Annotated in this window: 40 protein-coding genes (1 of these 40 running past the window's edge); 25 read left to right on the top strand and 15 right to left on the bottom strand. The window is 68.3% G+C overall.

Annotated features, from left to right (window positions below):
- From DEIPH_RS08850 to DEIPH_RS08830, 5 genes are all read left to right on the top strand, one after another.
- Positions 1-613 carry the 3' portion of a GNAT family N-acetyltransferase gene (locus DEIPH_RS08850; protein WP_051517269.1) on the top strand. 374 nt of this gene lie to the left of the window's left edge, so only the last 613 of its 987 coding nucleotides appear in the window; its start codon lies beyond the left edge, outside the window; its stop codon occupies positions 611-613.
- Between the two features lie 76 nt (positions 614-689).
- Positions 690-2,102 carry a polysaccharide deacetylase family protein gene (locus DEIPH_RS08845; protein ID WP_034356970.1) on the top strand — a complete coding sequence of 471 codons (1,413 nt, stop codon included), beginning with the start codon at positions 690-692 and terminating at the stop codon, positions 2,100-2,102.
- Complete coding sequence (locus DEIPH_RS08840; protein WP_034356968.1) at positions 2,099-3,385, top strand: O-antigen ligase family protein; 1,287 nt, start codon at positions 2,099-2,101, stop codon at positions 3,383-3,385. Before DEIPH_RS08845 ends, DEIPH_RS08840 begins: the two co-directional genes overlap by 4 nt.
- On the top strand, positions 3,382-4,602 hold the full coding sequence (locus DEIPH_RS08835) for a glycosyltransferase (RefSeq protein WP_034356967.1): 1,221 nt from the start codon (positions 3,382-3,384) through the stop codon (positions 4,600-4,602). Before DEIPH_RS08840 ends, DEIPH_RS08835 begins: the two co-directional genes overlap by 4 nt.
- A 13-nt stretch (positions 4,603-4,615) precedes the next feature.
- The gene (locus tag DEIPH_RS08830) at positions 4,616-6,220 is read left to right on the top strand and encodes a hypothetical protein (RefSeq protein WP_152544869.1); all 1,605 of its coding nucleotides are present in this window, start codon (positions 4,616-4,618) and stop codon (positions 6,218-6,220) included.
- A 247-nt stretch (positions 6,221-6,467) separates the two neighbouring features.
- Here the strand turns inward: DEIPH_RS08830 and DEIPH_RS08825 are convergent, their stop codons facing one another.
- Together DEIPH_RS08825 and DEIPH_RS08820 are read right to left on the bottom strand one after the other, a co-directional pair.
- Positions 6,468-8,072, bottom strand: a complete 1,605-nt coding sequence (locus tag DEIPH_RS08825; protein ID WP_051517268.1) for a cellulose synthase operon protein YhjQ/BcsQ — start codon at positions 8,070-8,072, stop codon at positions 6,468-6,470.
- A 191-nt stretch (positions 8,073-8,263) separates the two neighbouring features.
- On the bottom strand, positions 8,264-9,706 hold the full coding sequence (locus DEIPH_RS08820; RefSeq protein WP_034356960.1) for a right-handed parallel beta-helix repeat-containing protein: 1,443 nt from the start codon (positions 9,704-9,706) through the stop codon (positions 8,264-8,266).
- A gap of 910 nt (positions 9,707-10,616) precedes the next feature.
- Here DEIPH_RS08820 and DEIPH_RS08815 point away from each other — a divergent pair.
- Positions 10,617-15,335 (top strand): glutamate synthase-related protein, encoded by a 4,719-nt coding sequence (locus DEIPH_RS08815; RefSeq protein ID WP_051517267.1) that lies wholly within the window; start codon positions 10,617-10,619, stop codon positions 15,333-15,335.
- Positions 15,336-15,365: 30 nt separating this feature from the next.
- Complete coding sequence (locus DEIPH_RS08810) at positions 15,366-16,832, top strand: glutamate synthase subunit beta (RefSeq protein WP_034356958.1); 1,467 nt, start codon at positions 15,366-15,368, stop codon at positions 16,830-16,832.
- Positions 16,833-16,928: 96 nt separating this feature from the next.
- On the opposite strand, the gene DEIPH_RS08805 is transcribed toward DEIPH_RS08810, so the two are convergent.
- Entirely contained in the window at positions 16,929-17,966 is a 1,038-nt protein-coding gene (locus tag DEIPH_RS08805) for an MBL fold metallo-hydrolase (protein ID WP_034356955.1), read from the bottom strand.
- A 181-nt stretch (positions 17,967-18,147) separates the two neighbouring features.
- Here DEIPH_RS08805 and DEIPH_RS08800 point away from each other — a divergent pair, with 181 nt between their 5' ends.
- Both DEIPH_RS08800 and DEIPH_RS08795 read left to right on the top strand, forming a co-directional pair.
- The gene (locus tag DEIPH_RS08800) at positions 18,148-18,918 is read left to right on the top strand and encodes a ParA family protein (RefSeq protein WP_034356953.1); all 771 of its coding nucleotides are present in this window, start codon (positions 18,148-18,150) and stop codon (positions 18,916-18,918) included.
- Complete coding sequence (locus DEIPH_RS08795; RefSeq protein WP_034356950.1) at positions 18,915-19,811, top strand: ParB/RepB/Spo0J family partition protein; 897 nt, start codon at positions 18,915-18,917, stop codon at positions 19,809-19,811. The genes DEIPH_RS08800 and DEIPH_RS08795 overlap by 4 nt, the downstream gene beginning before the upstream one ends.
- A 233-nt stretch (positions 19,812-20,044) precedes the next feature.
- On the opposite strand, the gene DEIPH_RS08790 is transcribed toward DEIPH_RS08795, so the two are convergent.
- Entirely contained in the window at positions 20,045-21,697 is a 1,653-nt protein-coding gene (locus DEIPH_RS08790) for a DEAD/DEAH box helicase (RefSeq protein WP_081790852.1), read from the bottom strand.
- 356 nt (positions 21,698-22,053) lie between these two features.
- The gene (locus DEIPH_RS08785) at positions 22,054-23,463 is read right to left on the bottom strand and encodes a replication initiator protein A (RefSeq protein WP_034356947.1); all 1,410 of its coding nucleotides are present in this window, start codon (positions 23,461-23,463) and stop codon (positions 22,054-22,056) included.
- Positions 23,464-24,585: 1,122 nt separating this feature from the next.
- Here DEIPH_RS08785 and DEIPH_RS08780 point away from each other — a divergent pair.
- Positions 24,586-25,386, top strand: a complete 801-nt coding sequence (locus DEIPH_RS08780; RefSeq protein ID WP_235183207.1) for a DNA repair protein — start codon at positions 24,586-24,588, stop codon at positions 25,384-25,386.
- Positions 25,387-25,402: 16 nt separating this feature from the next.
- Here DEIPH_RS08780 and DEIPH_RS08775 read toward each other — a convergent pair whose 3' ends face one another.
- Positions 25,403-27,070, bottom strand: a complete 1,668-nt coding sequence (locus DEIPH_RS08775) for a M20/M25/M40 family metallo-hydrolase (protein WP_051517266.1) — start codon at positions 27,068-27,070, stop codon at positions 25,403-25,405.
- A gap of 146 nt (positions 27,071-27,216) precedes the next feature.
- Here DEIPH_RS08775 and DEIPH_RS18780 point away from each other — a divergent pair, with 146 nt between their 5' ends.
- Entirely contained in the window at positions 27,217-28,098 is an 882-nt protein-coding gene (locus DEIPH_RS18780; protein ID WP_051517265.1) for a LysR family transcriptional regulator, read from the top strand.
- Positions 28,099-28,161: 63 nt separating this feature from the next.
- On the opposite strand, the gene DEIPH_RS08765 is transcribed toward DEIPH_RS18780, so the two are convergent.
- Positions 28,162-30,015, bottom strand: coding sequence for an ABC transporter ATP-binding protein (locus tag DEIPH_RS08765; protein ID WP_034356943.1), 1,854 nt, complete (start codon positions 30,013-30,015; stop codon positions 28,162-28,164).
- A 295-nt stretch (positions 30,016-30,310) separates the two neighbouring features.
- Here DEIPH_RS08765 and DEIPH_RS08760 point away from each other — a divergent pair, with 295 nt between their 5' ends.
- The 5 genes from DEIPH_RS08760 to DEIPH_RS08740 all read left to right on the top strand — a co-directional run bounded on the left by DEIPH_RS08760 (position 30,311) and on the right by DEIPH_RS08740 (position 35,515).
- Positions 30,311-30,847 carry a fasciclin domain-containing protein gene (locus tag DEIPH_RS08760; protein WP_161636053.1) on the top strand — a complete coding sequence of 179 codons (537 nt, stop codon included), beginning with the start codon at positions 30,311-30,313 and terminating at the stop codon, positions 30,845-30,847.
- Between the two features lie 85 nt (positions 30,848-30,932).
- Complete coding sequence (locus DEIPH_RS18775; protein ID WP_051517264.1) at positions 30,933-31,994, top strand: glucosamine inositolphosphorylceramide transferase family protein; 1,062 nt, start codon at positions 30,933-30,935, stop codon at positions 31,992-31,994.
- 55 nt (positions 31,995-32,049) lie between these two features.
- Positions 32,050-33,021 carry a D-glucuronyl C5-epimerase family protein gene (locus tag DEIPH_RS18770; RefSeq protein WP_051517263.1) on the top strand — a complete coding sequence of 324 codons (972 nt, stop codon included), beginning with the start codon at positions 32,050-32,052 and terminating at the stop codon, positions 33,019-33,021.
- Positions 33,018-34,271, top strand: coding sequence for a glycosyltransferase family 4 protein (locus DEIPH_RS08745; protein ID WP_034356937.1), 1,254 nt, complete (start codon positions 33,018-33,020; stop codon positions 34,269-34,271). Before DEIPH_RS18770 ends, DEIPH_RS08745 begins: the two co-directional genes overlap by 4 nt.
- Complete coding sequence (locus tag DEIPH_RS08740; RefSeq protein ID WP_051517262.1) at positions 34,268-35,515, top strand: glycosyltransferase family 4 protein; 1,248 nt, start codon at positions 34,268-34,270, stop codon at positions 35,513-35,515. Before DEIPH_RS08745 ends, DEIPH_RS08740 begins: the two co-directional genes overlap by 4 nt.
- 47 nt (positions 35,516-35,562) lie before the next feature.
- Here the strand turns inward: DEIPH_RS08740 and DEIPH_RS08735 are convergent, their stop codons facing one another.
- From DEIPH_RS08735 to DEIPH_RS18765, 6 genes are all read right to left on the bottom strand, one after another.
- On the bottom strand, positions 35,563-36,894 hold the full coding sequence (locus tag DEIPH_RS08735; RefSeq protein WP_034356935.1) for a GH1 family beta-glucosidase: 1,332 nt from the start codon (positions 36,892-36,894) through the stop codon (positions 35,563-35,565).
- Between the two features lie 119 nt (positions 36,895-37,013).
- Positions 37,014-37,901, bottom strand: a complete 888-nt coding sequence (locus tag DEIPH_RS08730; protein ID WP_034356933.1) for a carbohydrate ABC transporter permease — start codon at positions 37,899-37,901, stop codon at positions 37,014-37,016.
- Position 37,902: 1 nt separating this feature from the next.
- Positions 37,903-38,865, bottom strand: coding sequence for a carbohydrate ABC transporter permease (locus tag DEIPH_RS08725; protein ID WP_034356932.1), 963 nt, complete (start codon positions 38,863-38,865; stop codon positions 37,903-37,905).
- 102 nt (positions 38,866-38,967) lie between these two features.
- Positions 38,968-40,221, bottom strand: a complete 1,254-nt coding sequence (locus DEIPH_RS08720; protein ID WP_034356930.1) for an ABC transporter substrate-binding protein — start codon at positions 40,219-40,221, stop codon at positions 38,968-38,970.
- Positions 40,222-40,509: 288 nt separating this feature from the next.
- Positions 40,510-41,541, bottom strand: a complete 1,032-nt coding sequence (locus DEIPH_RS08715) for a LacI family DNA-binding transcriptional regulator (RefSeq protein WP_034356927.1) — start codon at positions 41,539-41,541, stop codon at positions 40,510-40,512.
- Between the two features lie 273 nt (positions 41,542-41,814).
- Positions 41,815-42,447: a TetR/AcrR family transcriptional regulator gene (locus DEIPH_RS18765; RefSeq protein WP_161636052.1), complete on the bottom strand. Its 633-nt coding sequence runs from the start codon at positions 42,445-42,447 to the stop codon at positions 41,815-41,817.
- Between the two features lie 234 nt (positions 42,448-42,681).
- Between DEIPH_RS18765 and DEIPH_RS08705 the strand changes: the two genes are divergently transcribed.
- The 3 genes from DEIPH_RS08705 to DEIPH_RS20970 all read left to right on the top strand — a co-directional run bounded on the left by DEIPH_RS08705 (position 42,682) and on the right by DEIPH_RS20970 (position 45,709).
- Positions 42,682-43,581 (top strand): SDR family NAD(P)-dependent oxidoreductase, encoded by a 900-nt coding sequence (locus DEIPH_RS08705; protein ID WP_051517260.1) that lies wholly within the window; start codon positions 42,682-42,684, stop codon positions 43,579-43,581.
- Positions 43,582-43,610: 29 nt separating this feature from the next.
- The gene (locus tag DEIPH_RS08700) at positions 43,611-45,209 is read left to right on the top strand and encodes a flavin-containing monooxygenase (protein ID WP_081790850.1); all 1,599 of its coding nucleotides are present in this window, start codon (positions 43,611-43,613) and stop codon (positions 45,207-45,209) included.
- A gap of 374 nt (positions 45,210-45,583) precedes the next feature.
- Entirely contained in the window at positions 45,584-45,709 is a 126-nt protein-coding gene (locus tag DEIPH_RS20970; protein WP_407636506.1) for a hypothetical protein, read from the top strand.
- 227 nt (positions 45,710-45,936) lie between these two features.
- Here DEIPH_RS20970 and DEIPH_RS08695 read toward each other — a convergent pair whose 3' ends face one another.
- Positions 45,937-47,067, bottom strand: a complete 1,131-nt coding sequence (locus DEIPH_RS08695) for a peptidase C39 family protein (protein WP_081790849.1) — start codon at positions 47,065-47,067, stop codon at positions 45,937-45,939.
- 252 nt (positions 47,068-47,319) lie between these two features.
- Here DEIPH_RS08695 and DEIPH_RS08690 point away from each other — a divergent pair, with 252 nt between their 5' ends.
- From DEIPH_RS08690 to DEIPH_RS08665, 6 genes are all read left to right on the top strand, one after another.
- Positions 47,320-48,546: an ABC transporter substrate-binding protein gene (locus DEIPH_RS08690; protein ID WP_034356925.1), complete on the top strand. Its 1,227-nt coding sequence runs from the start codon at positions 47,320-47,322 to the stop codon at positions 48,544-48,546.
- Between the two features lie 5 nt (positions 48,547-48,551).
- Positions 48,552-49,433, top strand: a complete 882-nt coding sequence (locus DEIPH_RS08685) for a carbohydrate ABC transporter permease (protein WP_051517259.1) — start codon at positions 48,552-48,554, stop codon at positions 49,431-49,433.
- Positions 49,423-50,301 carry a carbohydrate ABC transporter permease gene (locus DEIPH_RS08680; protein ID WP_051517258.1) on the top strand — a complete coding sequence of 293 codons (879 nt, stop codon included), beginning with the start codon at positions 49,423-49,425 and terminating at the stop codon, positions 50,299-50,301. Before DEIPH_RS08685 ends, DEIPH_RS08680 begins: the two co-directional genes overlap by 11 nt.
- Entirely contained in the window at positions 50,298-51,905 is a 1,608-nt protein-coding gene (locus DEIPH_RS08675) for an FAD-dependent oxidoreductase (protein ID WP_034356919.1), read from the top strand. Before DEIPH_RS08680 ends, DEIPH_RS08675 begins: the two co-directional genes overlap by 4 nt.
- A gap of 8 nt (positions 51,906-51,913) precedes the next feature.
- A complete protein-coding gene (locus DEIPH_RS08670; RefSeq protein ID WP_034356917.1) occupies positions 51,914-52,960 on the top strand; it encodes a LacI family DNA-binding transcriptional regulator in 1,047 nt (348 codons plus the stop codon).
- A 373-nt stretch (positions 52,961-53,333) separates the two neighbouring features.
- A complete protein-coding gene (locus tag DEIPH_RS08665) occupies positions 53,334-56,429 on the top strand; it encodes a GAF domain-containing protein (protein WP_034356915.1) in 3,096 nt (1,031 codons plus the stop codon).
- 47 nt (positions 56,430-56,476) lie between these two features.
- On the opposite strand, the gene DEIPH_RS08660 is transcribed toward DEIPH_RS08665, so the two are convergent.
- On the bottom strand, positions 56,477-57,671 hold a 1,195-nt coding region (locus tag DEIPH_RS08660; protein ID WP_321163339.1), incomplete at its 5' end, for a sensor histidine kinase.

The following is a 57,671-nucleotide window of genomic DNA, read 5'->3' as shown; positions in this document are numbered from 1 at the left end:
GCGCGGCTTCTCCCAGACCACCCGCTACACCTACCGCTTCGAGCGGGTCGACGATCTGCCCGCCATGCGCAGGCGCATGAACAGCAACCTGAGGGCGGACCTGAACCGGGGAACGCAGCAGCTGGAGGTGCGGGAAAGCGAGGACGTGGAGCAGCTGTGGCAGCTGTGCCGGCAGACCTTCGAGCGGCAGGGCGAGCACTTCCCGTTCTCCCGGCCGCTGGTAGAACGGGCGTACGGGGCCTGCCGGCAGCGCCAGGCCGGCACCATCCTCCTCGCCGTCGACGACCAGGACCGCGTTCACGCCGCGAACTTCTTCGTGTGGGACGACCATACCCTCTTCGGTCTGCTCAATGGCCGCACCGACCAGTTCCGGATTCGTGGTGCCCAGGCCCTGCTGATCTGGGAGGCCATGGACTACGCCGCGCGGCGCAAGATCGCCTTCGACTTTCAGGGCTCGATGATCGAGAGCATCGAGGGGTACTTCCGGGGCTTCGGTGCGCGCCTCACGCCCTACTCGCACATCAGCAAGACCAGCGGGCGGTACCGGACCCTGCACCAGACCCAGTCCATCCTGTCGGCCGCGGCCCACCTGCTGCCCGGGAAGCGCGGATGACCCGCCCCCCATACCGGTTGACCCGGTGGACCGGCCAGGGCGCCAGTGCGGGAAGACGTGCGGGGAGGCCGCGCCCGTGCCCCTGATCGTGACCTACCCGGACACGCGGCTGGAGGCGCGGCGCTACGTCGCGGGCGTGCTGCTGCGGGACTTCCTGGGCCTCGACTTTATCGAGCGCGTTCAGGCGGGCCAGGACGTGACCATCACCTGCACGGAGGACAGCCGTTGCCTGCGGATGCCCGACGAACTGCTCGCCACCCGGCACTGGCTGGAGCCGGCGTCCCTCCCCCGCCTGCCCCTCGCGCGCTGGCGCGTGCCCCGGGGCGGGCCGTTCCCCGAACCGCTGCACCCGGAACTGCCGGTGCTGTATGGCCGGGCACTCGGGGACGGCGAGTCCCTGCGCCTGCGGGAGGACCAGGTGGACCTCGGCCTGGACGTGTTCGGGAGCAGCCTGTTTCTGCTCACGCGGTACGAGGAGGTGGTGCGCGGCGAGCGGGACGCGCATGGCCGCTTCGCCCACGCGGGATCGCTGGCCGCCGCCGAAGGGCTGGCGCTCAGGCCGCTGGTGAACGAGTATCTCGACCTGCTGTGGGGCTGCCTGCGGCACCTGTGGCCCGGGCTGCGGCGCAGGCCGCGCACACGGCGGCTGCTGCTGAGCCACGATGTCGATCACCACCTCTGGAACCGGGACCGCCATCCCCGGCGCGCGCTGAGCGCCCTGAAAGCGGACCTGCGGAACTGGCGCACCGGCCCCAGGCCCTTCGGGACGCTGGCGTCGGTGGCGCGCGCCTGGCGCGGGGACTACGCCGCCGACCCGTACAACACCTTCGTGTGGCTGATGGAGCAAAGCGAGCGGCTGGGCGTGCGGAGCGCCTTTTACTTCATCACCGACCGCCGGCACGAGGGCGTGAACGGCAGCTATGCGCTGGACGACCCCTGGATCCGGCGCCTGATGGCCGACATCGCCGGGCGGGGCCACGAGCTGGGCCTGCATCCCAGTTACCACACGGTGCGCGATCCGGCCCAGATCCGGCACGAGTTCGGGCGGCTGCGCGAAACGGCGGGCACGCTCGGCATCACGCAGGCTACCTGGGGCGGACGGCAACACTACCTGCGCTGGGAAGCGCCGACCACCTGGCAGGCCTGGGCGGACGCCGGGCTGAACTACGACTCCAGCGTGGGATTTGCCGATCACGTCGGCTTCCGCGCGGGGGTGTGCTACGAGTACCGCACCTTCAATCTGCTGACCGGGCAGCCCCTGGCCCTGACCGAGCGCCCGCTGCTGGTGATGGAGGGCAGCTTGCTGGACCCGAAATACATGCACCTGAGCTACCCCGAGGCCGGGCGCACGGCGCAGGCCCTGATGCGAACCTGCGCGCACTTTGACGGCGACTTCACGTTGCTGTGGCACAACTCGCACTTCACCCAGGTGCAGGACGCCTGGCTGTACCGGCAGCTCCTCGCGGCCTGGCAGGCGGTGCCCGCATGACGGCGCTCTACGGCTCCGTGCTCGCGGGGGCGCTGGCCGGCTATGCGGTCGTCGCCGCACGCTCCCTGCGCACGGCCCTCCTGATCGGGCTGGCGTTCAGCATCTTCTCGCTTCCGGCCCTGCCCCTTTTTCTGCTGCCCGTGTCCGGCCCCGGCGTGGCGCTGCGGCTGCTCTTTATCGGGCTGGCCGTCCTGTATTTCGTCCTGCGCCCCCACAAGGACCGGGCCTTCGCGTCCCTGATCAACCCGTATACCTTCGGCATCGCGCTGTTCGCGGCCGTGATGCTCGCGTTTCTGATGTTCACGCCGTCTCCCGAGTACGGCGCGTCCAAAACGCGGCTGTTCTTGCTCCAGAGTGCGCTGCCCATCGCGGCCTTCGCCCTGCTGGGGCCTTTCGACCAGCGTGACCTGCGCAGCCTGCTGCACACCCTGATCGTGGGCGGCGTGCTGGGCGGCCTGAGCCTGGTCCTGTTCGGACACACCAGCACCGCCGGCGCGGTGGACCGGGCCGTGCTGGGCGACGCCTCCGACCCCATTAGCATCTCGCGCGCCGTGGGCTTCGGCCTGACGGCCCTGCTCGTGCGCCTCCTGCTGATGCCCGGCGTGCGCCTGGGACAGGCGGCCCTGCTGTTCGGCGGGGCGCTGCTGATGGGCTGGGCGATGATCGCCACCGGCTCGCGCGGGCCGCTGCTCTCGGTCGTCTCCACGGTGCTGGTCACGTTCGTGGTGGCCCGGGGCAGCCTGGGCGGCAAGGTCAAGGCCCTCGCCCACCTGCTGGCGCTCGTCGCCGCCGTCACGCTGCTGGTGCAGAGCGCCGGCCCGCAACGCCTGGGTGTGGGCTACGAGCGCCTCAACGAGCAGTTCAACTCCCTGGGAGACAACAGCAGCGACCAGGGGCGGCTGTACCGCTATCAGCTCGCGGTGCAGGGGTATGAGGCGACCCGGGGCGCCGGCGTGGGAACCGGCGGTTTTGCCGCCCTGATGCCGCCCGCCAACCAGCGGGAGTTTCCCCACAACATCGTGCTGGAAGTGGCGGTCGAGCTGGGTGATACGGGCCTGGCCGTGTTGCTGGGTCTGGTCGGCTACCTGCTGGTGCTGGTGCTGACCCGGCAACGCGCCGGGGTTCCGCTGGTCCAGCCCTTCATCGCGCTGTGGCTGTTCAGCTTCTTCAATGCCTGGGTGTCGGGCGACGTCGCGTCCAACTCGGCCTTCTGGATCTCCGGGTATCTGCTGTGGGCCAGTCTGAGCGGCACCCCCCGGAACACCGCACAAGGAGCCTTATGAAGATCGTGTACGTCTCTGCGCTCGATCTCTCCCTTCATCTGGGATCGGTGGACCACGTTCTCGGCGTCAGCCGGGGCTGGGCGGCGCTCGGGCACGAGGTTCATCTGGTGTCGGCCCGCAGCGGACCCGTGGAGGCCCCCGGCCCGCACCTTCACCTGTCCGACACGTCCGGGCTGTCCACCCGGCACAGCCTGCAAGCCGTCTCACGGCAGGCGCGACGCGTGATTCAGGAGGTGAGGCCGGACGCGGTCTATCTGCGCGGTTTTCCACTCGACTACCTGCTGCTGGTGCGCCACCTGCGCCGGACGGGCACGCCTCTGTTCTACGAGCTGAACCTGATGACGGCCTCGGAGTACGCCAGCAAGGGGCAGGCCCTGAGGGGACGGGTCTACAGCTTCTTCGAGGCGTATTCGCTGGCGGCCAGCAGCGGGTGGCTGCCCGTCACCCACGAGATTTACCGGCAGGCGCTGCGCGTGTCGCGCACCCGGCGGCCCTTTATCATTGCGCGCAACGGCGTCGATACCCGCGAGGTCCAGCCGCGCACGTCCCGCGCCGAGGTGCGGGCCGGGCTGGGCGTTCCCGAAGGCACGCGCGTCCTGGTGATGGCGGGGTTCGCCCGACCCTGGCACGCCGCCGAACGTGCCCTGGAGCTGCTCGCGGCCCTGGATGACCCGTCCGGCGTCCCCTACGAACTCTGGCTGGTGGGGGCCGACGACGCTGCGGCGGCCACCTTGCAGGCCGAGGCTGGGCGGCTGGGCGTGCGCGACCGGCTGCGGCTGTTCCCGCCGTTGCCTCAGCCGCAGACCGCCGATCTGGTCGCGGCGGCGGATCTGGGCCTGGGGCCGCTGGGCCTCGACAAGAAGAGCATGCACGAGGCGCAGCCGATCAAGGTCCGGTTCTATCTGGCGCTGGGGGTGCCGGTGCTGATCAATTACCTCGACCTGAGCCTGCCCGCCGGGCTGCCGTTCGTCGTCCGCCGCCTCAGCACCGACGCCCGGGAACTGGCGGCCGCCGTGCGCGGGTTTTTCGCGGTGGCCCCGCTGCCCCCCGGTGTCGTCGCGGCCTACGCGCGCGAACATCTCGACTGGACCGGCGTGGCGCGCGAAGGCCACGACTTCATGAGCAGCATCACGCAGGAAGCGCGTGCCCCGCAGCCCGCCCCGGCCCGGCAGGCCCGGGGTCCAGCCAGGCCGCCGAGCGGTGACCGTGGTTCCTGAAACGAGGTGGACGGTGCAGCAAGCCCAAGGGGAAAGGTCGGACGAAGTGTCGGTGCAGCGCTTCCTGGGGGCGCTGGTGCGTCACGCTCCCTTTATCGCCGCCTGCGGGGTGGTCATGGGGGCCGCGAGCTACTTCGTCTCCGCGCGTCAGCCGCCCGTCTACGAGGCGACGAGCAGTGTGGTCACGGTGCAGCCGGGCAACGGCAACTCGCTGCTCAGCGCCACCCTGATCACGGCCCCACCCCTGCCGGCGGGGGCGGTCGAAGGGGCACTCCACAGCGAGGGGCTGGTCAATGACATCACCGCGCGGCTGCGCCGGGCACCGCTGGGGCGGCAGGAGGCGCAAACTCTCGCGGCGGCCCTGCACGGTGAACTGGCCCGGGGCCACTTCGGGCGCGTCACCGTCCGGGCCAACCTCAATCCGCAGGGCAACGGTGTCTATGAGATCACCGCCAGCGCCGAGACGCCCCTGGCCGCCCAGACCCTCGCCAACGCCAGCGTGTCCGCCCTGCTGCGCTGGGACACCGGGCGCGCGGTGCAGAGCGTGCAGCGGGCGCGCACCGCGCTGGACAGACAGGTCGCCTCGCTGACCCGCCGCATTCGCACGTCCGGGGACGCCCTGGTCACGCGCACCCTGGAGGACGCCCGCAACGACGCGGTCGGGCAGGTCGCCCAGCTGGAGGAACTCGGACAGGCGGCCAGCGGCTCGCTCGCGCTCCTGTCCAGGGCCGTGTTGCCCAGCACCCCGGCGGCACCGACCCCGGTCCGCAGCGCCCTGCTGGCCTTTCTCGCCGCCGCCTTTCTCGCCACGCTGGCCGCGTTCGGCTGGGAAGCCGCGCGCGAGCAGCGGCAGGGAACGGCCAGCCGCCGGGGCGGGGTCCCGGTGCTGGGCCGGCTTCCCCGGCGGACCCGCGGCGAAGCGCACAGCCTGCTGGACCAGGCCGTCCCCGGGGCGGGAGCCTCAGCCCACGACCTCGGGCTGTTGAGGGTGAATCTGAGGGTCCACCTGATGAACACGCCGCAAGTGGTCGTCACCCGCACGTCGTCCGGCACGGGAACCAGCGCGGTGACGGCCCTGCTGGCCCGCAGCCTGGCAGACGAAGGGCAACGGGTCCTGATCGTCGACGCCCGCCGGGACCCGGCGGACCAGCCGGACCCGTGGGCCACCCAACCGGTGAACGACCCGCCAAAGGGCGAACGGCCCCACTCAGGCACAGCCCACGACCTCTCCCCCACCGCCCCGGGAATCGATCTGCTCCGCCCAGAGCACCCGCCGGCAGGCCCCGGGGTCAGGCTCTCCCCCGAGAGGCTGGCCGACCTGCGCCGCGCCTACGACATCGTCCTGATCGACGCCGCGCCCATGACCGAGTACGCCGACGCCCTGCTGTTCGCCGCCCGCGCCGGCGTCCTGGTGCTGGTGACTGCCGAGGGCAGGACCGGTCAGGCCGAACTCGGGGAGGCGCTCGGCCTGGCCCGGACCGCAGGCGTGCAGGTGGCGGGCCTGGTGCTGACGCCGGGCACCGGGAAGGGAGCCACCCGCTTTCCGGCAGCCCGGCGGGCCGTGGGGCCTTCCCACCGGACCTCACCGGCGAAACGCAAAGGCTCCGAGGTGACCTGATCTGGATGCGCTCTGCCCCCAGGGCGGAAAAGAGGCTGACCCGGGGGGCACTGTCGCCCTGCCAACTCTCGGCCCGCCCGAGTCCGCCGACCTCCAGACGCCCGAACCCAGCTCATACGGATTCCGTCCAATTCCTTTCCTTCCGGGACAGCGCCGGAAGTAACTCCATCTTCCGGAACCCGTAGTTTCCCCTTCTCGCGTCCGCTGGGATTGAATCACTCCGTCAACGATTCAATCGGAGTTCCTATCAGGCGACCCCGGAGCCGGCCGGCTCGGAAGGACGCGGCGGGGTCGGGGGTGGGCTGTCCTGCGGGTCGCTGCCCGGCAGCGGCGCCCCCAGCCACCGCCAGGGAACCCTGTTCAGCACGATGCCCAGCACGGTCGCGCCGCCCACGTGGGCGAGGCCGAGCGCACGCTCCAGGTCCAGCCGCCCGAATCTGGTCGCCTCCACCACCAGCACCAGCCGGCCGGCCGGGCCAGCCAGGGTCAGGGCGGCGGCAGATTCGGTGAGGGGAGGGGCGTCGATCAGCACGACGTCGTAGGCGCTCGACCAGCGGGTGAGCAGCGCCGCGAAGGGCGGGGCCGCGACGAGACGGGCCGGGCCGCCCTGCACCCCTCCCAGGCTGAGGAGGTCGATGCCCTGCGCCACCGTTCGGCCCTGCACGCCTTCCGAAAGCTCGGGAGCGGGGAGGGCCTCGCTGCGCGTACCTGCGGCGGGCCACATGAGGGCCTGGCCCGGCGAACAGGCCGCGTCGACGATCAGGACCCGCTGCCCGGCATCGGCCAGACCTTGGGCGAGCAGCGCCGTGACCCGGCTCGTGCCCTGTCCGGACCGCAGACCGGTCAACACGAGCCGCCTGACCCCGGGCCGCAGCCGCACGGCCACATTGACCCTCAAAAATCCGGCGGCCCGCCGCACCGCCTCTCCGCGAACGCCCTTCAGCCCCGCCCCGGAGCCGCCCCGAGGAAGCCGGGGAAGCCAGCCGAGGACCGGCGCCCCCAGGTCGCCCAGATCATCCGGCCGGCGCGCCCGGGGATGCAGCGCGTCCCAGACCAGCGCGGCCACCGCGCCGAGGAAGGTGGCGGTGAGAAAGGCCAGCAGGGCATTGCGCAGGGGCAACGGGGACACTGGCGCAGCGGGCGCCACGGCCCGGGCCAGCCGCGAGAGGGTGCCGTTGGCCGCCTGCCCGAGTTGCTCGAGCAGGACCAGACGCTCGGCGGCCCCCTGCCGGGCATACGACAGCGTTTGCAACTCGGTGGTGTCCGGGGCGGCGGCGATGCGCCGGTCCAGGGCCGCGACTTGTTTTCTCAGGCTGTCACGCGAGCGCACGACACCAGTCACCGCCCGGGCCGTGTCCCAGTCCAGCAGGGCGGACACGCTCGCGTTGGCCAGCACCTGGGCCGCCGCAGGCGTTTCGGCGTGCGCGGCGATCTCATACACGCCGTTTTGCAGGGTGTTGAGCCTCGGCCGAACCTGAAGCCGCGCAAACTGCCGGGTGGTCAGTTCGCGCCGCAGATCACCCCCGATCCGCTGCACCAGCGGCGGCGGCAAAGCAGACTGCCGCAGGTGGACGAGAATGCCTTCCACCATCCGCTCGCTGTGCATCGCCTGCTCGACCGCGCCCTCGGGCAGGGCCGGCGCGGTCGTCAGCAGGGGATCGCCGCTCTCGACCTGCACGGCCAGCACGCTGCTCGTCGCCTCGTAGACGGGCGGTTGACGGGCAGAGCCGCCGTAGGCCAGCAGCGCAAAAAAAACGCCACTCCCGAGAACGAAGGGGGCGTATTGCAGCAGCACGCCCAGGAAGCGCTGAAAGGTATAGGCCTCCGGGTTGTGGGGCTTCGCTGGCTGCAAAAACCACCTCGGGGAGCGGGTTGGGAACCAGGTCAGCTTAGCAAATTCCCCGCCCGACCTTCAGACGCGGCCGCCAGGCACAGCGGCCAGACAGGCGCGAGGTGGCCCCGATCAACAGGGCCACCTCGGCACTCAGGCGAGAACACGGACGCGGCAGCCGCGCCGCAGGTTTCAGGGTTACAGAATGCAGGTTACAGGGAGCCGTTCACACCGGTGTTGCTGTAGGCCGTGTAGCGGGTCCCCGGAATGATCTTGACCTGGGCGTTGCCGAAGCTGTTGTTGGTGAACACGTGGCCCGAGCCGTACGCTTCCAGCGCGATGCTGCTGTTCAGGAAGCGCGAGCCGTTCAGGGTGACGTTGTCCACCGCGCCATAGGTGCTGTTGTTGCGGATCGCGAAGGCCGGACCCAGGTTGTTGTAGCAGTGATCGAAGGTCACGTTGTCGAAGGTGATGTTGCGGGTGCCGGAGGCGCTGGAGTTCTCCACGCGGACGCACCAGCGGGCCGCGTTCTTGACCGTTCCATTCTTGAAGGTGGTGTTGGTGATGCCGCCCCGGATCTCGATGCCGGTGTCGGTCATGCCCGTGAAGTTGAAGCCGTCCACCACGCAGTCGTCCACGGCATCCTCGAACATCACGCCGTACTGCCCGTTCCTGGTAGCGGTGTGGTTGATGTCGTACAGACGGCAACCGCGAATGGGGCCACCCGCCGCGACCGGGAGCTGAATCTGGACCGCGCTGTGCCCGACGCCGGTCGCGTACACCCCACGCACCGTGATGTAGTTGCTCTGGATTTTGACCAGGCGGCGGCCGATGTTGTTGCCGGTCACGTTCGTGACGGTCGTGCCGTCGCTGCCCGCGCCGATAAAGACGCCGTTGCCGTCCGGCGGCTGCGTGTTGGGATTGTTGGGGTCCGGCGGCATAATGTTCCACGCGGTGACGTTCTCGACCACCGTCTTGGGGGCGAGGCGCACCAGCACCGCGCTCGCGCCGACAAGGCCGTTGATGTCATGGGCCTTGAACCCGCTGATGCGGCTGCCCGTGCCACGCATGATCCAGATCCCGAAATCGGTGAGATTCATCGTCTCGACGTTCGAGACGGTGATGGGGTACCCGTTGTTCAGGATGCCGTTCTTGGAGCGGGCACCATCGATGATCAGGTCGCGGATGGTCGCGCCCGCGCCGGTCGCGTTCACGACGACCTGGAGCGGTGTGGTGGCCACGAGGCGACCTCCCGCCAGGGTCTTGCCCGCCGCCAGATTGATGCTCGAACCGATCCGGCAGGTACCGCTCAGGGTCACGACGCTCTTGGCGGCGAGCTTGCTGCGGATGGCAGAGAGATCGTCACTGACCGAGTCGCAGGCCACGTCAATGGCCGCCGCAGAGGCGCGGGTGCCCCGAGCGGCGAGGTCATCTGCCGGGGAGCTGTCGCCGGTGGCCGGAGTGCCGCTGTCCGCGACGGGCTGAGCTGCGGTCTCGGTCGGCTCACCGCTGGTTGGCGTACCGGCCTGCGTCTGCGTGGTAGGCGGCAGATCAGAAGATGCGGGCACCTGGCCGCAAGCAGCAAGCAGCGCGGTCAGGCCCAACACGCCAAAGGCACACTTGATCAGGGTAAGGTCACGGGTAGGACGGTGCATGAGTTCTCCTTGAGGCAAGGGACGCCTGACCGGTGCAATACAGCGCGGTCAGCGACATCCATGTCGCCTCTTCCAATGAGGTAAATTTCACAGCTGTCATCAGAACCGACAACACATGTAAGAGTTGTCTTCCGATTCAATGACGACCAACCGGATGAACCTTACAGGAAGGATAGTTAAAATAATGTGAAGAAAGATGTTAGAAAGCCCACAACGTAACGAAGGCCGCCTTGTTTTTAGAAGTTTTTCGCTTCCATCTTCTGATTTTGTGAGGAATCAAGCGTCTGTTTGCGGAGGCTTAGCCTAAACCTTCAAGCGGGCCTCAGCCACTCCTCACCCGCCCCATTTCTCACCGGGAGCCGGTGCAGAAACGTGGGCCAGCCCTGGTCAGCACCTGCTGTGCCCTGGAGGACAGGCGGCAGGACCTCATGGCGTGAAGAGTGCCCTCTAGCGAAACGGCACGGGTCCGGGCCAGGACTGCACGTAAGGAGCGCGGCGGGGCCGCGTCCACATCAGACCCTGGGATGACGGGATGCGACGGTGCCCAGGACGCTGGGAAGGGACAGGTCCAAACCCTCTGACAGCCCTTCAGCGCGTGTCCTTGCTGACGCTTCCCGGATGCCCTGCCGAGGTGCCATCCAGCAGGCGGGGGCTGCCGTGCCGTGAGCGGGTCCTTTCTCCTGATAGACCGCTCCGGAAAGCTCGGCAGGGTGAAGCAATAAAATACGTTTTGGTGAATAGATCCGTGGGGGCCGAGCTTCGGTCCCAGCCACCCGTCCCCTCCGGTCCAGATCACGGCCCACGAAATAATGTTGCGCCTACCACAACTGGACAACTGGCCTGGGCAATTATGCAACGTGTGTAGTCTCTAAACCTACCGCGCCTTGCGCAAGCGGGAGAGGAGTGCCTGATGGACCAGACCCACACACACCAGCCAACGCCGCAGGAAATAGAGGCGCTCAGCCAGCAGGGCCTGTACCGGCGCGAACACGAGCATGACGCCTGCGGGGTCGGCTTTATCGCCCACCTGCGGGGCCGCAGAGACCACAGCATCGTTATGCAGGGCCTGAGGATTCTGGAGAACCTCGACCACCGGGGGGCCGTGGGGGCCGACGTGCTGATGGGCGACGGCGCAGGCATCCTGATTCAGATTCCCGACGAGTTCTACCGGGCCGAGATGGCGAAACAGGGCGTCACGCTGCCGCCGCCCGGCGACTACGGCGTCGGCATGATCTTCCTGCCCAAGGAACATGCCTCGCGCCTAGCGTGCGAGCAGGAACTGGAACGGGCGATCCGGGCCGAGGGGCAGGTCCTGCTGGGCTGGCGCGACGTCCCGGTCAGCCGCGAGATGCCCATGTCCCCGGCGGTCCGCGCCAAGGAACCGGTGATCCGTCAGGTGTTTATCGGGCACGGGCCGGACATCCTGGTGCCCGACGCGCTGGAACGCAAACTGTATGTGATCCGCAAGCGGGCCTCGCTGGCGATCCTGCGCCTCAAACTCACGCACGGGCGCGAGTACTACGTGCCCAGCATGTCGTGCCGCACTGTGATCTATAAGGGCCTGCTGTTGGCGACCCAGGTCGGTGAGTATTACCTCGACCTGGCGGACCCCTCGGTGGTGTCGGCCCTGGCTCTGGTTCACCAGCGGTTCTCCACGAATACGTTCCCCGAGTGGTACCTCGCGCACCCCTACCGGATGGTGGCACACAACGGCGAGATCAACACCGTCAAGGGCAACTTCAACTGGATGCGTGCCCGCGAGGGCGTGATGAAGTCGCCGGTGCTGGGGGACGACCTCCAGAAGCTCTACCCCATCAGCCTGCGGGGGCAATCCGACACCGCGACCTTCGACAACGCCCTGGAACTGCTGACGATGGCGGGCTATCCCCTCGCCCACGCCGCGATGATGCTGATCCCCGAAGCGTGGGAGGGCAACGAGCAGATGGACCCGCAACGCCGCGCCTTTTACGAGTACCACGCGGCGATGATGGAGCCCTGGGACGGTCCGGCCGCGATGGTCTTCACCGATGGCCGGCAGATCGGCGCGACCCTCGACCGCAACGGCCTGCGCCCCGCCCGCTACATCGTCACCAACGACGATCTGGTGGTGCTGGCTTCCGAGTCGGGCGTGCTGCCGATTCCCGAACACAAGATCGTGAAGAAGTGGCGGCTTCAGCCCGGAAGGATGTTCCTGCTCGACCTCGACGAAGGCCGCATCGTGGACGACGAGGAACTGCGGGCGCGGTACGCTTCGGCCAAGCCCTACCGGCAGTGGATCGAGAACGTGCGTGTGCGGCTGGACCAACTCGCGGCAGATGGGGAAGTGCCCGCCTTCCGTGAATCGCTGCTCGACCGCCAGCAGGCATTCGGCTACACCCAGGAAGACCTGAAGTTCCTGCTGAACCCGCTGGCCGCCGCCGGGGAAGAAGGCATCGGGTCGATGGGCAACGACTCGCCGCTGGCTGTTCTTTCCGGAAAGAACAAGCTCCTTTACAGCTACTTCCGGCAACTGTTCGCCCAGGTCACCAACCCGCCCATCGACCCGATCCGCGAACAGGTCGTGATGTCGCTGGTGTCCTTTATCGGCCCCAGGCCCAACCTGCTCGACATCAACGCGGTCAACCCGCCCATGCGGCTGGAGGTGGCGCAGCCGGTCCTCGACTTCGCGGACATGGCGCGGCTGCGCGGCATCGGGGGACAGACCGGGGACAAGTTCCGGCCCTACGAGCTGGACATCTGCTATCCGGCCTCCTGGGGCCACGAGGGCGTGGAGGCCACGCTCGCCTCGCTCCAGGCCCAGGCGGTGGACGCGGTCCGCAGCGGGCACAACATCCTGATTCTCACCGACCGGGAGATGGACCGCGAGCACGTCGCCATTCCCGCGCCGCTGGCGCTGTCTGCCGTCCACCAGCACCTCGTCCATCAGGGGCTGCGGACGACGGCGGGCCTGGTAGTCGAGACGGGGTCGGCGCGTGAGGTGCATCATTTCGCGGTGCTGGCCGGTTACGGTGCGGAAGCGGTTCACCCGTACCTCGCGCTGGAGACACTGGCGGCGCTGCATCCGGACAGGCCTGAAAAGGCCGTCGCCAACTACGTCAAGGGCGTGGGCAAGGGCCTGTCCAAGATCATGTCGAAGATGGGCATCAGCACGTATATGTCCTACTGCGGCGCCCAGATTTTCGAGGCCATCGGCCTGAGCGAGGCGCTGGTGCAGAAGTTCTTCCGGGGCACCTCGACCCAGGTGGGCGGCATCGGGGTGTTCGAGGTGGCGGAAGAGGCGCTGCGCCTGCACCGTGCGGCCTTCGGGGCCGATCCTCAGCTCGCGCACAAGCTCGACGTGGGTGGCGAGTACGCCTGGCGGGCACAGGGCGAGGAACACATGTGGACGCCCGACGCGGTCGCCAAGCTCCAGCACGCCGCGCGCTCGGGCCGCCCGGAGACGTACCGCGAGTACGCCCGGATCATCAACGACCAGTCGCGCCGCCACATGACGCTGCGCGGCCTCTTCGAACTGAAGACCGACCCCAGGCAGGCCGTTCCGCTCGAAGAGGTCGAACCGGCCTCCGAGATCGTCAAACGCTTCGCCACCGGCGCGATGTCGCTGGGGTCGATCAGCACGGAGGCCCACACCACCCTGGCCGTTGCGATGAACCGCATCGGCGGCAAATCCAACACCGGCGAGGGCGGCGAGGACCCGGCGCGCTACCGGGCCGAGCTGCGCGGTGAGGGCATTGAGGCTGGGACACGCCTCAGCGACCTGCTGGGTGCAGGCCGCATCGAGGCCCCGGCAGACTACGCGCTTCAGGCCGGCGACTCCCTGCGCTCCAAGATCAAGCAGGTCGCGTCGGGCCGCTTCGGGGTCACCACCGAATACCTGGTGTCCGCCGACCAGATTCAGATCAAGATGGCGCAGGGGGCCAAGCCCGGCGAAGGCGGCCAGCTTCCCGGCGGCAAGGTCACCGACTACATCGGGATGCTGCGCCACTCGGTGCCGGGCGTGGGCCTCATCTCCCCTCCCCCGCACCACGACATCTACTCCATCGAGGACCTCGCGCAACTGATCCACGACCTCAAGAACGTGAACCCGCAGGCGGATATCTCGGTTAAGCTGGTCTCGGAGGTCGGCGTGGGCACCATCGCGGCGGGCGTGGCGAAGGCCAAGGCCGACCACGTGGTGATCGCGGGGCACGACGGCGGCACCGGCGCTTCGCCCTGGTCGTCGATCAAGCACGCCGGATCACCCTGGGAACTGGGCCTGGCCGAAACGCAGCAGACGCTGGTGCTCAACCGCCTGCGGGACCGCATCCGGGTGCAGGCCGACGGCCAGATGAAGACCGGGCGCGACGTGGTGATCGGGGGACTGCTGGGCGCGGACGAGTTCGGCTTCGCCACCGCGCCCCTGGTCGCGGAAGGCTGCATCATGATGCGCAAGTGCCACCTCAACACCTGCCCGGTGGGTGTGGCGACGCAGGACCCGCAACTGCGCCAGAAGTTCGCGGGCAAACCCGAACACGTCATCAACTATTTCTTCTTCGTGGCCGAGGAAGTGCGCGAGATTATGGCGAGCCTCGGCATCCGCCGCTTCGACGATCTGGTCGGGCGCTCGGACCTGCTGGATACGCGCAAGGGCACCGAACACTGGAAGGCGCGGGGCCTGGATTTCAGCCGCGTGTTCCACCGGGCCGAAGCGTCCGACCTCGCGCGGCGGCACTTCGGGGAGCAGGACCACGGGCTGCACGGCGCCCTCGACAGGCAACTGATCGAGAAGTGTGCGCCCGCCCTGGAACGCGGCGAGAAGGTCAAGTTGCTGGAGGCGGCACGCAACGTGAACCGCACCGTCGGCGCCATGCTCTCGGGTGAGGTGATCCGCCGCTCGCCCGACGGCCTGCCCGACGACACCATCTTCATTCAGATGGAGGGCAACGGCGGCCAGAGCTTCGGCGCGTTCCTGGCCCCCGGGATCACGCTGTACCTGATCGGGGACGCGAACGACTACACCGGCAAGGGGCTGTCCGGCGGGCGGGTCGTGGTGCGGCCCAGCATCGACTTCCGGGGAGACGCGGCCCGCAACATCATCGTGGGCAACACCGTGCTGTACGGGGCGACCTCGGGTGAGGCGTTCCTGCGCGGTGTGGCGGGCGAGCGCTTCGCGGTGCGCCTCTCGGGCGCGACGGCGGTCGTCGAGGGCACCGGCGACCACGGCTGCGAATACATGACGGGCGGGACGGTGGTCGTCCTGGGCCGCACCGGGCGCAACTTCGCGGCGGGCATGTCGGGCGGCATCGCCTACGTGTACGACGAGGACGGGGCCTTCGCCCAACGCTGCAACCCCGCGATGATCTCGCTCGACCGGGTGGTGCCGCAGGCCGAGCAGGAAGCCTCCACCCCCCGCAAGTTCTGGCACCGGGGCCAGACGGACGAGGCGCAACTGCGCACGCTGATCGAGGACCACCACCGCTGGACCGGCTCGCTGCGCGCCCGCGAGCTGCTCGATGGGTGGGACGCGGCGCTGCCCCGCTTCGTCAAGGTCTTCCCGCGCGAGTACGAGCGCGCCCTGGGCGAACTGAATGCCGGGGCCGGCCACCCCGAACCCGACGAGACCCGCACCGCGCCTGTCGCCGTCCGCTGAAACCGAGTTCGCTGAGACTGGGAGAAATCAATGGGAAAAGTCACCGGCTTTCTGGAGCACCGGCGCGTGAAAGAGACCTATGAGCCGATCGACGCGCGCCTGAAGCACTACAAGGAATTCGTCCTCGAACTGAACGTCGAGCAGGCCCGCGTGCAGGGTGCGCGCTGCATGGACTGCGGCATTCCGTTTTGCAATGGGGCCTGCCCGGTCAGCAATCTGATTCCCGACTGGAACGACCTGGTCTATCAGGACGACTGGCGAAACGCCGCCGAGCTGCTGCACGCCACCAACAACTTTCCCGAGTTCACCGGGCGCGTCTGTCCCGCCCCCTGTGAGGCGGCCTGCACCCTGAACCTGATCGACGAACCGGTGGGCATCAAGTCCATCGAGCGCGCGATCATCGACCGGGCCTGGAGTGAGGGTTGGGTGGCTCCCCAGCCGCCGCCCTTCCGGACCGGCAAGCGGGTCGCGGTCGTCGGCTCGGGGCCGGCGGGGCTGGCAGCGGCACAGCAACTGGCGCGCGCGGGCCACGAGGTCACCGTGTTCGAGAAGAACGACCGGCCAGGCGGCCTGCTGCGCTACGGGATTCCCGACTTCAAGCTGGACAAGGCGCTGATCGACCGCCGGGTGGCCCAGCTGGAGGCCGAGGGCGTCACCTTCCGCACCGGCGTGCTGGTCGGGTCGTTGCCGGAAGACTCGAAGGTGGCCAACCTGGCCCGCGAAACTGTGTCGCCGGGCGAACTCCAGCAGAAGTTCGACGCGGTGCTGCTGGCGGGCGGGGCCGAGCAGCCGCGCGACCTGCCGGTGCCGGGCCGCGATCTGCGCGGGGTCCACTTCGCGATGGAGTTCCTGCCGCAGCAAAACCGGGTCAACGCGGGCGACGAGCTGGAAGGACAACTGCACGCCGGGGGTAAGCACGTCGTGGTGATCGGGGGCGGCGACACCGGCTCGGACTGTGTGGGCACGTCCCACCGTCACGGGGCCGCGCACGTCACCCAGTTCGAGCTGCTCCCCATGCCCCCCGAGCAGGAACACAAGCCGCTCACCTGGCCATACTGGCCGCACAAACTCCGCACCAGTTCCAGCCACGAGGAAGGCGGCGAGCGCGAGTTCGCCATCGGCACCAAGGCGTTCCTCGGTGAGGCCGGTCAGGTGACGGGCATCCGGACGGTGCGTCTGGCCTGGGAAGGCGGCAAGATGACCGAGATCCCCGGCACCGAGGAGGACCTTCCCGCCGACCTGGTGCTGCTGGCGATGGGCTTCGTGAGTCCGGTCGCGGGGATTCTCGACGCCTTCGGTGTCTCCCGGGACGCGCGGGGCAATGCCCACGCCACGGCGGAGGCAGCGGGCGGCTACGCGACCAATGTGGGGGGCGTGTTCGCGGCGGGCGACATGCGCCGGGGCCAGTCGCTGGTGGTCTGGGCCATCCGCGAGGGGCGGCAGGCGGCCCGCGCGGTGGACGAGTTCCTGATGGGTGTCAGCGACCTGCCCCGCTGAACGCCCCCGGACCCACCCGGCTTCAGGTCCACGCCTGGGCCGGGTGCTCTGCTGCAAGGAGGCTCCTCCCTCCAAGCACCACGTTCGGGGAAGGCTTCAGGGGATGCGCCGGAAGACAGACGGCCACATGCCCTCGGTGTCCCTCTCCCCTTTCCCTTCCTCCAGCTGGCCCCGGCGCACCAGTTCCTCCACCAGTGCGCCCGTCTGGTCGAGCAGCAGGAGGGCCTGGACGGGGTTCAGCCGGGGATACAGCTTCAGGGTCAGCTCCCGCACGGTCAGGGGCCTATCGCTGGCGTCGAGAACGGCCTGGAGCTTGTGCGCGTTCCGTTCCCGCAGTTGCCGGAGACGGCCCCGCCAGTCGGTCATCGGCCCCCCGTGACTTCCGAGCGCCAACGTGACCCCGTCCAGGGCGGCGATCCGGTCTAGCGACGCCAGGTAGTGAGCCAGCCCACCCCACGGCTGCGCCCGCTCCGCCCGGAGCGGCGGAGAGTTGTGGGGCAGCAGGTGATCGGCGCTGAGCAGGACATCGTCCAGTTGCAGGCAGACCTGTCCCCCCGCATGACCGGGGGTATGGATGACCCCGAAGTGCCCGTCGAGCCGCTCTCCGCCTTGCAGGACCGTCTCTACCGCGACGCCCACGGGGAGCATCAGATGGCCCGCCCGCTTGCGCATCCGGGCAGCATACTCGTCACCCCCGATGCCCGCCCAGCGCAGTTCTTCCTCTACACCGAGGACCGCTGCCTCACGGGCGGCCTGCGGGTTCTGGATGGTCGGCGCGGCCACCCGGTGCGCCGCCACCGGTGCATTCGTCAAGGCCCGCACGAAGGGCAGTCCGGCCACATGGTCGAGGTGGGCGTGGGTGATGACGATGCGTGACAGCGTGTCCCAGCTCCACCGCTCGCCCCACTGTTCCCGCACGGCGGCGAGGCCCGCCATCAGGCCCTCCGTACTCCCGCTCTGGCTGCTGCCCGTGTCAATCAGGGCCGTGTAGCTGGGCACGTCCCGCTCCCCGATCACCACCAGGAACACGTTCACGCTGAGGTGGGGAAAGGCGTCCAGAGTCAGCGTATAGACCCGCGCGCCGCTGCACGTGACATGCCGGGCCAAGCGGGGGGGAGAAAGGGCAGCGGTCATGTCTCAACTGTACGGGCTGCCACCGGATCTGGAGCAGAGGGGGACGCACCTGACACCGGGACAGCAGCCACAAAAGCCCGACGCCAGGGGACAGCGGGCCTCCAGAGACCTGTGTTCTTTCCGGAAAGAACAGGACCATTGGGCTGCCGCAACCCGCACTCAGGCGCTATCGTACGGAGTGATGATCGTACTGACGGTGTTTAACCACGCGGGCGGGGCCGGGAAGACGAGCATCACCCGGGACGTGGGGTATGAACTCGCCCGCCAGGGCCTGCGCACCCTGCTGATCGACCTCGATCCCCAGGCCAATCTGACCGGCTGGCTGGGGGTGACGGGCACCACGCGCGAGCAGACCGTGTATGGGGTCGCCGTGGAGGGGCAGGCCCTTCCCACACCGCTGCGGGTCCACGGCCTGAGCCTGGTGCCCTCGCATGTGAGCCTCGCCCTCGCCGAGGGGCAGATGATGGGCCGGGTCGGGGCGCACACCCGGCTGCGACGGGCGTTGGAGGACGTGCAGGAGCAGTACGACGTGGTCCTGATCGACAGCCCGCCCAGCCTGGGACAGCTTTCCATCCTGGGGGCTATGGCCGCTGACCGGATGGTCGTGCCTGTTCCTACCCGCCAGAAAGGCCTGGACGCACTGCCTGGCCTGGGCGAGGCGTTTGCCGAGTACCGGGATGTGCGGCCGGGCCTCACCGTGGCGCTTTACGTGCCCACGCTGTACGACGCCCGCCGGCTGCATGACCGGGAGGTGCTGACGGAGTTGCAGGCGCACCTCTCACCCCTGGCGGCCCCGGTGCCGCAGCGCGAGGCCGTGTGGCTGGACAGCACCACCGCCGGGCAACCGGTCGGTGTGTACGCCCCCGGCTCGCCGGTCCACCGCGATGTCCAGCGTCTCGCCGCCGACGTGGCACAGGCGGCGGGCCTGCGTCCGGCGGGAGGAAACGGATGACCCGGCGGCGGCCCGAGCGCCGGGGCAACCTGGCGGGCCTGCTGGGTGACGCCCAGGGATTGACGCAGACCACCGAGCACGGCCGCGCCCTCCCGCTCAGCGAATTACGCCCATATGCCGGACAACCCCGGCGGCAGTTTGGCGAGGCGGAACTGGAGGCCTTGACGCAAAGCATCCGGGAACAGGGCGTGCTTCAGCCTCTGCTGGTTCGCCCGGCCCCGGGCGGCGGGTATGAGATCGCGGCGGGCGAGCGGCGTTACCGTGCGGCCCTCGCGGCCGGGTTACAGGAAGTTCCCGCACTGGTGCGCCAGCTTGACGACCAGCAGATGCTGGAAGTGGGCCTGGTCGAGAACCTCCAACGCGAGAATCTGAATCCGCTGGACGAGATTGAGGGGGCGCTCCGGCTGCTGGCCCTGCGGCTGAACGTGGCCCCCCAGGAGGCCCGGCAACGGCTGATCGCCAATCTGCGCCACGAGGCAGAGGCAGACGTGGCCGTGTTCGCGCAGGTGTTCTCGCTCCTGGGGCGTGAAACCTGGCAGAGCTTCGCCAAGAACAAACTCCGGGTCTTGCAGTGGCCCGCAGAAGTACTGACGGCCATGCGCGAGCGCGGCCTGACCTACAGCGCCGCCGCCGTGATCGCCTCCGCGCCCGAGGACCACCGGCCCGCCCTGCTGGAACGTGCGCTGGCGGGGGCGACCCGGCAGGAGCTGCGCGCCTTCCTGACCTCTCTCACGCCCGTCAGGAAACGGGCGGGCACCAGCAAAAAGCAGCTGGATCACCTGGGACGCACGTTCGGCAGTGTCCGCTGGTTCAACGGGCTGACCGATCAGCAGAGAACGGACCTGGACAGGTGGCTGAAGCGGATGCCCACCTGGCTGCAAGCCGAAGACTGAACGGGGCAGAGCAGAAGAAGGCGCGGCCCGGCAAAGCTTTGCCGGGCCGCGCCCCTCATCCATTGGTCTCGTCAATCTGCTTTCCCCTGCTGGAGGCCTTGCCGGGCAGAAACCGCAGGAACCGTCATCGCCCCGGTTTCAGGAGTGAAAGGCAGGCAGCTGCTGTTCTTTCCGGAAAGAACAAGGCAGGCTCTCCCCTTTCCTCTCACTTCTCCCCCTCAGGCTGACCGGTCTCAGCGGCGTCCACCCCGCCTGCGGGCCGGTTGCGGCCCCACCCGGCCACCGCCCACACCCGCACTCTGGGACGCGGAAGAGGCAGCACCGGAACGGCTCTTACTTCCCCGGCTGCCATCCTTGCGGGGGCTGTGCTGTGGAGAGCTGCCGCCCTCGGAACGGCCACTTCCCTGAGCTGGGGCTGCACTTCCCTGGCGGGGACCACTGCGGCCCTGGCGCTGTCCACTGTTCCCGCCCTGCTTTTCCTGAATCTCGCGGTCGATCTGGCCTTCCTCGCGGCTGAGTGGCGGCTGCAAGGCGGCGGGCAGACCGCGGCGCACCGTCTGCCACAGGCCACGTTGCTCGGGGATCAGCAGCACCAGATTCGTGCCGGGCCTTCCAGCGCGGGCCGTGCGCCCCGAGCGGTGAACATGGTCCTCAGCGGTGGAAGCCACGTCCATGTGGATCACCAGCCGCACCTCGGGAAGGTCGATGCCGCGCCCCGCAATATCGGTGGCGACCAGCACCCGGGACTTGCCCTCGCGCAGAAGGCTCATGGTGCGCTCACGCTTCTTCTGGTCCATGTTGCCTTCCAGGGGGCTGACGATCTCGGCGGGCAGCAGTTCGCCCAGCCGCGCCGCACGCCGTTTCACCAGCGATTTGGTGCGGCTGAAAATCACCACGCAGCCACCCGGCGCCTGCAAAGCGCTGCGGGCCTCGGCGGCGGCCAGTTCCAGAACGTCCTCGCGGGTCGTGTGGACCAGCAGATGGGTGGCCCCGGTCGCCCCGCCCAGCACGTCCCCGCTGCCCTGCGTCTCGTCGGCACGTTTGGCCGGAGCGATATCGATGCGCTCGGGCCTGTGCATGAACCGTTCAGCCACACTGCGAATGGCCGCCGGGAAGGTGGCCGAGGCCATCGCGATCTGCAACTTCCCTTGTCCGCGTCCGGCCCCGACCTGCGTCTGAGCCGCGCCCAGGATGTCGCCCACATCTCTCAGGAAGCCCAGCGAGAGCAGTTCGTCGGCTTCGTCGAGCACCACGTAACGCAGTCCGGCCAGGCTCAGCTCCCCCCGGTTGATCAGGTCCTTGAGGCGGCCGGGCGTCCCCGCGATCAGCCCCTTGCCACTCGCCTCGCTGCGGGTCTGGGCCGGGGTGATGCCGCCGGTGATGCGCCCGGCGGGCATGCCCAGTTCGCGGGCCACGTCACGGATCTGCACGGCCAGTTCCCGCGTCGGCGTCACGACCAGCACTTCCGGCCGCAGGCCCCGAACGGCCGTCATACCGATCCCACGTGCGGCGGCAGGAATCAGGAAAGCCAGCGTTTTGCCGCTGCCGGTGCGCGCCGTGGTAATCACGTCCCGCCCCTCAAGCAGGACAGGAATGGCCCCGGCCTGCACCGGTGTGGGCACACGGCCACCGAGCAGCGCCTGCCAATCGGCCCGCACCGCGCCCGCCTGAGAAGCCGTGCCCGCCTGAGAAGCCTGTGGCGGGGCAGGGGAGAGGGGGGCGGCGGGCGCTTGCAGGCCCGACCGGTCCTGACTGCCCGGGTTGCCCCGGTCCCCTTCACTGCGGCCCCCTCCACCGCGCCGGTGGCGCTGGCGAGAGCTGGAAGCCGGCTCGGTGGAGGAGAGATCGGTGCGGAACTGCTGCTCTTGCTTTTTGTTCTGGGTCATGGGGTCCTGTCTGGTGCGCCGCGGGAAAGCCGCGGTACCGGCACCTCTTGTGTCTGAGTCGTGTCTGAAAGGTGGATCTGAACGTCGTGTCCGGAAGAAGGGCTTCCCACATGGGAAAGCGCCCAGCAGCCGTCGCCGCCTGGCTGGGCACCGGGGGCACCCAGCAGCGGCGGGCAAAGATGATGTTCCTGAAACACGGGGCGTCCAGCCGCCGGACGACCGGCCCCCCGTGAAGAGAAGCAGGGCAGAGGGGGCGGACAACCTGCCGGCCCATCGTCACCCAGCCTATCAGATGGGCGTCCCGGTCGTCCTTCCGGCCTCGACAGGGTCGGCCGGGCCGGAACTCTTCGCCCGGTTCAGTTCGGCAGGACTGGCGGCAAAGCGTCCAGAATCTCTGCCGCCAGTTCACTGAGCTGGCCTTCCATCTTGGCCCGCAGCGCCCGGCGACCCAGCTCGGCCGCGTCGGGCTGCCCGACGATCAGCCCCAGACGCAGCCGGGCATAGTCGCTCACGCTGAGGCGGTCCCGCAAAAGAAACTGCACCGTTTTCAGGGCGGCGTCCACCCGCTCTTCGAGCGTGGCCGGATCCGGCCGGAGTTCGAGGGTCTGCCCGGGCGGCTCACTGGAGACGGCGGGCTTTGGCGGCAGGTCCGGGAGCGGCGGTTCGTCCGGATACTTGCCTTCCTGATCGCGGATCACGTCGACGAGCAGCGCGGAGCGGCTCCGCACCTTGTAGCCGCTCGCGATCAGCCGCCGGAACTTCTGGAGCCGCGTCCCCACATGCTCTTCCCCATACTCGCTGAGCAGTCGCCGGGCGACGGCGAGGGACACACGGGACTCCAGCAGTTCCCCGACCAGTGGCGTCGTGGGCACCGGCTCCACCTGCACCTGCTGCCCTTCCACACCGGCGAAGGTGTAGGTGATCTGCTGCTTTTGCCCGCGCCCCTCGTACTCGACGGCGGACAGGTATCCCCGCTCCAGCAGCTCCTCATGGGCACCCTTGAGGGTGGAACGGATCTTGTTGCTGCGCTGATCGACGATCTTGCACGCCTCCGCCCAGGTAATCAGATTGACGGTGTAGGCCGGCAGAGGCAGCCGCGGATCCTCGGGCGGGTAACGGCGGGCATCCAGCAGGCGGTACAGCGCGCGCGTCAGGGGCCGGTCCAGGCTGGTGAGAAATTCCAGGTCCAGCGGCTTGGTGTACTGGGCACGAATCGAGCGCACGATGGACTCGGCCAGCCTGATCTTCAGCATGCTGCTGCGGCTGAGGCCCAGCTCATCGTCGGGGCTGGTGAATTCGAGGGCCTCGATGTAGTTGAAGGTCACGGTCGTCCAGCTGCGGCGGCGGTGATCCCGCCACGCTTCCGAGGCGCTGTAGGTGGAGGTCCTGAGCCGGTAGAGCGTCTGCCGCAGATTCTGATAGTAGCGGCCGGAATCGTCCAGCCCCGCACGCTTGAGAATCTGATAGGCCGTCGTGAGCAGCACGCCGTCTGCCGGACAGCCACTCTCGACATACAGGTCGATCAGGGCGGTCGCGATGTCACCGTCCAGACCATGGGGGACGCCGCCATATTTGGGGAGGGCGTCACAACTGAGCCGGGCCGGGCGCCCATCCACCTCAAACTCCACACTCCATGAGGTGTAGCTGTCCGGGATGCGTTCCTGAATACTGATCAGGCCCAGACGCCCGACATTCGCCTCATCGATCCGCCGGATCTCCTGTGGCGGAGTCGGCAGTTTTTTCGGCTGACGCGCCCTCGGTGCCAAGGTCGGGTTTCCTCCTGTCAGAAACGCCACATGATAGCTGCCGCCCCATCAAAATGCGATATCGGACAACTCAGGCGGTTTTGAGGGGGGACTATCGGACATCTCAGGCGATCCGAAGCCCTCATTTTTCGGGTCAATTGGAAAAACCCGCACACAGCCGATAATTTTTGAGTTTTCCACAGCCCCTGGGGCACTACCGGACAACTCAGGCGGTTTTGAGGGAGGACTATCGGACATCTCAGGCGATTCGGCATCTGAGGTATCGGACAACTCAGGCGATTGTGGGACAGAGGTACCGGACATCTCAGGCGATTCGGGGCTTTCCCCTATCGGACATCTCAGGCGATTCGGCACCTGGGGTATCGGACATCTCAGGCGGTTTTGAGGGGGGACTATCGGACATCTCAGGCGATTTTGCCCGAAAAGCCCGGACATCTCAGGCGAAAAACGGGAAAAACGCCGTGTTTATCGCCTCTCGGCACTGCCCCTTGATGATGATCATCAATATCTTTTCTATCTTTTAAATCTTTAAAAGAATCAACATCAGAGGCGGCCCCTCAAGTTGGGAGCGGAGCCACCCCCTGCCCTCCCCGTTTTGCCCAGACGGGCAGCGCTGAGGGTGGCGGACCTGATAAGTCCACGGACCCCAAGGAACTCTATGGCCCTCTTTGGGCACAGGAGGGCCATAGAGGCCGTGCGAGGTACATTTGTGGAGAGGAAGTTGGGGAAACCTTTTGCTGAGCCTTAGAGGGCCATTTCAGAGCCAAGAGTGAAAGTGGGGGTCTGGCGGGGGAGGATGCCACCGCACCTCACTGGTCCTACGGCTCTGGACCTCCGGCCACAGACCGGGCATGCTCTTGCGAAGCGGATAAGGTCACTCTTGCCCTGGACCGCGACCGGCTCACCTCCACCGAATGCGACAGTTGTTCATCTCTTATGCTTGTAGCATAATAAGGCAGTGGCACTTCCTTCCCAGTTTAAAGGACAATCATGACCAAAGTCAGACAGAAAGACAAAACGCCCACCGACGAGCGGCCCCGTCCGGCAGCCGAAAAGTCGGTGACTTCCGCAAGCAGGGGCCGTCCGCCTCAGGAAGACGCCCTGAAGAGTTTCGATGCGTTGATGGCGACCGCAGATGTGGACAGCCAGATTCATGCCCTGGCCGAGAGCGGTGCGGACGAGGAGACGCTGGGCCGGGAATTGACCCGTGCGCTGAGCTTGGCCCAGGACCGCTGGGGCCTCGGCCTGCTGCACCTGCGGCATGACGCCCAGCTGATCCGGGCCGAGGACGGCACGCCCGACGTGGCGCTGCGTGTGGACGGCGCAGAGGTCAGCCGCGTCATTGACGGTCCGGCTGCCCTGGCCAGCCGCTACGCCAGCATGCAGGCGCTGGGGGCCGAGGGGTTGAGCGAATGGGGTGTCCTCGAAGACGGGCACCGCGTCACGCTGAAGGGGGGCACTGGGCAGCTCCGCGTGCTGGTCGAGGACGCGCGCGACTTCGAGACGCACTGGACGAGCGAGCGGGGCGGGGTCTGGACGCGCACCTGGCGTCAGGGGGACACGCTGGCCGTGGAGGTCCACCGCCCGGCCTCCGCCGCCACGGCCCTGGCCGACGCCGCGTGGGACGTGATCATGTCGATCAAGGACCGCAACTTCCAGCGCGAACTGATGGAGCGCAGCAACAGCGTCGGCATGCTGGGGGCGCTGCTGGGGGCGCGCCACAGTGGCGCGGGCAGCGCCCTGGACCGTCTGCCGACCGCGCATTTCACGGTCAGTTCCGCCGTCGTCCGCGAGAGCGGGCGGGACGCGCGCAGCCTGGACCGCTGGAAGGCGATGTTGCGCGAAGGCACCGAACAGCTCGACGACCTCCAGAAGACCGTCACGCGGATGCTGGCGGAGATTCTCAGCCACGGCCTGAAGTAGCCGGCCCCCCGCCCGTTCACGCGGGGGGGTGACCCGGCAGGCGCGCCCGTATCAGCCGCCACAACAGTTCCGGCAGAACCCCGAAGGCGTAGGGCTGGTAGATGCGTTCGAGCTTCTGGTGGTAGTCCCGGCCCCAGGGTCCTGCGTTGATGGTGGGAAAGCTCAGGGCGTCCGCCGGCGGGGTGTGCACGTGCGCCGGGTGAGGCGTGTGCTGCGTCACCGCCGCAGTAGCGTCCGCGGAGGGCGAGTGCCCCAGGAAACTCATGTCGGAAATCCCGGCGAAGTACGGACGAAGGCGGACCCGTGCCCCAGTCTCCTGGACGAAGCGGGTGACCTGGGCCGTGACCAGAGACGCGGCCGCCCCCTCCGGATCCGTCTCGGCAATGTGGGTGTGCGGGTAGTGGACGGCCCCGAAGCCGACAATGACCGCCGGACCCTCCACCCCGGCCAACTCCAGAAGTGCCCGCGTGAGGCTGGCGCTGGCTTGCAGCGGGTCGGGTTCTGCGGGCGTCAGGTTGACCAGGGCGGCCACCGCCGCTTCGCCCGCCTGGCGTATCGCCCGTTCTCTCAACGCGCCGAAGGTCAGAACCCGTGCCCGCTGCTGCTCCAGGCCGGGCGCGCTCTGGCTGTCCCAGGCCGCTGCCCGGCCGGCGAAGGTGCCGAGCGCGCTGTCAGCCGCTGCCTGGGCCAGGGCCACGAACTGCTCCAGCACCTCAGGCGGGGTCCTGCGGTGGGTCAGCACGTTGAAGGCGCACCAGAACTGCGCCGGGGTCGTCACATCGTACTGTGTTCGGCCGTCCCGGACCTCCAGGCAGACGGGGGGGGCCGCGCGCTGGCCGTGGGCCGCATCGGCAAGATCGGCGTTGCCCTCCACACGCCGCACGAGTTCGGCGGCCAGCAGGGCCGCGCTCGTGCCGTCGAAGGGGTAGGCGGCGTGGGTCGGACGCCCGACGACCAGGGCGGAAACCAGCAGCTTGCCCACCGTTCCCAGATACACGGCCTGGCCCTCGCTGCCGTCGCCCACGTCGTTGGTGGCGTCCAGATTGATGCCCAGGCGGATGCGGAGACTGTGCCGCCGTGCGATGCCCGGCAGCTCCTGAACCACGCTGCGCGCCCCTCTCGACAGCCCCTCCTCGTCGGGGGAAGTGACGAACAGGAGGTGGCCGCGCCGCTCCCCCTCCGGTAGGGCGGCGTACCGTTCCAGCACGGCCAGTCCCGCCGCCAGACCCCCCTTCATGTCCAGCAGGCCGCGTCCGGGCAGGAACTCGCCGCCTTGCAGGTCATGCAGGGCCAGCGTTTCCGCCGCATTCCGGTCGCGGCCCTCCAGCTCGGCGATCAGGGCTTCGCGCAGGCGTTCGGGCGTGCAGGCCAGCGGCCCCAGCTCACCGTAGTTCTCGGTCGAGACAGTGTCGAAATGCCCGCTGAGCATCACGGTGTCCGGTCCCTGGCCGCGCACCAGCGCATAGAGATTCGCGGAGGCGGAAGCGCGGGCGGGCGCGACCCACAGCAGGTCCGGGTGGGCCTGGAAGTAGGGCCACGTGGCCAGATAAGCCCGGAGGCGCTGGGGGAAAGCCTCCTCGCCCGGGGAACCGGTCTCGCTGGGCCAGGCGGTCAGGGTCAGCGCCAGCTCACGGGTGCGTTCTGACCAGGCGGAGTCTGCGGGGGCGATCTGGACGGTCGTCATCGTTACCTGCCTCGGGAAGGGGAGGAGCGTCTGGGGGGGCGGCAAGGGGCAAGGGGCGGCTGGGAGGCCGTTCCGGACTGTAGGTGCCCGTGAAGGGCGAGTGGCGCACTACATCGTCCTGCGCCCGCGTGGTATGAATAAAACTCATGCCCGAGCCGACCCTGGCCCAGCTGCGGGCCTTCACCGCTGCCGCCCGCAAGGGCAGCGTGAGTGCGGCGGCGGTCCACCTGAACCTGACGCAGTCCGCCGTGAGCCATGCCCTGCGGCAACTGGAGGGCCAGCTGGGGCTGCGGCTGCTCGAACGGCATGGGCGTGGCGTGGCCCTGAACGACGCGGGCCGCCGCCTGCTGCCCCTGGCCGAGCAGGTTCTGGCGCAGGTCGAACTGTTCGGCCGCGCGGCAGACGCCGCCACCGCGCTTTCGGGTGTGGTCCGGATCGCCAGTTTTCCCAGTCTGGCCCGGCACCTGCTGCCGCCAAGCCTGACCCGCCTGGCCCGCGACCACCCGGCCCTCAGGCTTGAGCTGGACGACTCTCACCTGGAACGGTCGGCGGTGATTCAGGCCGTGCAGGCGGGCCAGGCCGAGATCGGTCTGACGCAGCTTCTGCCCGGCATGTCGCTCGTGGCCCACACGCTGGGCGAAGACCCTTACGAGCTGATCGCGCCGCGCGCGTGGCCCCTGCCGGATCTCTGGGCGCGGCCCTACATCCATCTGGGCGACCCGCGTGATCTGCGCGTTCCTGACGCTTTGGCGCGGCGCGGTCTTCACCTACGCCCCGGCCTGAGCCTCTCGACCGAAACCGCGATTCTGGCGATGGTCGCTGGCGAACTGGGTTTCGCCATCCTGCCCAGGATGACCCTGCCCGACCTGCCGGAGAACGTGGTGCGCCACCCGCTGCCGTGGGCCGTGACCCGCAGTTACGGGACCGTCGTCCGCCACGGCCCCCTGTCACCGGCTGTCCGGGTCGTTCTGGCGGTGCTTCAGAGTGCCTCCGGCAGCCAGCCGACGGCGGGAAAGGGGCTGGAGTAGAGGCCGGAGAGGAGAGGAAACGGTGCCGCCACCTCCACTGCTTCTGCCCCTACGCCCCCGGCGTCAGGCAGGCGCGGCGGGTTCCTCGTTCGCGGCGTACCCCCGGGCCTGGAGGTCGTACAGCACGGCGTACTTGCCGCCCCGCGCGAGCAGTTCCTGATGGCTCCCCGACTCCACGATCACGCCGCCCTCCAGCACGATGATCCGGTCCGCGAGGCGCACGGTGGAAAAACGGTGGGAGATCAGCAGGGTGATGCGGTCACGCGCCTGGGTCCGCAGGGCTTCCATCGTCTCGAACTCGGCGCGGGCGTCGAGCGCCGCCGTGGGTTCGTCGAACACCAGCACCGAGGCGGCCCGGAAGTACAGCCGGGCCAGCGCCAGCCGTTGCCACTGCCCCCCCGAGAGCTGCCGCCCGCCCTGGAAGAGGCGGCCCAGCGGCGTCTCCAGGCCGCCCGGCAGCGTCTCCACGAACGCGGCCCCAGCCCGGTCCACGGCGCCCTGCACCCCGGGGGCGTCGTCCAGGCGGCTCACCTCGGCCAGCGCCACGTTTTCCCGCGCGCTCATCTGGTACTGCCCGAAATCCTGAAAGATGATGCTCATTTCCTTCTGCACGCTGCGGGGCGAGAAGCGCGCGGCGTCCTGGCCGTTGAGCAGGATGCGCCCGCTCGTGGGTTCGAACAGCCGCGTGAGGAGTTTGACCAACGTGGTCTTGCCCGCCCCGTTCTCCCCGACCAGGGCCAGGGCCTCGCCCCGCCGGACGGTGAAGGACACGCCGCTGAGGACGTCGCGGTCGGTCAGGGGATAGCGGAAGCCCACCCCCTGAAACTCGATGGTGTCGATGGGGCCGTACCACGTCTCGCCCGCGTCCAGATCGCGGTCCGGCAGTTCCAGGAAGTCGAAGAGGTTGCGCATGTACAGCAGGTTCTGGTAGATGCCGCTGACGCCGTTCAGCAGGCCCGCGACCGTGCCCTGAACCTGCGTGATGCCCAGCACGAAGACGCTGAAGTCGCCCACCGTGATCTGCCCGGCGGCCGCCCGCCGCAGGATCAGCGCGCTCGCCAGGCCGATCAGCAGCGCCGAGACCAGGGACGCCGCGAAGCCCCAGCCCGAGCGCCGCCGCACCAGCGCCTCCAGCTGCTGCCGGAAGCCCAGGTAATAGTCGCGCCAGCGCCGCAGCAGGTAAGGCTCGAACCCGAAGAGCCGCACCTCCTTGACCAGCGTGTCCGAGGTCAGCAGGCCGCCCAGATAGTTCTGCACCCGCGCGTCGTGGGTCTGGCGGCGCAGCATCCGGTAGCCCTCCACCCCGAAGCGGTTGCTGACGATCACGCCCGGCAGGCTCGCCAGCAGCACCAGCGGCAGCACCCAGAAGCCCAGCCGCGCCATCAGCGCCCCGACCGAGGCCAGCGTCACGGCGGCCCCTGCCAGGCCCACCAGCTGCGTCGCCACGCCCAGGGGCCGCGACCCCACCTCGCGGTACGCCTGCTGCAACTTGTCGTAGGTCTCGGCATTCTCGAAGGCCTCCACGCTGAGGCCGGACGCCTTGTCGAGGATGCGGCGGCTGACACTGTGCTGGAGGCTGTCGCCCAGCAGTTGCTGTGAGGCGCTCTGCACGGTGGACAGCAGGCTGCCCAGCACGACCAGCGCGACCTGGACGCCCAGCAGCGAGAGGAGCGCCCCGTAGGTGACGCCCCCCTGCGCGGCGCGCGCCACCTCGTCCAGCAGAAGTTTGCCGATGTACAGGTTCGCGGCGGGCAGGGCACTGCCCAGCAGGCTGGTCAGGGCGTAGGTGACGCTGTGCCGGGGACTGGCCCGCCACACCAGCCGCAGCGTATGCAGCAGGTCGGCGGTCCGCGTCCCGGGTGGGGCGGTGTCGCTGGCCGGGCGGGGCGGGAGAGGGCGTGGGGCAGGGCCGGTCATCTGGCGTGAGTGTGACGCGAACCCGGATGCGGGATGGTGTGACGCTCTCCACTTTCTCCACTTTCCCGCCGGATTTTTCAGGCCTGTGCTACTGTAGATTCCACTCAAAGTTCAATCGGTGAGAGTGCGGTCACACCTGCGGCGTCAGGGGGTGGTGTTCGCGGGCCGCCGTATCGTCTGCCAGGCTTGAGGAAGTCGTTCACGTTCGGGGACGGGGGGCCAGCGGGTCCCCAGAAGTGGGGTGGGTATGCAGCAGGGCCGCAGGGTACTTCGGTGGGCCGTCACGTGCGGGTGCGTGCTCGGCGCAGTGGCGTCGGCGGATGGGGGACCTCGGCCGGGTGGGCCGGCGGGGGGCCGAATCCCCGCCGCGCAGGTCACGGGCGGCAGCGTGGCCGGCAGGCGGGTGGCGGGAGGCGGCTGCGGGGGCACCCTGGTCGACGCACTCGCCAGGACGCCGCAATTCAGCGTCTTTCTCGCCCAGGTCAGGCAGGCGGGCATAGCGGGCGATCTGGGCGGGCGCGGCCCCTATACCCTGTTTGTGCCCACCAACCGGGCCTTTGCGAGGGTGTCGGCCCGCCGCCTCAGGAGTATCGAGAGCAGTCCCCGGCAGTTGCGCCGCCTGCTCTGGTATCACGTCGTACCGGGCAAATGGTCGGCCACCCAGGCCAAACAGTTGACTTCGGCCCAGACGGTGACCGGCGACAAGGTGAGCATGTCGGTGGTCGGGAGTGCGCTGAAAGTCAACGGTGCCACGGTCCGGCAGGCGGACATCCATACCTGCAACGGCGTGATTCACGTGGTGGACGCGGTGCTGTTGCCTCCCGCCCAGTGAGGGCCAGGCCGGGGGCCGGGCCGCAGCCTCCCGGCATGACCGTCGGCGCGCGAACCTGTGCCGCCAGGACTTGAGGAGCCGTTCAATGTCAGAGGGCAGCAAGGCCACTCCCTTCGTGCCGCAGCGCCGACGTTTGAACCCGGGAGCGCTCAGGCTCCTCAAGGCCTTTCCTTGGCTCAGATTTTTGGTCTACGAAGAGTTTATCATCTCCTGCGCCATCACGAGAGAAATTTTTAACATCGGTGAGGCGACCTACATCTCTCATCTCTCCAGAGACCTGTTTGGTCATTCGGCCATCGAGTTCGTCGCCGATCCGTTCGTCACCCTCAAGGATGGTGTCTTTTACGTTTTTTTCGAGGCCATGAATCTGAAGAAGGGGAGGGGAGAGATCGCGGTGGCCGAATCGAGGGACTTTCTCCACTGGAAACTGACGGGCACGGCCCTATCCGAAAAGTGGCACCTCTCGTATCCGCAGGTCTTCTGGCACGGCGGGGCCTGCTACCTGGTGCCCGAAAGTGGCGAGCAGAAAGCCGTCTCGCTGTACCGGGCGGCCGAGTTCCCGCTGGGCTGGGAAAAGGTCGCGGATCTGGTGGAGGGCCGGGAGTATCTGGACAGTTCGCTGTTCTTCGACGGCGAGTGGACGATGATCTCGTATCCGAAAAGGTCGGACGAGGTCTGCGTGTTCCGGTCCCCGGCGCTCGAACACGGCTGGTCGCAGGTGGCCCGCTGGTCGAAAGGTGACTCGGCAGACGTTCTGCGGCCTGCCGGAAGAATCTTCAATGTGGCCGGGCGCTGGTACAGGCCGGTGCAGCGCTCCGCCGAGTTTTACGGGCAGGACCTCTGGCTCAAGCGGCTGGAATTGACGGGGCCGGACGTCGCCTCCGAACAGCTGGCCCTGGGCGTGCGCCAGCCGCTGCTCGGGCCGGCCGGGACAGGCTGGAACTCGGCCTGTATGCACCACCTGGACTTCGTTCGGCACGGTGGCGACTGTTATGTGGTGACCGACGGTGCATCGCTCGTTCTGGACCTTTCACCGGTCCGGCTGCTGTACAGGCTCCGGTATCAGGTCCGCAAACGCGCCGCGCCTCTCCTCGGCAAAGCCAGGCGGTTGGTCCTGCCCCGAACCCCTGGCCGGTCCAGGGCCTGAGGGTGTGGGCGCAGGTCGCCCGGAAGCGGCACGTGGTCAACAAAGGAGGCACCGTATGCCCGGCCTCGCCGGTCTCAGCAGGTATCCGCAGCTGTTTTCTCACTGGGGCAAGATGGTTCTGGGGCGCAGTTACTGGCACACCCGGCAGGGTCCCGGCCCGCACTATCAGCCCGGCGTCCTGGCGGGGTACTTCAACGACATGACCGCGAAGGTGCACTGGGACGGTCCGCAGAACGCCCAGGGCCTGCCGGTCGTCGAGACGCAGGGGCGGCCGCTGCTCTTTCCGACGATGCTGCTGCAAAAGGCGCTGGGGCACTGGGACGCGGCGCTGGCCCGGAGCGGGGAGGCGGAGCGGGCCAGCCACGAGCGCGAGTTTCTCAGGCTCGCCCGCTGGGCCGCCCAGGCGCAGGACGAGCGGGGGGGCTGGGCATGGTGGCCGCTGCTGGGGTTGCCTTACCCCTCCCCGTACTCGGCCATGATTCAGGGGGAAGGGCTTTCGGTCCTGGTCCGGGCCGCCCAGCTGACGGGGGAGGGCGGGTACCTCGCCGCCGCCCAGCGTGCCCTGCAACCGCTCCAGACCGAGGTGTCCCGGGGCGGGGTGGCCCGCCGGATTGCGGAGGGCGTGGTGCTGGAGGAGTTTCCGTCGGAACACCTCAACGCCGCGCTCAACGGCTGGGTGTTCGCCCTGTTCGGCCTGCACGAGTTTCTGCTGGTGCGGGAAGACCCGGAGGCGCGCGCCCTGCTCGGCAGCACGCTGCGCGCCCTGGCAGCCCTGCTGCCGCGCTACGACGCCGGGTTCTGGTCGTACTACGACTTACAGGGCAAGATCGCCAGCCCCTTTTACCATCAGCTGCACCTGGCCCAGCTGGGGGCGCTGGCCCTTACCTTTCCGGAGCACGCCAGCGCCTTCGGGCACAGCCGGACCGTGTTCGAGGGGTATGCCCGGTCCCGCCTGAACACCAACCGCGCCATGTTCCTGAAACTGCGCCAGAAGCTGCGGACCCCACCGGCGGCGGTGCTGCGTTGAACATTCTCTATGTCACGTCCTCCTGTCCGTACGGGGCCGGGGAAACGTTCATCCTGCCCGAACTGGAGGAGCTGCGCCGCCGGGGGCATGGGCTGCGCGTCGTGCCGACCCTGCCGCGTGGCGCCGTGCTGCACCGCGAGGCGGCGGCGGTGCTGGAGTTCACCGCCCTGGCCCCGCTGTTCGGCGTTCAGGTCGCGCGGGACGCCCTGCTCGAAACGGTGCGCGCTCCGGCGCGGGTCTGGCGCGCCTTTCGTCTGCTGTTGACGCCCCGGCCCCTGCATCTGCTCAAAAACCTGAGCGTGTTTCCCAAGGGGCTGTGGCTGGCCCGCTACGCCCGCCGCTGGGGTGCGCAGCGCATCCACGCGCACTGGGCCGCCACGTCGGCCAGCCTGGCCCTGGTGGCCAGCGAGGTTTCGGGGATTCCCTGGGGCCTGACCGCCCACCGCTGGGACATCGTCGAGAACAACCTGCTGACCCGCAAGGCGCAGCGGGCCATGTTCACCCGCTTCATCTCCGAGAGCGGGCTGGCCCTGGCGCGGGCGCGCGGCCTGTCCGGGAGCGCGGGAAGCGTGGTGCTGCACATGGGCACCCGCCTGCCCGCCAGACCGCCGGGGGCCAGGCCCGCCCATGCGGAAAGCGGGCTGCGCCTGCTGTGCCCGGCCAATCTGCTGCCTGTCAAGGGGCACCGTTACCTGCTCGAAGCGCTGAGCCTGGTGCGCGGGTACCCGGTGGAGCTGTGGCTGGCGGGTCAGGGCGAACTCGCCAGCGTCCTGAGGCAGCAGGCCCGGCAGCTCGGCCTGGGGCCACGGGTGCGGTTCCTGGGCCACGTGCCTCACGACGAACTCCTGCGGTTGTACGAGGGTGGAGAGGTGGACGCCGTCGTCCTGCCAAGCGTGGACCTGGGGGGCGGCCTGCACGAGGGGATTCCGGTCGCGCTGCTGGAGGGGATGGCGTACGGCCTCCCGGTCCTCTCGACGACGACGGGCGGCATTCCCGAACTGCTCTCGGGTGGGGCCGGCCTGCTGGTGCCGCCCCAGGACCCGGCGGCGCTCGCGCAGGCCATCGTGGCCCTGCACACCCGCCCGGAGCTGAGGCGCGCCCTGGGCGAGGCCGGTCAGCGGCGCGTCCGTGAAGAGTACGCGATCGAGGCCGTCGTGGACAGGCTCGAACAGTATTTGCAGGGGGGGACCAGGGCGGCCGGGGGCCGCGTCCAGCCCCGCCGCCCCGGGCTGCAAGGAGGCCAGCCATGAACATCTGGCTGGTCAATCAGTACGCGATTTCTCCGCAGGAAGCGGGGATCACCCGCCATTACTCGCTGGGGCGCGTGCTGGCCCGCCGGGGGCACCGCATGACCATCATCGCCTCCAGCTTCGACCACGTCACCCGGCAGGAAGCCCATCTCCAGCCGCACGAACACTTCAGGATCGAGGAGCATGACGGCGTCCGCTTCCTGTGGCTGCGCACCCCGACCTACACCGGCAACACCCGGGCGCGCATCAACAACATGCTGGCCTTTGCGCTCAAGGTTCTCCTGGGGACCGGGACGCAGCGGCTGGAGAGGCCAGACCTGATCGTGGGGTCGAGTCCGCACCTCTTCGGCGCCGTGGCCGCCAAGTTCCTCGCCGACCGGACGGGGGCCGGGTTCGTCCTGGAGATTCGTGACCTGTGGCCCCAGTCGCTGGTCGAGCTGGGCAACTACTCCAGCACCCACCCCCTGGTCCACGTGCTCGAACGCCTGGAACGCTACCTGTACCGCAGCGCGGACGGCATCGTCAGCGTCCTGCCGGGGGCAAAAGGCCATATTGTGGACCGGGGCGGCAACGGCGACATGTTCGAGTGGGTCTCGAACGGCGTCGATCCCGGCTTCCTGGTGGAGGGGCCGCCCCCCGGGCCAGGGGCAGACTTCAAGGTGGTGTACGCCGGGTCCTTTAACCTCGCCAACGGCATCGACGCCATCGTGGAGACGGCCCGGCTGCTCGCGGACGAGCCTCAGGTCCAGTTCCTGCTGTATGGCGACGGCCCGGAGAAGGCGCGAATAGCGGAGGTCATCCGGGAAAGGCGGCTGGGCAACGTCACCCTCTGCCCGCCCCTGCCCAAAAAGGAGATTCACCGCGCGCTGTCGTGCGCCGACGCCTTTATCGCCACCAGCAGGAATCTGGGGCTGTACCACCACGGCGTGAGCTTCGTCAAACTCTACGATTACCTGGCCTGTGCCCGGCCCATCGTCTTCGGATGCAGTGCCGGCAACCCCGTCGCCGAGTCGGGCGGCGGCGTGGTGGTCCCCGCCGAGGACCCGGCAGCGATGGCCAGGGCGGTCCTGCACCTCAAGGGCATGAGGCCGGACGAGCGGCAGGCCATGGGAGAGCTGGGAAGACAATTCGTGCTGGCCCACTTCAGCAACGAGATTCTGGCGGGCCGCCTCGAACACCTGTTGCTGAAGGTCATGGCGGGCCGCCAGCCGGGGTGGCGCTCCGTCTCGCCGATTGACAGTTGACCGCTTGACCCCGGACCTGACGCCAGGCCGGGGTGGCGGCAAAAGGGTCAGCGCAGAAACTGGCGATACCAGTGGGCGCTGTCTTTGAGAATGCGGGTCTGGGTCGGGTAATCCACGTACACCAGGCCGAAGCGCTTCTCGTAGCCGTAGGCCCACTCGAAGTTGTCCATCAGGGACCAGGCGAAGTAGCCGCGCACGTCCACCCCGGCCGCGAGGGCCTGCCGCAGGGCCTCCAGGTGGGTCTGGAGGTACTGCACCCGCGCGGGGTCATGCACCTGGCCGCCCTGAAGCTGGTCGGCAAAGGCCGCGCCGTTCTCGGTGATGACGACGGGGGGCAGCGTGGGGTAGTCCGCCTTCAGCCGGGTCAGCAGGTCCGTCAGGCCCTGGGGGTAGATCTCCCAGCCCATGTCGGTGACGGACGCGCCCGCCGGCACGCTTCCCCCCGCCGCGCCCAGCACGCCGCGCGAGTAGTAGTTCACCCCCAGGAAATCCAGCGGAGCCGCGATGAGGGCCAGGTCGCCCTCCCGCACTTCCGGCACGTCCGCGCCGCACGCGTCCCACACGTCCTGCGGGTACGCGCCGCACAGCAGAGGGTCCAGAAACCAGCGGTTGAGCCGACCGTCGGCCAGGCGCGCGGCGGCCCGGTCCCCGGGCTGGTCACTGGCCGGCATCTGCGGTCCCAGGTTCAGGACGATCCCGGCCTGGCTGGCGGGGGCCAGGCGGCGCACCTCGGGCAGGGCCAGACCATGCCCCAGCAGCAGCCCGTGGGCGGCGGCGAGGGCCAGCCGGCGGTCTTGCAGGCCCGGGGCGTGTTCCCCGATCTCGTAGCTCAGGACGCTGCTGCACCAGGGTTCGTTCAGCGTGGCGTAACTCTTGACCCGGCTGCCGAGCCTCCCGGCGACGGCGGCGCCGTACTCGGCAAAGCGGTGGGCGGTCTCGCGGTTCGTCCAGCCGCCCGCATCCTGAAGGGGCTGGGGGAGGTCCCAGTGGTACAGCGTGACGTGGGGTGCGACCCCGCGCGCGAGCAGCCCGTCGGTCAGCCGTTCGTAGAAGTCCAGGCCGGCGGCGTTGACAGGACCGCTTCCGCTGGGCTGCACACGCGGCCACGCGACGCTGAAGCGGTAGGCATCCACGCCCAGCGAGGCGATCAGGTCCAGGTCCGCTTCCCAGCGGTGGTAGTGGTCGCAGGCCACGTCGCCCCGGCTGCCGTCGCGGATGCGGCCCGGCTCGCGGCAGAAGGTGTCCCAGATGGAGGGGCCGCGGCCGTCTTCAAAGGCGGCCCCCTCGATCTGGTAGGAGGACGTGGCGACGCCGAAGGTGAAGTTCGCCGGGAAGTCGGCGCGGCGTAGGGTTTGTGGGGCGGGTCGGGTCTGGGGCATGGAAACCTCGCTGGGGGTGGGCGGCCCCCTCCGCCACAGCGCGGGGCTGCGGCGGACGTGAACGGCGTGAATGGGGAGGCGTGGGCAGTGGGAAGGGTCCGGTGCGGGTCAGGCTGCCTTCAGCCCTTGGTCGCCCCGGCGGTCAGGCCCTCGATCAGCTGGCGCGAGGCGAGGGCGAACAGGATCAGCAGCGGCACGACCGTGAGGGCCACGCCGCACATCAGCGCGCCCCAGTCGGTGTTGGCGACGCTTTGCAGGGTGCGCAGGGCGAGGGGCGCGGTGTACGTCTCGCCCGACCGGAAGATGATCAGCGGCCCCAGGAAGCTGTTCCACGACTGCACAAAGGTCACCAGCCCCAGCGTCGCCATCGCCGGGCCGGTCAGCGGCACGATGATCCGGCGGAAGATGCCGAACTCGGTCGCGCCGTCGATGCGGGCCGCCTCCACCAGTTCGCGCGGAATGCTGGAGCCGATGTACTGCCGCATCAAAAAGATGCCGAAAGCACTCGCCATGCCCGGCACCCACAGGGCGCGCGGCTGGTCGATCCAGCCCAGCGCCTGCATGATCAGCGCGAAGGGCACGATGTTCAGCGTCGAGGGGATCAGCAGGGTCGCCAGCACCAGCCCGAACAGCACTTCCCGGCCCTTGAAGGTGTACATGGCAAAGGCGTACCCCGCCAGCGTGCAGAAAAACAGGGTGGCCGCCGTGGTCAGGACCGCGAGGTACAGGCTGTTCCACAGGTTGCGCCAGAAGGGCATCCTCTCCATCAGGTGGGTGTAGTTCTCGCCCAGGTTGCCGCCGAACCAGGTGGGCGGCGGAAGCTGGAAGATGTCGGTGCGGGTGTGCGTCGCGAACACGAACATGAAGTAGAACGGCGCCACCGTCAGCACGGCCCCCAGCCCGATCAGCAGGTAGGCCCCCAGCTGGGGGAGGGGCGGCACCTGGCCCCGGGAACGGGTGCGCGGCTGCGGGGTGGGCCGGTCGTCGGTCGCCTTGACAGTCGTCATCTCAGTCCCTCCCCGCCAGGCCGCTGCGCCCGAAGAGGCGGTTATTCAGCAGGGTCAGCGCCCCGATCACCACGAACAGCAGCCAGGACATCGCCGCGGCCACCCCGGCGTCCGAATAGCTCGTGTAGGTGCGGTACATGTACATGATGGTCGTCAGGCCCGCCTGCCCCGCGCCGCCGGTGCCATTGGTGAGGATGAACGGTTCCTCGAACAGTTGCAGGCCGCCGATCAGGCTGAGGGTCACCGCGACGAACATGATCGGGCGCAGCAGCGGCAGCGTGATGAAGCGGAAACTTTGCCAGCCCGTCGCGCCGTCCACCGCCGCCGCCTCGTACAGTTCTTTCGGGATGGCCTGGAGGCCCGAGAGGTACAGCAGCATGTTCCAGCCGGTGTAGCGCCAGATCACGACCAGCGCGATGGCGGGCTGGACATACGCCTTCTCGCCCAGCCAGTTGATCCTGTCCGCCGGAAAGAGGCCGCCGATCAGCGGGAGGTGGTGCAGGGCGCTGAGCGCGGCATTGATCACCCCGTACTGCCAGCTGAACAGCGTGAAGAAGATCACCGAGATCGCCACGATGGACGTGATGTACGGCAGGAAATACACGGCGGTGACCAGGTGCTGCATCCGCCTCAGGACGCCCGCCACCGCAAAGGCGACCGGAATAGCGATCAGGTGTTGCGGCAACCCCGACAGGACCGCCAGAACCGCCGTGTTTTTCAGCGACTGCCAGAAGGTCGGGTCGGTCAGGTTGTCGGTGTAGTTGCGCAGGCCGACGAACTTCATCGCGCCCAGGCCGGTGCCCGGCTGCCACTGCTGAAACGACAGGTAGGCGTTGAAGAGAATCGGAAACAGCCCGAACACGAGGAACAGGATGAAAAAGGGACTGATGAAGATATACGGCGCGTACCGGCGCTGGAACCCGGACCAGCCGCCCCGCCGCGCGGACGTGGATCGTGCCAGCATCCTTTCACCTCGCAGAAGTTGGAAGGCAGAGCAGGAAGGGAGCCGGGCGCGGGAGGGGAGAGCGGGGCTTTCCTCCACGCGCCCGGCAGATGGGGCCGGGGGTTACCTGGCCCGGCGGGTGATAAGCAGCTGCGCTTCGGTCAGGGCCGTGCGGATGTCCTTGCTGCCGTCGAGCACCGTATTCAGCGCGTCGTTCACGATCTGCTCGGCCACCGGGTCAAGGCGGTTCACGTCCAGCGGCTGAATCTTGAGGGCCGCCTGCCGCCACTGGATGCGGGCCTTCTGACCGCCGAGGTAGGGCACACCCTCGTTGAAGATCGGGTCGCCCGCAGCGGCGCGCAGCGCGGGGAAGGCCCCGGTGGTCTTGAACGCGAGGACCTGTTGCGCGGGATTGGTGGTGAGGTACTTGATGAGCGCCCAGGCTTCCGCCTTGTTCTGGCTCTGCTGCGGAATGGCGTAAAAGGAGCCGCCCCAGCTCGCGTAGGTATTGCCCGGCAGGTTCTGCGCGGCCCACTTGCCGCTGTAGTCTTTCGCCAGCCAGTTCTGCATATGCCCGACGAGCCAGGCGCCGCTGAACTCGGTGGCGAGGTTGCCTTTCTGGAAAGCCGTGGTCCAGTCGGGGGAGAAGGCCGCACCCGCGCGGGCATCCAGCTTCGCGTCCCGGATCTGCTTGGCCACGGTGAAGGCGCGGACGTAGCGGGGATTGTCCGGGCCGACGAGCACCTTGCCCGACCGGTCGAAGTAGAGGCCCTCGCCCGCCCCCAGGCCGGTGCGCAGGATGATCTGGGCCGCCTCACCCGCATCGGGGATCAGGAAGCTGCCGGGGTTGGCGGCCACCACCTTCCTGCCTGCCGCGATGTAGCTCTCCCAGCTCCGGTTCAGGTCGGTGGCCCGCACCCCGGCCCGCTTCAGCATGTCACTGCGGTAGAACATCGACCCCGGGCCGATGTCGGTGGGCATGGCGATCATGCGGCCGTCGGGCGCGGTGGCCTGCGGGAAGGTGTAGGCCACGAACTGCGGGCGGTACTGCCCGGCGTTGTAGGGGGCCTTGCTGAGGTCCACCAGGCCGTTGCCCTCCGCGAACTTGGCGATGTATCCGAAGTCCACGGCCACCACGTCGCCCGCACCCTTGCCGGTGGAGAGGGCAGTGGTCAGCGCCGTGTGGTGGTCCGCGTAGGCCAGCGAGTTGATCTTCACGTTGATGTTCGGATACAGCTTCTTGAACCCCGGGAGCGCCGCTTTGACAACGCTGTCAAGATCAGGAAAGACCGAGACGGTGATGGTCTTGGTCTGGGCGGCGGCCATCCCCAGGGTCGAGGCGGTCAGGGCGAGGGTCAGGGAGAGCATCGTGCGCATACGTGGACCTCCTGAAGACGAAAAACAGCGTGCTGACAGTAGGACTCGCCTCCCCCTTCCCCTGGGAGCAACCGGCGACGACCTCCGGGGAGGCCGCAAGACTGGATGGGGGTTCTGCTTGGTTGTACTGTAGTTGGTTTTGAAAGCGCTTGTCAAGAGAGTCGGTCGGGTGTGCAGGCCAGGGCACTCTGAAAACAGGAGAGGCGCCTGATCTCCTCATCCTGGCGGGCAGGCGCTTTCAACAGGCGCTTGCAAGCTGCCGGTGCCGGGAGCGGTTCCGGACGAAGGTCAGGGCAGGCGGCGGGGGGCGACGGACTCGCGCAAGCGCAGCTCCAGTTGCGGCTGGAAGGGCGTGATCTCCTGGCCCGTCAACTGGGCGACCACGAACCGCGCGAGCCAATGCCCCATCTCGGCCATCGGCTGCCGGACCGAAGTGAGGGGCGGCGTGGTGTACGCCGAGCCGGGCAGGTCGTCGAAGCCCACGAGCGACATGTCTTCGGGAACGCGCAGGCCCATGCGGTAGAGCGCGAGCCGCGCGCCGTAAGCCATCTGGTCGTTCGCGCTGAAAATGGCCGTCATGTCCGGGTGCTGCGCCACGAGCTGCTGGGTGCCGATCAGGCCCGAAGGCTCGTGAAAGTCGCCCTGCACCACCAGGCCGGGCTGGAAGGGGAAGCCGCGGTCCTCCAGGGCCTGACGGTAGCCTGCCAGACGGGCCAGAGCGTCGGCGTGGTCGCGTGGCCCCGAGAGGTGCCCGATGCGGCGGTGACCCCGGTCCAGCAGGTAATTCACCACGTCGTAGGCCGCCCGCTGGTTGTCCAGCGCCAGACTGATGCTCCCGGCAGAGGGGAGGTCCACCCGGCGGCCCAGGATGGCCACGGGAAGCTGCTGGGCCAGCTGGCGCAGTTCGTGTTCCGGAAGGTGGCCGCCCAGCACGATCAGGGCCTCGACCCGGCGACTCATGAACAGTTCGATGGCGTGTTCCTCGTCGTCGGTGCGCCAGTGGCCGCTGATGATCAGGGGTGAGTAGCCGCTGCCCATCAGGCCGCTCTCGATGCCGCCCAGGGCGTCCCCGTAAAAAGGACTGGCAATGTCCTGCGTGAGGACCCCGACGCTGCCCGAGGCCCCCGTGGCCAGACTGCGGGCAAAGGCATTCGGTTTGTACCCCAGCTTCTCGATGGCTGCCTTGACCTGGGCAACCTTCGCGGCCTTCACCTGAGCGGTCCCGTTCAGGATGCGGGAGACCGTGCTGGGCGACACGCCCGCCTCTCTGGCAACCTCAGCCAGAGTGACGGGCTGACGCGAACTCACGCTTTGAGACATAACAGCAGCTTATCTGAAAGCGGTTGCAAAAATAAGAGCAGCGGCCCCCTGCCGAGGCTCTTGTGCCTTTCGGCGCTGGCGTGCAGGCCCCGGGGAAGCGAAGAACCAGCGCGGGAGCGTGGAAGCTTCCTGCCGACCACGCCGGAGTGAAGCCCAGGGACCGGTGCCCCGGCTGCTTTGATGACGCCGGCCAGACAATGGCCCCGAATGCCTTATTGATTCAGACTACGATCTGATTCATTCCAAGCCGAGGGGGCGTTCCCTTCCAGGGATTCACACCTGTCGCCCGGTTCCCAGTCCGATGGCCTGAAGGTGACGGGCCATCGTTTCCGGGGTCTGGTCAAAGCCAGCGTGCGTCCACTCCTTGGCCATCTGATACATGGCACCCAGAATGCCCCGGGCCAGCAGATCGGGTGAAAGCCTGGGGGATGACCCCTCGGCAGGGCCAGAGTGGGAAAAGAGGAGGTCGCGGATCAGGTTGGTCGTCTTCTGAAGGTCGGCCCGGTGAAAGGCATCCACCTCGGCGCTGACCCCTTCCATCTCGAACAGCGTCAGGCGGGCCACTTCGGGATGCGCGCGGATGTACGAGAAGTACGCGAGGGACGCCGCCCAGACGCGCTCCGAAGTGGCTGGTCCGCTCTGTGCAGCGGCCAAGAGCGCCTCCTCGCGCATGGTGTTCGTGGTCGCGGCGCTGGCCGTGCAGAGCAGGTCCTCACGGCTGGTAAAAGCTTCGTAGAAGTACCGCTGGGTGACTCTGGCCGCCTCGCAGATATCTTTCACGGTGGTCACCCGAAAGCCCCGCGTGCCGTACTGCCCGATGGCAGTCTCGATCAGCCGCTCTCTGCGCTCTGCTTTGCGCTCCTGTGCCGAGCGGCCCTGGTATGGTCTTCCCTCAGTTGCAGTCAAGTCGTTGCTCCTGGCGTGATCCTTCAGTAAGACAATGCCTTGGTCAAGTTTGACAACGGACGATGTCACATGTCAATCTGCTGCCAAATCTGACATTCACCGTTATCAGATCAGAGAGGAGGGCTTTTCTCCCCTCCAAAGGACGACGGTATGGCCGGGATTCAGGACCTGCTCCCCGGTGTCTCAGCCAGCCGTTCGGCTCCCTGGCTTCCCCCTCAGTCCCGAGGTGCACTCATGAAGAAGTACGATTTGCGCGGACGTGTCGTCGTCATCACCGGCGCTGGCGGGGGCCTGGGAACGCTGCTGGCCTCTGCCTTGAAAACCAGGGGCGCACGGCTGGCCCTGCTGGACCTCGACGAGGCGGCCGTCCAGGCACAGGCCCGCCACCTGGGGGACGAATCCGTCGCGCGCGGCTGGGGGGCCAACGTGCGCGACTACCCGCAACTGGAAGAGACCATGCAGGCCGTCGCGGCCCATTTCGGGGGGATCGACGTGGTCATCGCCGGGGCGGGCATCCAGGCCTTTGGCCCGCTGGAACGGCTGGCCCCGGGCGCCTTCGAGCGGATCATCGACGTCAATCTCAATGGGACCTGGCGTACCTTCAAGGCAGCCCTGCCCTTTGTGAAGGCGCGCCGGGGCTACCTGCTGGCCGTGTCGTCCATGGCGGCGTTCGTGCATTCGCCCCTTCAGGCCGCCTACAACGCTTCCAAGGCCGGTCTCTGGGCCATGTGTGACAGCATCCGGTTGGAACTTCGCCCGGATGGAGTAGGAGTGGGCAGCCTGCATCCCACCTTCTTCGCCACGCGCATGATGGAAGACACTGTGGGCGATCCTGCCGGGAACGCCCTGTGGGGCGGGAACAGGAAGGGCCTGTGGAAGATGGTGCCTATCGAAACCGTCGTTCTGGAGACGGTGGAAGGCATCGAGCGGCGGGCGGATACCATCGTGGTGCCCCGCAACCTGACCCTCGTGGCCCGCGCGCCGGGCTTCCTGCGTCCGGTGGCCGAACGGCTGGGCTTCACGGACGCCGGGATTCGCCGGGCCATCGGGCTGTCTTCCCCCTCCGGCTGGCAGGACCCGCAGGCCGCTGCCCGCAGCACCGGGCAGGCCGGACCTGTGGCGACGGGCGACTGAACCCCCTTTCAACGCGAGGAACGAATGTCATGAAACTGCGGAAGACTTTGCTGCCCCTCGGCGCGCTGGCCCTGGCCGGCCTCGTGCTCGCGTCGGGACGGAAGACCCCCCGGAAGCCCCAGGGGGCGCAGCCCCACCGGAACACACCGGACACCTCCCAGCAGCTGGACGTGTTGATCGTTGGTGCAGGACTGTCGGGCATCGGAGCGGCGCGGCACCTGCTGGAGGGGTGTCCGGGCAAACGGTTCGAGCTGCTGGAAGCGCGGCAGGCCATCGGGGGCACCTGGGACCTCTTCCGGTACCCCGGCGTCCGCTCGGACTCCGACGTGTACACCCTGGGCTACAGCTTCAAGCCCTGGACCGGCCAGAAATCCATCGCGGACGGGGCGGACATCCGCCAGTACATCCAGGACGCGGCGGACGAGGCCGGCATTACGGAGCGCATCCGCTTCGGGCACAAGGTGAGGAAGGCCGAGTGGTCCTCCGGCGAGCAGTGCTGGACCGTCACCGCCGAGCGCCGGACGGAGGACGGCCGCCCCGAAACCATCACCCTCAAAACGAAGTTCCTCTTCCTGTGCAGCGGGTACTACAGTTACGAGGAGGGGTACCGCCCTGACTTCCCGAACGAGCAGACCTTCCGGGGACAGATCGTCCACCCGCAGTTCTGGCCGGAAGACCTCGACTATGCGCGGAAGCGGGTCGTGGTGATCGGCAGCGGGGCCACAGCGGTCACCCTCGTCCCGGCGCTGGCGGAAAAGGCGGCACAGGTCACCATGCTCCAGCGTTCGCCCTCCTACATCGCGGTGCAGCCGCTGGTCGATCAGACCGCCCTGAAGTTGCGGCAACGGCTGCCCGCGCGGGCGGCCCACGGGGTGATTCGCTGGCGGAACATCCTGACCAACATGCTCCTCTACAGTATTGCCCGGCAGGCGCCGCGGCTTTTCAAGAACCAGCTCCTGAAGGACGCGGCGCAGCACGTCGGCGAACCCTTCGACGCGCGGCACTTCACCCCTACGTATAAGCCCTGGGATCAGCGCGTGTGCGCCGTCCCGGACGGCGACCTCTTCCGGGCGGTGCGGGAAGGCTGGGCGTCGGTCGTCACGGACACCATCGAGGCGTTCACGCCGCACGGCATCCGTCTTGCCAGCGGGCAGGAACTGCCGGCCGACATCATCGTGACCGCCACTGGACTGAAAATGAACGTGCTGGGTGACATCGCCTTCACGGTGGACGGCCAGCCGGTGGACCCCGCCCGCAGCCTGGTCTACAAGGGCATGATGCTCAGCGGCGTCCCGAACTGCGCCTACGCCTTCGGGTACGTCAACGCGGCCTGGACCCTCAAGGCCGAACTGACCCAGGCTTACGTCTGTCGCCTGATGGGGTACATGGACCGGCACGGGTACGGCGCGGTCGTCCCCCAGGCGGACCCGTCCGTCACTGAGCAGCCTCTCCTCAGTTTCAACTCCGGGTACGTCACGCGAAGTACCGCGCTGCTGCCGAAGCAGGGGTCACGGAAACCCTGGCAGGTGCATCAGAATTACCTTCAGGACAAGGTCGCCATTCAGTTCTCGCCTATTGACGACGGCGTCCTCAACTTCGCCCCAGCCCGGGCTGCGGCCCAGGCGTGAGGTGGAGTGGTCTGACCATCCACGGATGAGTCCTTAGCATGGGAAGGCGTCACGACACGGGGCAGTGCTGGCCGTATCGCCAAGTTGCGGAAACGTTCGGACTCTGCTGGCGAAGTCAGACTGCGCGCCGTTGGTTCTTCCGTTGATTCCGTGCAGCGGGTCAGGTGGGTGTGCTGCCTGGGGGAATGGGCACGCTGAACGACGTACTCAGCAGGCTGTCTCCCGCAGAACTCCAAGTTGTGGTGGACCAGTGTGAGGTGGAGGCTGATGTGGTCAGCCTCCACCGGTCGCGTTGTGCGGTCCGGCAGCCCTGCCCCAGGTGTCAAGCTCTCTCAGACAGCATTCACAGCCACTACGAACGGCGGTTTTAACACTTGCCCTGGGGCGGCTTGACGGTTCGCATCCAGTTGCAGGTGCGGCGGTTCCGTTGTCGGAATTGCTGTCCAGTGCGCACCTTCGCCGAGCGGTTCCCCGACCTGGTGGCACCCTGCGCGCGGTAGAGCACCGCCGTCTGTCATCTCTTCCAACACTTTGTCCTGCGGGTGAGTGGGGAGGGAGGCCAGAAGCTTCTGGCCTCCCTGATCCCCTTGCCGCTTTGCGCCTCATTCGCCCTGGACTGGGTTGAGATAAAAGCCTGGCAGGCCCACGGAACCGCTTGACCGGTAGGGGAGACCCACAGTAGGGGACCCCTCCCGGCTGTGCGGCCCTTTCTCCTGGCTCTGCCCCCCTACAGCGGCACGGTCATGCCGTTTTTGTGGATGACGTACACCATGCCGCCCGACGCACCAAGCCACAGCTTCTCGAAGATCGCGCGCGGGTAGGTGCGCTGCACGCTGTCATTGTCCGCCGCCGCCGGATCGTTCACCACCGGATTGCCCTGTTCGTCGAATCCGACGATCACCAGCAGGTGACCGCTGCTCGAGGGAATGGCCGCCCCGGGCAATTCGCCTTCCTTCCAGCGGATGCTCGCCACGACGGGAATCCCGGCCCCAATGTACTTCTCGGCATCGGCCAGACTCGGCAGCCGCGTCACGAAGCCCCGCAGCCCCTGCTCGGCCGCGTAGGCCACGTTAAAGGGCCAGTTGCCCGTGCCGTCATACACGGCGTCGTAGGTTCCCCTGGCCGCGTCGGGCACGCTGACGTCGATCCCGTAGAACGCCATCACCATGCTGGTCGAGGTGGGGGAGCACCACACCTCGCCGCCGTCCGGGTAGATCATCTGGGAGCGCTCGGGCACGTTCAGCACCTTGCCCCAGACGCTCCGGTCGCTCGCCGCCCCGGCCCCCGCCAGACCCAGGTCCGTGTTCACGGTGTTTATGGCCACCTGCCCCAGCGTGGCCCCGTCCTTGAGGGTCACGCGGTACTGGTAGCGGGTGGTGACGGCGCTGCCGTAGAGGTTGTTGGTGTCGGTCCAGACGGTGCCGTCGGCGTCCTTCTGATCGTCGACGCTGGCGCGTCCCTCCGCCTGACTCCAGGTGCCGAAGGTGTACCACTTGGTCCAGGTGTCGCCATTCTTCTGGTGGCGCACCTCGACGCGGAGGCTGCCTTTGGCGCCCGTCTCGGCGTTCCAGGAGGGGATAAGCTGGTCATAGGCGTTCACTGTGATGACGTTGCTGGTCAGGGTGCCCTCGGTCTTGCCGGGGGCGAGGACCAGGGTGTCGCCGCTGAGCCGGAGGCCGTCGAGCGTGCCATTCGTCCAGTGGCCGCCGGTGTTCCAGACCAGGGTGGTGCTGTAGGCGCTGTCCGTGACCTTCAGCGGGGCCTCGGCCCGGGGGGGCGCCTGGACCTGGGGAGCGGTGGTGCAGGCGGCCAGCAGCAAGGCCGCCGGCAACAGGGCCGGAAGGGTGGATTTTTGCATACGCGGTGACCGTAACACGCACCCGCCCCGGCTGGATTAGAGTCCAGGGCCACGTGAACAGGGGAGCGGGCGACCCGCATGTCATGTCGGCGCAGCACCTCCAGCCCAACCCGCTCAGCACCTGGAAGGTGATCCCAGCAACGCAACAGGTCAGGACAGGGCCTCCGGGAGCCTGAGCACCACGCTTGACAGCCCCCCCTCCAGTTCGTACTGTGCTCCCAAGCCAATACGTATTAGCAACGGAGGTTTCGTATGCGTCACCGTACCCTGCCCGCCGCCCTGACCTCGTTTCTCATTCTCGGTGGCAGCGCGGGCGCTGCCGATCTGCGCTTCAGCACCTGGGCCGGCGGGGACGGCCTGGCCCTCTTGCAGCAGCTCGCGCAGGAGTACGGGGCCAAGACCGGCACGAACGTCAAGGTCGAGGTCACGCCCTTCGCGGACTACAGCCGCAAGCTGGCTGTGCAGATCGCCTCGGGCGACGCCCCCGACATCGGCTGGGTGGCCGAGCGGGACGTGCCGACCTTTATTGCCTCGAACAATCTCGCCAACCTCAGCGCGCTGGGCAAGGACGCCTCGTTCAACCTGAACGACTTTGCGACCTCCTCGCTCGCCCTCTGGAAGCGGGGCGCCAACCTGTACGGCATTCCCTTCTCGAACTCGCCACTGGTGCTTTTCTACAACAAAGACCTCTTCAAGCAGGCCGGGCTCGCGGACCCGACCGTGCAGTACGCCAAGGGGCAGTGGAACTACACCAATTTCCAGAAGGCGGCCCTGGCGATCAAGCAGAAAACGGGCAGCTCCGGTGCCCGCGTCATGCGGCTTGACCCCAAGGCGTGGGCGGGCGGCCTGCTGGCGGTCCTGTGGTCGAGCGGTGGCGGCGTGTACGACAAGAACATGAAGTGCAACCTGAACTCGGCGGGGAGCCTGCAGGCCTTTGGCCTGATGCAGAACATGATGTTCAAGGACCAGTCCATGCCGCGCCCCGGCGATCAGACCAGCTTCGACGGCGGCAAGCTGGGCATGTACTTCGACAACATCAGCTACGCCGGGCAGCTCAAGGACGCCGGGTTCAAGTGGGGCGTCGCGCCGCTGCCCAAGGGGAGCGCCGGGCGCGTGACGCAACTCGGACAGGCCGGATACGCGGTCTTCAGCAAGGGGAAGAACCAGGCGGAGGCCGTCAATTTCCTGAAGTTCCTCGCGTCGAAGGAGAACATGGCCCGCACCGCCAAGTTCTTCCCGCCGCCCCGCCAGTCGGTCCTGAAGAGCAGCGCCTATCTGAACGCCAATCCCGCTGTTCCGGCCAGCGCACTCAAAACCGCTCTGATCAGCCAGCTTGGCCAGGCCCGCGTCCTGCAAACCGACACGAACTGGCTCAAGGCAAACGACCTGATCACGGGCAGCCTCGATCAGGTGTTCCAGCCCGGCGCGAACACGAAAGCCATCCTTGACCGCACCTGTCAGACGGTGGACGGCCTGTAACCCGTATGGCGAGCCATCTGCTGGCCCGGCGGGAGGCGCGGGAAGGATTCCTGTTCGCGTTGCCCTACCTGCTGGGCATGCTGGTCTTCGTGCTGCTGCCCCTGGTGGCGGTCCTGGGGATGTCCCTGACCGGCTGGTCCCTGCTGGACGCGCCCACCTTCAAGGGCTTCGCCAACTACGCGAAACTGGCCCGCGACCTGGAATTCCGGGGCAGTCTGGGCGTCACCGCCATTTTCACGGTGGGCATCGTGGCCCTGAACCTGACGGTGGCCCTGCTCCTCGCCAGCCTGCTGAACGTGAGGCTGGCAGGCATCGCGGCCTTCCGCTCGATGGTGTTTTCCCCGGTGGTGATGCCCATCGTGGCGTGGTCGCTGATCTGGAAGTTCCTGCTCCAGCCACAGGGACCGCTGAACACGGGCCTCCAGCACCTCGGCCTTGACGCCAACCTGCTCCTGAACCCCAAAACCGCCCTGGGAACCTTGATTGTGATTGAGGTGCTGAAGGCGGTGGGGCTGAACACCGTGATCTTCCTGAGCGCCCTGCAAGGCGTGCCGCCGGAGCAGCGGGAGGCCGCGCGGCTCGACGGCGCGAGTCCCTGGCAGGTCTACCGCCACATCACGCTGCCCATGATCTCGCCGACCCTCTTCCTGGTGTTCCTGGTCACCGTCATCGGTGCCCTGAAGGTCTTCACGCCGATCTGGGTGCTCACTGGGGGCGGCCCGGCGGGCGCGACCACCACCCTGATCGTGGCGATGTTCAAGCAGGGCTTCACCTTCTTCGAGTTCGGCTATGCCTCCGCGATTGCCGCGGTGCTGTTCTTTGCCGTGCTGCTCCTCACGCTGCTGCAATGGCGGCTGCGCAAGGCCCTGGTGTTCTATGAGGACTGATGCTGTTTCCGCAGGCGCACGCAGGGCTGAGCGGCTCCCTGCCCGTCCCGCCTGGACGCTGCTGCTGTACGTCCTGCTGGCCCTGGTCTGCCTGCCCTTCGTCCTGCCCATCCTGTGGATGTTCCTGTCCAGCCTGAAGTCGGCGCAGGGCATCTTCGGCAGCCCCTTTGGCCTGAACGTGGACGCCGGGTTGAAGAACTTCACGCAGGTGTTCGCGGGGTATCCCTTTGCCCGGCAGTACCTCAACAGCCTGCTCACCCTGGCGATCAGCGTCCCGGTGACGATGCTTCTCGCCGCCACCGCCGGGTACGCCTTCGCGCGGATGCGTTTTCCGGGGCGTGACGTGGCCTTCGTGATGACCCTGGCCGCCATGATGGTCCCGGCGGAACTGGTGGCGATCCCGCAGTTCATCGCGTTCAAGAACCTGCATCTCACCAATACCCTGGTGCCGATCATTCTCCTGCAAATCTTCAGCGCGACGGGGGCACTGTCGGTCTTCCTGATGCGCCAGCACTTCATCACGCTGCCGCGCGAGCTGGAGGAGGCGGGGCGGATCGACGGCCTGGGCACGCTGGGGGTCTTCCGGTACATCATGCTGCCCCTCTCCCGGCCCGTGCTGGCGACGGTGGCGATCTTCGCCGTCCTGAACTCCTGGAACGACTACTTCAACCCGCTCATTTACCTGAACGACGAGGCCAAGATGACCCTGCCGCTCGCCCTGCAACGCTTCACCGACCCCCTGGGGGGCACCTACTGGAACCTGACCCTGGCGGCCAGCGTGCTGGTGGCCCTGCCCGTCCTGCTGGCCTTCCTGATGGCGCAGCGCACCTTTATCGAGAGCCTCGCGGCCAGCGGGACCAAGGGATGAGCCGGGATATAAGGGAACACCGCACCGAAATCCTAATTGTCGGCGGCGGCGTCGGCGGGGTCGCGGCTGCCCTGAGTGCCCTGCGGCTGGGGCGGCAGGTGATTCTCACTGAGGAGTCGCCCTGGATCGGCGGCCAGCTCACCAGTCAGGCCGTTCCGCCCGACGAGGCCATCTGGGTCGAGGAGTACGGCGCGACCGCCTCCTACCGCGAATTCCGGGAGGGGGTCCGGCAGGTCTACCGGACCCATCCCCACATCACGGCGGAGGCGGCTTCCGACGCCCACCTGAATCCCGGCGCGGGGAACGTGGGACGGCTGTGCCACGAGCCGCGCGTGGCCCTGCGCGTCCTGGAGGGGCTGCTTGCCCCCTACCTCACCTCCAGGCAGCTGCGGGTCTGGCTGAATACGCGGCCCATTCAGGCGGAGGTGGCGGGCGACTGCATCGGGGCGGTGACCTTCCAGCATGAGTCGGGGGTAAGGCACACCGTCCACGCCGCGTACTTCCTTGACGCGACGGAACTGGGGGAACTCACCGGGCTGAGCGGCGCGGAAAGCGTGACCGGCGCGGAGGGCCAGGACGAGACGGGCGAACCGCACGCTCTGCCGGAGGCGGACCCGCTGAACCAACAGGCCATCACCTGGTGCTTCGCGGTGGACCACCGGGAAGGCGAGGACCACACCATCCCGCGTCCACAGAGTTACGACTTCTGGCGCAGCTATCAGGCCCCCTTCTGGCCCGCGCCGCAACTCTCCTGGACCTATCCGCATCCCATTACCGGCCTGCCGGTCTACCGTGACCTCTTCAGCGACCCCCGGGAGGAAGCCCACAAGGGCGACTTCTGGCATTACCGCCGCATCGTGGCGGGAAGGCACTACGCGCCCCCCATCGGGGACGTGACCCTGGTGAACTGGCCGCAGAACGACTACTGGCTGGGACCGCTCGTCGGCGTGCCCGAGGAGGAGAAGCAGCGGCACCTGGCGGCAGCGCGGGAACTCAGCCTCTCGCTGCTGTACTGGATGCAGACGGAAGCGCCCCGGCATGACGGGAAGGGCGGGGGTTATCCCGGCCTGCGGCTGCGCGGGGACCTGACCGGGACGGAACTCACGCACGGCCTCGCCCTGCGGCCCTACATCCGCGAGGCGCGGCGGATCCGGGCGCAGTTCACGGTGACGGAGAACATGATCGGGGTGGAGGCGCGCGGCAACGAGCAGGGCGCGGAAGTCTTTCCGGACAGTGTGGGCATCGGGCAGTACCGCATCGACCTGCATCCGGGGACGGGCGGGCGGGGCTACGTGGATGTCGCCAGCTGGCCCTTCCAGATTCCCCTGGGTGCCCTGATTCCGGTGCGGCTGGGCAACCTGATCGCCGCCGGGAAAACGCTGGGCGTGACCCACATTACCAACGGTTGCTACCGGCTTCATCCCGTCGAGTGGAATGCGGGGGAGGCGGCGGGTGCCCTGGCCGCCTTCAGCCTGGAGCGGGGCGAGCCTCCCGCCGGCGTCCGGGAACGGCACCTGCCGGACTTCCAGCAGCTCCTGACGCGCCTCGGCCTGCCGCTCGCCTGGCCGGAGGCGTACCGCCTGACGCCCTCCCCCGCGTTCTAGGTGCGGCCGTGACGCGCCCCCCTCCCCGCCAGCAGGCCAGCCGGAACCCGCCCACCCAGAAACAGGTGGCGGAGCGGGCCGGTGTCTCGCAGACCATCGTCTCTCAGGTGCTCAACGGGCAGACGGACCAGGCCCGCATTCACCCGGAAACGCGGGCGCGCGTTCTTCAGGCGATTCGGGACCTCGGGTATGTCCCGAACGCGGCGGCCCGCCGCCTGGTGGGCGGCCGCAGCTCCCTGGTCGGCGTGTTCACCTACGAGGCGGTCTTTCCCAGCAGCACCCGTGACTTCTACGCCCCTTTTCTGGAAGGTATCGAGGAGGAAGCGGCCCGCAGCGGCCTCGACCTGCTGCTGTACACCGGGGGCCGGGGCGGCCGCCGCCTCCCCCGCGACCTGGGGGCCCGCCTGTCCCTGACCGACGGCACGCTCCTGTTGGGCCGGCCCAGCGACCAGGACCGCCGGGAGCTGGCGGCCCTGGTCCACAGCGGCCACCCGGCCGTGTTCATCGGGCGGCGGACCGTGCCGGGGGCGGACCTGACCTGTGTCCAGGCGGATTATGCCTCGGCCACCGCCAAGCTGACCCGGCGCTTTCTGGCCCGTGGGCACCGGGAGCTGCTGTATGTGGGTCCACCTGGGCCGGATGAATCCGCCCTGGACCGGGAGCGCGGTTTTGCCCAGGCGCTTGACCTGGCCCGGGTGGAGCGCCTGGAACCCGGGCACCTGGACCACGCCTGGCTGCGAGGGGCCCTGGAAGGGGGCATCACGGCGTTCCTGCTGGAGAATGACGCCCTGATGCGCCGCCTGCTGGAGGTGGCCCGTGAGGCGGGGTACACGGTTCCCGCCGACTTCTCCGCCGCGGTGCTGGGCGACGCCATCAGCGGGGAGGCGGGAGATCCCACCTGGTCCGGCCTGCACGTCCCACGCCGGGAGATGGGACGCGGCGCGGTGCAGGCGCTGCGCCTGCTGGTGGCCGGAGAACCGGCGGCTTCCACCGTCTTTCCGTGTGAGATCGTGGTGGGCGCGACCATCGGCAGAGGTCCCGCCGAGGCCCGGTAGGGGATGGGGGGCAGACAGACATGCTGAAGCTGTGCAGGAAGATAGCCGCCCCTGCCGCACGCGGAGAGGCAGGCCCATGCGGCGGCCTACCGCCGCATGGCCTCTTGGTTCTCCACTGGCGGGGGTGCCCAGGGCGGTAGCGCCCGCAAGTCGGTCGCCGTGGGCCGCCCCTCCCGCTCGGCCCGAGTCCGGCAAGCGGTCAAAGCGGCCTCACGGTAGCAAGAGAACGGGGAACCGGCATAGGGCTGTTTTTATTCGTCTGGCACGAGGCCAGGGAGAGGGTCTTCCCCTGTGCAAGTCTCAACGGAACGGCGCTCAACCTTGACCATCTCCTCTTCTCCCCACAGCTTTGCCTCCCTATGCTGGGCAGACCGTGGACTCTCCCCCTGCCCCCCTGACCATGCGCGCGCGCGTTGCCGCGTTCGACTGGTCACGCACACCGCTGGGTCCCCGCGACGCCTGGCCGCAGAGCCTGCGGACCGTCGTGGACCTGGTCCTCTCCAGCGCCATTTCCACGAGTGTGTTGTGGGGTGACGACCTGATCCAGATTTACAACGACGCCTATGCCCGAGTTCTGGGGCCGCGCCACCCCGACGCGCTCGGGCAGCCCGTACTGGAGGTCTGGCCGGAAACGCGAGCCGTGATCGAACCGCTCTACACGGGGGTGCGGCGCGGGGAGACCTTCTCCTTCGAGAACCAGCGGTATGTCCTCGAACGCTCCGGTTTCCCGGAGGAAACGTACTTCACGTACTGCTACAGCCCCATCCGTGACGACCACGCAGAGGTCGGCGGCGTGCTGGTCACCGGCGTCGAGACCACCGCGCAGGTGCTGGGGGCGCGCCGCGCGGAGGTCCGGCTCGACTCTTCCACACGGCTCGCCGGGGCGGCGACCGTCGCCGATTTGCGGCACCTGGTGGAGACGACAGAGCCGGTACCTGACCTCCCCTTTGTCGAACTGTACCTGAGAGGTGACGAGGCCTTCCCGGACACCCTCCTGCCCGTGCTGCGGTCAGGCGAACCGTTGCGGCTGAACTGGCCCGCTGAGGGTGAAGCCCCGCGCCTTGCCCTGGCCCTGCTGGTGGACGGTGTGGAGCAGGGGGAGCCGTCCGGGGTGCTGGTGCTGGGCCTTAACCCACAGGTGGCGCTGGACGAGGCCTACCGGGGCTTTCTCACCGAGTATGCCCAGCAGGTGGGGGCGGCGCTGGTGCGGGTGCGTTCCAGTGAGCAGGCCAGGCTGACCCGGAAGCTGGAGGAGGAGCGCGCGGTGCTGGCTGCTTTCGTGGCCTTCACTGAGGCGGTGGGCACCGAGAACGACGTGCTGGCCCTGGTGCGGCGGGCGATGCAGGTGCTGGGCGAGGTCGGGGCGGCGGACACCTTCTCGTACTTCGAGCGCGAGGGGGACCACTGGAAGTTCCGGGTGTGGAGCGAGGATGTCCGCCAGGAGGTGCTGGACGCGAACGCGGCGTTGTCCGACACGCCCCTGATCGCAGACGCGTTGCGCTCACGGCAGGCGGTGTTCCGGGATGGCTGGGACCCCGAGCGGGAGGGGGTGCGGAACACCGAGGAGTACGGCACAGCGGTGTTGTACCCGCTGCTGGTGGGCGGGGAGGTACACAGCCTCTTCGGCGGGGGATCACGGGACCGGCAGCAGTGGCGGGAGCGGGACCGTGCCCTGTTCCGGGCCGTCGGGCGCGGCCTCACCCTCGCGCTGGAACGGGCCGAACAGGTCCGCAGACTTGACGAGGAGCGGGCGGCACTGGACGCCTATACGGCCTTCACCGAGGCGGTGGGCACCGAGACAGACATTCACGTGCTGGCCCGCAAGGCGGTGGACGTGCTGCTGGCCCGCTACCCGGGCGGCACGGCGGTGTACTACGAGCCGGAAGGTCACTTGTGGCGGGCGCGGGTGTGGAGTGACGACCTGCGTCCCGACCTGCTGGAGCTGCTGCGCTCAGGTCTGCCCGGCACAACTCCCTTTATCGCGCAGGCGGTGCGGGAACAGCGGGGCGTATTCACCGACCAGTGGGACCCGGAGCAGCAAGCGGTGGAGCACACTGGGGAGTACCGCAGGTCGGGGCACATCCCCATCGTGCTGGGGGGAGAGGTGCGTGGGCTGCTGGGCCTGGCGAGCCGCGAGCAGCAGCACTGGACCGGACGCGACCGGACCCTGTTCGGCGCGGTGGCGCGTGGCTTGACCCTGGCGCTGGAGCGGGCCGAGCAGACCCTGCAACTCGACCAGGAACGGGAGGCGCTGGAAGCCTTTGCCCGCTTCACCGAGCTGACCGCAGGCACCAACGACGTGGACGCCCTCGCGCAGCGCGCCGCGGAACTGCTGCAAACCACGCTCAACGTCCGCAGCGCGGTGTACTTCGAGCGAGGGGAGGGCCTCTGGAAGGCGCGGTACGTCTCCGGTTCCGTGGCACCGGAGCTGGAGAGCCGCCTGTATGCGGGCCTCCCCGACAGCGCACCGAGCTTCGCCCTGACCGCCGAGCGCCGGGAGCCGATGTTCTTCGAGCCGTGGGATGCCGCCGCAGAGGGGTTGCCCGAAGGAGCAGCCTACGGGGCCGTGGCGCGGTATCCCCTGTTTCCGCCCGATCATCCGGTGGGCATCCTGGGCATGGCCTCCACGGACGCCCCCACCTGGACCGAGCGGGAGAAGGCAGTGTTCCGCGCGGTGGGGGACAGCTTCCGCCTGGCCCTGGAACGCGCCGCGAGTATCCAGCAGATCGAGCGGCAACGCGAGAGACTCTCGGACCTGAACGCCGAACTGGGAAACCTGATCATCCGCACCGCCCACAACTTGGAGGAGCCTGCCCGGCGGCTGGGCGACCTGCTCGACCCCGGGCGGCCTCTTGACCCGCAGGCCCTGGCGGGCCTGTCCCCCTACGATCCGGCAGCCCTGCACGACGAGGTGACGCGACTCAGGAGTGTGGCCCAGGACCTGCGGCAACTCGCCCGGCTGGAACAGCAGGACGTGACAAAAGAACTCCTCTCGCTAGGGGAATTGTTTGGGGAAGTGCGGGCGGAAGTGTCCGCCACAGCCAGAGGCGCGCAGATGCATTGGCGAATCGAGCCGCTCCCGATTGTGCGGGGGGACCGGGCGCTACTGCACCAGGCCCTGGAGGTGCTGATGACCTTCACGCTGAGCGAGACACGCGGCGCACGGTACGTGACGGTCAGCAGCCGGGAGGTGGAAGGTGAAGTGCAGGTTACGGTGGAGGATGACGGGCTGGGGCTGACCGGGGAGGAAGCGGCCACCCTCTTCGACCTGACGGTGCGGACGGACCAGGCGGTGCCCCTGCTGGAGGGGAGCGGCCTGGTGCAGGTGCGGCGCATCCTGGCCGGGCACGGGGGCTGGGCGTGGGCGGAAGCGCAGCGCACCAGCGGCAAGGTCGTCCTGGCCTTCCCCAGGGACGAGGCGGTGAACGAACTGGAAGCCCTCTTCCGTCAGCACAAACCCGGGATGTAGCGGCGGGGGGGAACAAGAAAGACGGCGGCCAGGTTTGGCAGCCGGGTTCATTTCCCCGCTGGGGTTTTGGGCCAGGCGAACCAGAAGGTGGCCCCCTGGTCCACCTTGCCTTCCCCCCAGGCACGGCCCCCGAAGCGCTCGCACAGCCGCCGCACCACCGGCAGCCCCAGGCCCGTACCCTCGTACTCTGCGGATGGATGCAACCGCCCGAACAGCTCGAAGGCCTTGTCCTTCTGCCTCATATTGAAGCCCACGCCGTTGTCCTCCACCCCGATGCGGTACTCGGTTTCAGTCTCCTGCACCAGGACATGCAGGCGAATCCGGGGCTGCGTCCGGGTGAATTTCAGGGCATTGGACAGGTACTCGTGAAGGATGATCTGCAAGGCCTGGCTGTCGCCGTACACCGTGGGTAATGCTTCACTTGTGACTTGAACGTCGCGGCCTGCCATCTGATCCTGCACGTCCTTGAGGACTTCGCGGAGGACCCGCCCCAGGTCCACAGAGCGCATCCGGGCACGCAGGAAGCGCATCTGCATGTACTGCTTCAGGGACTCCAGCAGCCCCTGGGTCTGCCGCACCCCGTCCTCCGCGTGGGCCAGGTAGCTGGGGGTTTCCGGGTGCTGCCGCGAGAGCGTCAGAAAGCTTTCTGCGCGGGTGAGCGTAGCCTCCATCTCTCTCCCAGACGCGAGCATAACGCTCTCGAACTCCTCCTGAAGCTGCCGGAGCTTGAGGGCCTGATCCTGAAGCTGCGTCTCCTGGGCTTGCTGGGTGTCCCAGAGGGCACGGTGGGCCAGCTTGAAGGCGGTCACGTCCGTCAGGGTGAGGTGACAGCAGGGCGATTCGCCACCGGACTGTTGGGGGCTGGCCTCCAGGGCAATGTCGAGAACCTCTCCACCTGAGGTCAGCACCTGGACTTCACCCGTCTGCCGCCCCCGGCCCTCGAACACCCGTGCCAGCAGTGCGGCGAAGGTGGGCTGGGACGCGGGGGCCAGGGACTGGGCGAGGCGGCGGCCCTGGAGGACCTCGCGCGTGGACCCCAGCAGGGCCGCCCCCCGCACATTCACGTCCAGTATGCGGCCCTGTGGGATCAGGAGAAAGGCGGCACCGGGACTCTCCTGGAACAGCACCTGCGTCTGGTCCAACGCCGTTTGGAGCCGCAGCACCTGGGCTTCGAGGGCCTGGAGGCTGGCTTCGAGCGTAGCGGGCGATTCCATCTGGATGTCAGTGGCGGGGGGGGGGAAC

Source organism: Deinococcus phoenicis (genome assembly GCF_000599865.1).
Taxonomy (GTDB): domain Bacteria; phylum Deinococcota; class Deinococci; order Deinococcales; family Deinococcaceae; genus Deinococcus; species Deinococcus phoenicis.
The sequence above is the reverse complement of the archived record's forward strand: the minus strand, read 5'-3'. Positions and strand labels throughout refer to the sequence as shown.

Bases quoted from the DNA above. Each gene is read 5' to 3' on its own strand.
- DEIPH_RS18780 (WP_051517265.1), top strand. From the start codon at position 27,217: ATGCCCGAGCCGACCCTGGCCCAGCTGCGGGCCTTCACCGCTGCCGCC.
- DEIPH_RS08790 (WP_081790852.1), bottom strand. From the start codon at position 21,697: ATGACCCAGAACAAAAAGCAAGAGCAGCAGTTCCGCACCGATCTCTCC.
- DEIPH_RS08735 (WP_034356935.1), bottom strand. From the start codon at position 36,894: ATGCCCCAGACCCGACCCGCCCCACAAACCCTACGCCGCGCCGACTTC.
- DEIPH_RS08775 (WP_051517266.1), bottom strand. From the start codon at position 27,070: ATGACGACCGTCCAGATCGCCCCCGCAGACTCCGCCTGGTCAGAACGC.
- DEIPH_RS08765 (WP_034356943.1), bottom strand. From the start codon at position 30,015: ATGACCGGCCCTGCCCCACGCCCTCTCCCGCCCCGCCCGGCCAGCGAC.
- DEIPH_RS08810 (WP_034356958.1), top strand. From the start codon at position 15,366: ATGGGAAAAGTCACCGGCTTTCTGGAGCACCGGCGCGTGAAAGAGACC.
- DEIPH_RS18775 (WP_051517264.1), top strand. From the start codon at position 30,933: ATGTCAGAGGGCAGCAAGGCCACTCCCTTCGTGCCGCAGCGCCGACGT.
- DEIPH_RS08685 (WP_051517259.1), top strand. From the start codon at position 48,552: ATGGCGAGCCATCTGCTGGCCCGGCGGGAGGCGCGGGAAGGATTCCTG.
- DEIPH_RS08835 (WP_034356967.1), top strand. From the start codon at position 3,382: ATGAAGATCGTGTACGTCTCTGCGCTCGATCTCTCCCTTCATCTGGGA.
- DEIPH_RS08795 (WP_034356950.1), top strand. From the start codon at position 18,915: ATGACCCGGCGGCGGCCCGAGCGCCGGGGCAACCTGGCGGGCCTGCTG.
- DEIPH_RS08690 (WP_034356925.1), top strand. From the start codon at position 47,320: ATGCGTCACCGTACCCTGCCCGCCGCCCTGACCTCGTTTCTCATTCTC.
- DEIPH_RS08705 (WP_051517260.1), top strand. From the start codon at position 42,682: ATGAAGAAGTACGATTTGCGCGGACGTGTCGTCGTCATCACCGGCGCT.
- DEIPH_RS08740 (WP_051517262.1), top strand. From the start codon at position 34,268: ATGAACATCTGGCTGGTCAATCAGTACGCGATTTCTCCGCAGGAAGCG.
- DEIPH_RS08695 (WP_081790849.1), bottom strand. From the start codon at position 47,067: ATGCAAAAATCCACCCTTCCGGCCCTGTTGCCGGCGGCCTTGCTGCTG.
- DEIPH_RS08700 (WP_081790850.1), top strand. From the start codon at position 43,611: ATGAAACTGCGGAAGACTTTGCTGCCCCTCGGCGCGCTGGCCCTGGCC.
- DEIPH_RS08715 (WP_034356927.1), bottom strand. From the start codon at position 41,541: ATGTCTCAAAGCGTGAGTTCGCGTCAGCCCGTCACTCTGGCTGAGGTT.
- DEIPH_RS08840 (WP_034356968.1), top strand. From the start codon at position 2,099: ATGACGGCGCTCTACGGCTCCGTGCTCGCGGGGGCGCTGGCCGGCTAT.
- DEIPH_RS08805 (WP_034356955.1), bottom strand. From the start codon at position 17,966: ATGACCGCTGCCCTTTCTCCCCCCCGCTTGGCCCGGCATGTCACGTGC.
- DEIPH_RS08780 (WP_235183207.1), top strand. From the start codon at position 24,586: ATGGCGACCGCAGATGTGGACAGCCAGATTCATGCCCTGGCCGAGAGC.
- DEIPH_RS08720 (WP_034356930.1), bottom strand. From the start codon at position 40,221: ATGCGCACGATGCTCTCCCTGACCCTCGCCCTGACCGCCTCGACCCTG.
- DEIPH_RS08800 (WP_034356953.1), top strand. From the start codon at position 18,148: ATGATCGTACTGACGGTGTTTAACCACGCGGGCGGGGCCGGGAAGACG.
- DEIPH_RS18770 (WP_051517263.1), top strand. From the start codon at position 32,050: ATGCCCGGCCTCGCCGGTCTCAGCAGGTATCCGCAGCTGTTTTCTCAC.
- DEIPH_RS08725 (WP_034356932.1), bottom strand. From the start codon at position 38,865: ATGCTGGCACGATCCACGTCCGCGCGGCGGGGCGGCTGGTCCGGGTTC.
- DEIPH_RS08730 (WP_034356933.1), bottom strand. From the start codon at position 37,901: ATGACGACTGTCAAGGCGACCGACGACCGGCCCACCCCGCAGCCGCGC.
- DEIPH_RS08680 (WP_051517258.1), top strand. From the start codon at position 49,423: ATGAGGACTGATGCTGTTTCCGCAGGCGCACGCAGGGCTGAGCGGCTC.
- DEIPH_RS08675 (WP_034356919.1), top strand. From the start codon at position 50,298: ATGAGCCGGGATATAAGGGAACACCGCACCGAAATCCTAATTGTCGGC.
- DEIPH_RS08820 (WP_034356960.1), bottom strand. From the start codon at position 9,706: ATGCACCGTCCTACCCGTGACCTTACCCTGATCAAGTGTGCCTTTGGC.
- DEIPH_RS08815 (WP_051517267.1), top strand. From the start codon at position 10,617: ATGGACCAGACCCACACACACCAGCCAACGCCGCAGGAAATAGAGGCG.